The 57435-nt window shown below is 73.4% G+C and carries 48 protein-coding genes and 2 pseudogenes (2 of these 50 running past the window's edge); 29 read left to right on the forward strand and 21 right to left on the reverse strand.

The window, feature by feature from the left end; all coding sequences use genetic code 11:
• Positions 1-317, forward strand: partial view of an alpha/beta hydrolase family protein gene (locus HA039_RS19695; RefSeq protein ID WP_208298655.1) — the end only. Its footprint begins 553 nt before the window's first position; 317 of the gene's 870 nt are visible here — the last part of the coding sequence; its start codon lies off the left edge, out of view; its stop codon occupies positions 315-317.
• A 139-nt stretch (positions 318-456) separates the two neighbouring features.
• Here HA039_RS19695 and serC read toward each other — a convergent pair whose 3' ends face one another.
• Together serC and HA039_RS19705 are read right to left on the reverse strand one after the other, a co-directional pair.
• The gene (serC, locus tag HA039_RS19700) at positions 457-1575 is read right to left on the reverse strand and encodes a phosphoserine transaminase (protein ID WP_167031616.1); all 1119 of its coding nucleotides are present in this window, start codon (positions 1573-1575) and stop codon (positions 457-459) included.
• A 10-nt stretch (positions 1576-1585) separates the two neighbouring features.
• Positions 1586-2170, reverse strand: a complete 585-nt coding sequence (locus HA039_RS19705) for a GTP-binding protein (RefSeq protein WP_167031619.1) — start codon at positions 2168-2170, stop codon at positions 1586-1588.
• 238 nt (positions 2171-2408) lie between these two features.
• Between HA039_RS19705 and HA039_RS19710 the strand changes: the two genes are divergently transcribed.
• The gene (locus HA039_RS19710; RefSeq protein ID WP_167031622.1) at positions 2409-5429 is read left to right on the forward strand and encodes an FAD-binding and (Fe-S)-binding domain-containing protein; all 3021 of its coding nucleotides are present in this window, start codon (positions 2409-2411) and stop codon (positions 5427-5429) included.
• Between the two features lie 7 nt (positions 5430-5436).
• Here HA039_RS19710 and HA039_RS19715 read toward each other — a convergent pair whose 3' ends face one another.
• Complete coding sequence (locus tag HA039_RS19715) at positions 5437-6300, reverse strand: LysR family transcriptional regulator (RefSeq protein ID WP_167031625.1); 864 nt, start codon at positions 6298-6300, stop codon at positions 5437-5439.
• 141 nt (positions 6301-6441) lie between these two features.
• On the opposite strand from HA039_RS19715, the gene HA039_RS19720 reads away from it, so the two are divergent.
• Positions 6442-7395 (forward strand): EamA family transporter, encoded by a 954-nt coding sequence (locus tag HA039_RS19720; RefSeq protein ID WP_208298657.1) that lies wholly within the window; start codon positions 6442-6444, stop codon positions 7393-7395.
• A gap of 285 nt (positions 7396-7680) precedes the next feature.
• Here HA039_RS19720 and HA039_RS19725 read toward each other — a convergent pair whose 3' ends face one another.
• Positions 7681-8052, reverse strand: coding sequence for a MerR family transcriptional regulator (locus tag HA039_RS19725; RefSeq protein WP_167031628.1), 372 nt, complete (start codon positions 8050-8052; stop codon positions 7681-7683).
• A gap of 45 nt (positions 8053-8097) precedes the next feature.
• Complete coding sequence (locus HA039_RS19730; RefSeq protein WP_167031631.1) at positions 8098-8865, reverse strand: SDR family NAD(P)-dependent oxidoreductase; 768 nt, start codon at positions 8863-8865, stop codon at positions 8098-8100.
• 145 nt (positions 8866-9010) lie between these two features.
• On the opposite strand from HA039_RS19730, the gene HA039_RS19735 reads away from it, so the two are divergent.
• From HA039_RS19735 to HA039_RS19770, 8 genes are read left to right on the forward strand one after another with little or no spacing between them, the layout of a single operon-like run.
• Positions 9011-9808 carry a TIGR03084 family metal-binding protein gene (locus HA039_RS19735; RefSeq protein WP_167031635.1) on the forward strand — a complete coding sequence of 266 codons (798 nt, stop codon included), beginning with the start codon at positions 9011-9013 and terminating at the stop codon, positions 9806-9808.
• Positions 9805-11550, forward strand: a complete 1746-nt coding sequence (locus HA039_RS19740) for an acyclic terpene utilization AtuA family protein (protein WP_167031638.1) — start codon at positions 9805-9807, stop codon at positions 11548-11550. The genes HA039_RS19735 and HA039_RS19740 overlap by 4 nt, the downstream gene beginning before the upstream one ends.
• Complete coding sequence (locus HA039_RS19745) at positions 11547-13145, forward strand: acyl-CoA carboxylase subunit beta (protein WP_167031641.1); 1599 nt, start codon at positions 11547-11549, stop codon at positions 13143-13145. The genes HA039_RS19740 and HA039_RS19745 overlap by 4 nt, the downstream gene beginning before the upstream one ends.
• Positions 13146-13153: 8 nt before the next feature.
• A complete protein-coding gene (locus tag HA039_RS19750; protein WP_167031643.1) occupies positions 13154-15259 on the forward strand; it encodes an acetyl/propionyl/methylcrotonyl-CoA carboxylase subunit alpha in 2106 nt (701 codons plus the stop codon).
• Positions 15256-16476, forward strand: a complete 1221-nt coding sequence (locus HA039_RS19755; protein ID WP_167031646.1) for an acyl-CoA dehydrogenase family protein — start codon at positions 15256-15258, stop codon at positions 16474-16476. Before HA039_RS19750 ends, HA039_RS19755 begins: the two co-directional genes overlap by 4 nt.
• Before the next feature lie 55 nt (positions 16477-16531).
• Positions 16532-18115 carry a 4-coumarate--CoA ligase family protein gene (locus HA039_RS19760; RefSeq protein WP_167031650.1) on the forward strand — a complete coding sequence of 528 codons (1584 nt, stop codon included), beginning with the start codon at positions 16532-16534 and terminating at the stop codon, positions 18113-18115.
• A complete protein-coding gene (locus HA039_RS19765) occupies positions 18112-18855 on the forward strand; it encodes an enoyl-CoA hydratase family protein (RefSeq protein ID WP_243869591.1) in 744 nt (247 codons plus the stop codon). Before HA039_RS19760 ends, HA039_RS19765 begins: the two co-directional genes overlap by 4 nt.
• The gene (locus HA039_RS19770; RefSeq protein ID WP_167031653.1) at positions 18843-19451 is read left to right on the forward strand and encodes a TetR/AcrR family transcriptional regulator; all 609 of its coding nucleotides are present in this window, start codon (positions 18843-18845) and stop codon (positions 19449-19451) included. The genes HA039_RS19765 and HA039_RS19770 overlap by 13 nt, the downstream gene beginning before the upstream one ends.
• 28 nt (positions 19452-19479) lie before the next feature.
• On the opposite strand, the gene HA039_RS19775 is transcribed toward HA039_RS19770, so the two are convergent.
• A complete protein-coding gene (locus HA039_RS19775; RefSeq protein WP_167031656.1) occupies positions 19480-20574 on the reverse strand; it encodes a citrate synthase 2 in 1095 nt (364 codons plus the stop codon).
• A 255-nt stretch (positions 20575-20829) separates the two neighbouring features.
• Here HA039_RS19775 and pdxH point away from each other — a divergent pair, with 255 nt between their 5' ends.
• Both pdxH and HA039_RS19785 read left to right on the forward strand, forming a co-directional pair.
• Positions 20830-21564 (forward strand): pyridoxamine 5'-phosphate oxidase, encoded by a 735-nt coding sequence (gene pdxH / locus HA039_RS19780; RefSeq protein WP_425086368.1) that lies wholly within the window; start codon positions 20830-20832, stop codon positions 21562-21564.
• Between the two features lie 407 nt (positions 21565-21971).
• The gene (locus tag HA039_RS19785) at positions 21972-23429 is read left to right on the forward strand and encodes a PAS domain-containing protein (RefSeq protein ID WP_167031659.1); all 1458 of its coding nucleotides are present in this window, start codon (positions 21972-21974) and stop codon (positions 23427-23429) included.
• Between the two features lie 142 nt (positions 23430-23571).
• Here HA039_RS19785 and HA039_RS19790 read toward each other — a convergent pair whose 3' ends face one another.
• From HA039_RS19790 to HA039_RS19800, 3 genes are all read right to left on the reverse strand, one after another.
• A complete protein-coding gene (locus HA039_RS19790; protein WP_167031662.1) occupies positions 23572-25098 on the reverse strand; it encodes a SulP family inorganic anion transporter in 1527 nt (508 codons plus the stop codon).
• A gap of 73 nt (positions 25099-25171) precedes the next feature.
• On the reverse strand, positions 25172-25756 hold the full coding sequence (locus tag HA039_RS19795; protein WP_167031664.1) for a carbonic anhydrase: 585 nt from the start codon (positions 25754-25756) through the stop codon (positions 25172-25174).
• A 527-nt stretch (positions 25757-26283) separates the two neighbouring features.
• Positions 26284-27039 (reverse strand): SIS domain-containing protein, encoded by a 756-nt coding sequence (locus HA039_RS19800; protein WP_167031667.1) that lies wholly within the window; start codon positions 27037-27039, stop codon positions 26284-26286.
• A 238-nt stretch (positions 27040-27277) separates the two neighbouring features.
• On the opposite strand from HA039_RS19800, the gene HA039_RS19805 reads away from it, so the two are divergent.
• The 3 genes from HA039_RS19805 (at position 27278) to HA039_RS19815 (ending at position 31225) form a co-directional block, all read left to right on the forward strand.
• Complete coding sequence (locus HA039_RS19805; protein WP_167031670.1) at positions 27278-27970, forward strand: iron-dependent transcriptional repressor DtxR; 693 nt, start codon at positions 27278-27280, stop codon at positions 27968-27970.
• 602 nt (positions 27971-28572) lie between these two features.
• Complete coding sequence (locus HA039_RS19810; protein WP_167031673.1) at positions 28573-29436, forward strand: alpha/beta fold hydrolase; 864 nt, start codon at positions 28573-28575, stop codon at positions 29434-29436.
• A gap of 424 nt (positions 29437-29860) precedes the next feature.
• Positions 29861-31225: a tetratricopeptide repeat protein gene (locus HA039_RS19815; protein ID WP_167031676.1), complete on the forward strand. Its 1365-nt coding sequence runs from the start codon at positions 29861-29863 to the stop codon at positions 31223-31225.
• Positions 31226-31259: 34 nt separating this feature from the next.
• On the opposite strand, the gene HA039_RS19820 is transcribed toward HA039_RS19815, so the two are convergent.
• From HA039_RS19820 to HA039_RS19830, 3 genes are all read right to left on the reverse strand, one after another.
• Positions 31260-32873 (reverse strand): transporter, encoded by a 1614-nt coding sequence (locus HA039_RS19820; RefSeq protein WP_208298658.1) that lies wholly within the window; start codon positions 32871-32873, stop codon positions 31260-31262.
• A complete protein-coding gene (locus tag HA039_RS19825) occupies positions 32870-33745 on the reverse strand; it encodes an ABC transporter ATP-binding protein (protein WP_167031680.1) in 876 nt (291 codons plus the stop codon). Before HA039_RS19825 ends, HA039_RS19820 begins: the two co-directional genes overlap by 4 nt.
• Positions 33746-33819: 74 nt before the next feature.
• A complete protein-coding gene (locus HA039_RS19830; protein ID WP_167031683.1) occupies positions 33820-34506 on the reverse strand; it encodes a bifunctional DNA primase/polymerase in 687 nt (228 codons plus the stop codon).
• Between the two features lie 302 nt (positions 34507-34808).
• Between HA039_RS19830 and HA039_RS19835 the strand changes: the two genes are divergently transcribed.
• Both HA039_RS19835 and HA039_RS19840 read left to right on the forward strand, forming a co-directional pair.
• Positions 34809-36191, forward strand: a complete 1383-nt coding sequence (locus HA039_RS19835) for an NsdA family TPR-like regulatory protein (protein ID WP_167031686.1) — start codon at positions 34809-34811, stop codon at positions 36189-36191.
• 286 nt (positions 36192-36477) lie between these two features.
• Positions 36478-38130 (forward strand): hypothetical protein, encoded by a 1653-nt coding sequence (locus HA039_RS19840; protein WP_167031689.1) that lies wholly within the window; start codon positions 36478-36480, stop codon positions 38128-38130.
• Positions 38131-38164: 34 nt separating this feature from the next.
• Here the strand turns inward: HA039_RS19840 and HA039_RS19845 are convergent, their stop codons facing one another.
• Entirely contained in the window at positions 38165-39115 is a 951-nt protein-coding gene (locus HA039_RS19845; RefSeq protein WP_167031694.1) for an AraC family transcriptional regulator, read from the reverse strand.
• A 118-nt stretch (positions 39116-39233) separates the two neighbouring features.
• Between HA039_RS19845 and HA039_RS19850 the strand changes: the two genes are divergently transcribed.
• Positions 39234-40049 (forward strand): NAD(P)H-binding protein, encoded by an 816-nt coding sequence (locus HA039_RS19850; protein WP_167031698.1) that lies wholly within the window; start codon positions 39234-39236, stop codon positions 40047-40049.
• A gap of 99 nt (positions 40050-40148) precedes the next feature.
• On the opposite strand, the gene HA039_RS19855 is transcribed toward HA039_RS19850, so the two are convergent.
• A complete protein-coding gene (locus tag HA039_RS19855; RefSeq protein WP_167031708.1) occupies positions 40149-41423 on the reverse strand; it encodes an ABC transporter substrate-binding protein in 1275 nt (424 codons plus the stop codon).
• Between the two features lie 174 nt (positions 41424-41597).
• Between HA039_RS19855 and HA039_RS19860 the strand changes: the two genes are divergently transcribed.
• Together HA039_RS19860 and purU are read left to right on the forward strand one after the other, a co-directional pair.
• Positions 41598-42044, forward strand: coding sequence for an SCO4402 family protein (locus HA039_RS19860; protein WP_167037167.1), 447 nt, complete (start codon positions 41598-41600; stop codon positions 42042-42044).
• A 92-nt stretch (positions 42045-42136) separates the two neighbouring features.
• The gene (purU, locus tag HA039_RS19865) at positions 42137-43006 is read left to right on the forward strand and encodes a formyltetrahydrofolate deformylase (protein ID WP_167031713.1); all 870 of its coding nucleotides are present in this window, start codon (positions 42137-42139) and stop codon (positions 43004-43006) included.
• Positions 43007-43078: 72 nt separating this feature from the next.
• On the opposite strand, the gene HA039_RS19870 is transcribed toward purU, so the two are convergent.
• Together HA039_RS19870 and HA039_RS19875 are read right to left on the reverse strand one after the other, a co-directional pair.
• A complete protein-coding gene (locus tag HA039_RS19870) occupies positions 43079-44614 on the reverse strand; it encodes a zf-HC2 domain-containing protein (RefSeq protein ID WP_243869593.1) in 1536 nt (511 codons plus the stop codon).
• Positions 44611-45201: a sigma-70 family RNA polymerase sigma factor gene (locus HA039_RS19875; RefSeq protein WP_167031719.1), complete on the reverse strand. Its 591-nt coding sequence runs from the start codon at positions 45199-45201 to the stop codon at positions 44611-44613. Before HA039_RS19875 ends, HA039_RS19870 begins: the two co-directional genes overlap by 4 nt.
• Before the next feature lie 320 nt (positions 45202-45521).
• On the opposite strand from HA039_RS19875, the gene HA039_RS19880 reads away from it, so the two are divergent.
• The 3 genes and pseudogenes from HA039_RS19880 to HA039_RS19890 form a co-directional block, all read left to right on the forward strand.
• Entirely contained in the window at positions 45522-45896 is a 375-nt protein-coding gene (locus HA039_RS19880; protein WP_167031724.1) for an STAS domain-containing protein, read from the forward strand.
• Positions 45897-45936: 40 nt separating this feature from the next.
• Positions 45937-46449: an EF-hand domain-containing protein gene (locus HA039_RS19885; protein WP_167031730.1), complete on the forward strand. Its 513-nt coding sequence runs from the start codon at positions 45937-45939 to the stop codon at positions 46447-46449.
• A gap of 475 nt (positions 46450-46924) precedes the next feature.
• Positions 46925-47365: pseudogene (locus HA039_RS19890) on the forward strand (ATP-binding protein); the annotation flags it as partial.
• A 228-nt stretch (positions 47366-47593) separates the two neighbouring features.
• Here HA039_RS19890 and HA039_RS19895 read toward each other — a convergent pair.
• On the reverse strand, positions 47594-48586 hold the full coding sequence (locus HA039_RS19895) for a GlxA family transcriptional regulator (RefSeq protein WP_167031737.1): 993 nt from the start codon (positions 48584-48586) through the stop codon (positions 47594-47596).
• A gap of 91 nt (positions 48587-48677) precedes the next feature.
• Here HA039_RS19895 and HA039_RS19900 point away from each other — a divergent pair, with 91 nt between their 5' ends.
• Positions 48678-49991, forward strand: a complete 1314-nt coding sequence (locus HA039_RS19900; RefSeq protein ID WP_243869595.1) for an MFS transporter — start codon at positions 48678-48680, stop codon at positions 49989-49991.
• A gap of 124 nt (positions 49992-50115) precedes the next feature.
• Complete coding sequence (locus HA039_RS19905; RefSeq protein WP_243869597.1) at positions 50116-51489, forward strand: MFS transporter; 1374 nt, start codon at positions 50116-50118, stop codon at positions 51487-51489.
• 66 nt (positions 51490-51555) lie between these two features.
• Here HA039_RS19905 and HA039_RS19910 read toward each other — a convergent pair whose 3' ends face one another.
• On the reverse strand, positions 51556-52704 hold the full coding sequence (locus tag HA039_RS19910; protein WP_167031772.1) for a flavin-containing monooxygenase: 1149 nt from the start codon (positions 52702-52704) through the stop codon (positions 51556-51558).
• Positions 52705-52858: 154 nt separating this feature from the next.
• Here HA039_RS19910 and HA039_RS19915 point away from each other — a divergent pair, with 154 nt between their 5' ends.
• Positions 52859-53533, forward strand: a complete 675-nt coding sequence (locus tag HA039_RS19915; RefSeq protein ID WP_167031775.1) for a GNAT family N-acetyltransferase — start codon at positions 52859-52861, stop codon at positions 53531-53533.
• Between the two features lie 51 nt (positions 53534-53584).
• On the opposite strand, the gene HA039_RS19920 is transcribed toward HA039_RS19915, so the two are convergent.
• The 3 genes from HA039_RS19920 to HA039_RS19930 all read right to left on the reverse strand — a co-directional run bounded on the left by HA039_RS19920 (position 53585) and on the right by HA039_RS19930 (position 55868).
• Positions 53585-54166 (reverse strand): SMI1/KNR4 family protein, encoded by a 582-nt coding sequence (locus HA039_RS19920; RefSeq protein ID WP_208298659.1) that lies wholly within the window; start codon positions 54164-54166, stop codon positions 53585-53587.
• 103 nt (positions 54167-54269) lie between these two features.
• Positions 54270-54950 (reverse strand): pyridoxine/pyridoxamine 5'-phosphate oxidase, encoded by a 681-nt coding sequence (locus HA039_RS19925; protein WP_167031778.1) that lies wholly within the window; start codon positions 54948-54950, stop codon positions 54270-54272.
• Between the two features lie 270 nt (positions 54951-55220).
• Positions 55221-55868: a TetR/AcrR family transcriptional regulator gene (locus HA039_RS19930; protein WP_161311362.1), complete on the reverse strand. Its 648-nt coding sequence runs from the start codon at positions 55866-55868 to the stop codon at positions 55221-55223.
• A 330-nt stretch (positions 55869-56198) separates the two neighbouring features.
• On the opposite strand from HA039_RS19930, the pseudogene kbpA reads away from it, so the two are divergent.
• A pseudogene (gene kbpA, locus HA039_RS19935) lies at positions 56199-56963 on the forward strand (AfsK-binding protein KbpA); the annotation flags it as partial.
• Between the two features lie 315 nt (positions 56964-57278).
• Positions 57279-57435: the start of a protein serine/threonine kinase AfsK gene (afsK, locus tag HA039_RS19940; RefSeq protein ID WP_167031784.1), read on the forward strand. 2288 nt of this gene lie beyond the right edge of the window; only the first 157 of its 2445 coding nucleotides appear in the window; the start codon lies at positions 57279-57281; its stop codon lies beyond the right edge, outside the window.

Genomic DNA, 57435 nt, shown 5'->3' on the forward strand with positions numbered 1-57435 from the left:
GCGCGGGCGGGGACCGCTCGGATCCCCGAGTGCGGGCGGTCTTCCAAGTGGCCCCGGGAGTCGGCGGGTTCGTGACCCCGGAGAGTCTGGCGACCGTGCGCGTACCGGTGGAGATCAGGTGGGGCGGGGCGGACACGGTCTGCCCGTACGAAGCCGACACCAGGCCGTACCTGGAGCACATCCCCACCGCGAGTGGCCACTCGGCCGGCCCCGACGTGCGCCACGACGACTTCTTCGCACCGGAACCCGCCGACCCGGCCGTCCGCGTGCGCGTCGGACAGGAGGCAGCCGCCTTCTTCCTCCAGCACCTCGTCTGACCGGCGGGCACCCGCACGGGGATGTCCGTCCCGAGGGGCCTTCGGCCGGTCCACGTCCGCCCAGGACCGGGTGCGGCCATCGCGAAAGGGCCCCGGGCGCGCGGGAAGCGCGTGCCCGGGGCCCTTCGGCGCGCGAGTGTCAGAGGCGCTCGATCACGTAGTCGATGCAGGTCGTCAGCGCCGTGACGTCCGCCGGGTCGATCGCCGGGAACATCGCGACGCGGAGCTGGTTGCGGCCCAGCTTGCGGTACGGCTCGGTGTCCACGATGCCGTTGGCGCGCAGCGCCTTGGAGACCGCCGAGGCGTCGATCTCGTCCGCGAAGTCGATCGTGCCGATGACCTGCGAGCGCTTCGCCGGGTCGACCACGAAGGGGGTGGCGTACTTGGACGCGTCGGCCCATCCGTACAGCGCGCTCGACGACGCGGCCGTACGGCTCACCGCCCAGTCCAGGCCCCCCTGGGTGTTGATCCAGGTGAGCTGCTCGTTCAGCAGGAAGAGCGTCGCCAGGGCGGGGGTGTTGTACGTCTGGTTCTTCAGCGAGTTGTCGATCGCGGTCGGCAGCGAGAAGAACTCGGGGACGTGCCGGCCCGAGCCGTGGACCCGCGCGGCGCGCTCCAGCGCGGCGGGCGAGAAGACGCCGATCCACAGGCCGCCGTCGGCGGCGAAGGACTTCTGCGGGGCGAAGTAGTAGACGTCCGTCTCGGCGATGTCGACCGGCAGGCCGCCCGCGCCGGAGGTCGCGTCGACCAGCACCAGCGAGCCGGCGTCGGCGCCCTCGACGCGCCGGATCGGCGCGGAGACACCGGTGGAGGTCTCGTTGTGGGTGAGGGCGTAGACGTCGACGCCCTCCTCGGCCCGCGCGTCCGGGTGCGTGCCGGGGTCGGTGGAGATGACGGTCGGCTCGGCCAGCCACGGCGCGAGCTTCGACGCCTTGGCGAACTTGGACGAGAACTCCCCGAACGAGAGGTGCTGCGACTTGTTCTCGATCAGGCCGTGTGTCGCGACGTCCCAGAAGGCGGTGGAGCCGCCGTTGCCCAGGATCACCTCGTACCCGTCGGGCAGGTCGAAGAGGCTCCGTACGCCGTCGCGCACCGCGCCGACCAGGTTCTTCACCGGTGCCTGGCGGTGCGAGGTGCCGAGCAGGGACGTTCCGGTGGCTGCCAGCGCGTCCACCGCCTCCGTCCGTACCTTGGAGGGGCCTGCGCCGAAACGGCCGTCGGCGGGCTTGATGTCAGCAGGAATCTGGATATCGGCCACGGGCCGGAGCCTAGTGCCTCGCGCGCGGTGCCGGACAGCCGTGTCCGTCGGATGAGACGCGGGCGGCCAGGTATTCGATCAGGGTGATGAGGACGTACTTGCTGGACGAGCGGTCGCGCGCGTCGCACTCCACCAGCGGTACGTCGGGGGTGAGGCCGAGCGTCTCGCGCACCTGTTCCTCGGTACGGAAGGGGCCGCCGAAGTCGTTGCAGGCGACGATGAAGAGCGTGCCGTCGGCCTGCAATCGCTCGATGGTGTGACGGGCGTCGGCGACGCGCCGGGTGTCGACGAGGACCACCGCGCCGAGGGTCCCGGAGAAGAGGCGGTCCCAGAGGAACCCGAAACGCTCCTGGCCGGGGCCGCCGAACACGTACAGGACCGAGCTCTCGTCGAGCGAGATCCGGCCGAAGTCGAACGCGACCGTCGTCGCCGTCTTCCTGCCCAGCCCGTCGAGGTCGGCGAGCGCCTCGATCTCGACCGGGCGGGTCATCGTCTCCTCGGCGTTCAGCGGACGGATCTCGCTGATGGAACGGACCATGGTGGTCTTGCCCACGCCGAAGCCGCCGACGACGGCGATCTTCAAGGTGCCGGTCATCGGGATTGCCCTCCGGGTCGGTGACGTTGGCCCAGCGCGCCGCGTAAACGGACGTCACTATAGGAGAAGCGACGATCGGATAGGGAAAATTTTGTTCGATTCCCCATACGTTTCTGAACACTGAAGGTGCTCCGGGTGTCGGACGGAGGGGCTCCGGGGCGGGAGTGCGGGGGGCATATGCCGTACGTGTGCCGCTCACGTACCGGGTCCGGGGGAGCGGGCGGGGCATCCTGGGACCATGGTTGACCAGGCTGCGAAGGCTGCGAAGGCGGAGAGGTCCGGGGGGCCCGGCGGGCCCGGGACGGACACGACCGCGCTGGCGCGGGCGCTGAAGGACGCCGTGCGCGGGGAGGTGGACTTCGGTTCCGCGGCCCGCGCCCTGATGACCATGGACGCGTCCAACTACCGCCGGGTGCCGGTGGGCGTGGTCGCCCCGCGCGACGCGGCGGACGTGGCCGCCGCGCTGGCGGTGTGCCGCGAGCACGGCGTGCCCGTGCTGCCGCGCGGCGCCGGGACGTCCATCGCGGGACAGGCGACCGGGGTCGGGGTGGTGCTCGACCTGACCCGCCACCTGCGGTCGATCGTGTCGGTGGACGCGGAGGCGCGCACGGCGGTCGTCCAGCCGGGGGTGGTCCTGGACGACCTGCGGAACGCCGTGCGTCCGCACGGCCTGACCTTCGGCCCCGACCCGTCCACGCACAGCCGCTGCACCCTCGGCGGGATGATCGGCAACAACTCCTGCGGGTCGCACTCGGTGGCCTGGGGCACGACCGCCGACAACGTCCGCCGGCTGAGTGTTCTGACGTACGGCGGGGCGGAGTTGACCCTGGGGCGGGGGTGGCCGGGGGCGGGAGCGGGTCCGGGGGCGGGGGACACCCGGGCGTCGGGGCCGGGCGGGGACGCGGTGCTGCGGGGCGTCGAGGAGCTGGTGGCGCGGAACCTGGCGCTGCTGCGGACCGGTTACCCGGCCGGACTGCCCCGGCGCATCTCCGGGTACGCGCTCGACGCGCTGCTCCCCGAGGCCGGGGCCGACCTGGCCCGCGCCTTCTGCGGCAGCGAGGGCACGCTCGGGGTGGTCACGGAGGCGACCGTACGACTGGTCGCGTCACCGCCCGCCCGGGCGCTCGCCGTCCTCGGCTACCCGGACGAGAGCGCGGCCGCCGAGGCCGCGGCGGGGCTGCTGCCGTACGGTCCGCTGACCGTGGAGGGCATGGCGGAGGACCTGGTACGGGGCGGGCGGGGCGGGGGAAGCGGTAGCGGGGGTAGAAGCGAGCGCGGTGGCGGGTACGGGCTGCCGCGCGGCGGCGCGTGGTTGTTCGTGGAGACCGGCGGGGAGACGGCGGCCGAGGCGCGCGCGGCGGCCGGGGCGATCCTCCGCGCGGCGGACGCGCTCGACGGCGCGGTCGTGGACGATCCGGCCGGGATGCGGGCGCTGTGGCGGGTACGGGAGGACGCGGCCGGGACCGCGACGCGGATGCCCGACGGCAGCGAGGCCTGGCCCGGCTGGGAGGACTGCGCGGTGCCGCCGGCCCGGCTGGGCGCGTACCTCCGCGACTTCCGCGCGCTGCTCGCCGAGCACGGCCTGCGGGGCACGCCGTACGGGCACTTCGGGGACGGCTGCATCCATGTCCGCGTCGACTTCGACCTGTTGGGCGAGGACGGCGTACGGCGCTTCCGGCGGTTCTCGGAGGAGACGGCCGCGCTGGTCGTCGCGCACGGCGGTTCGCTGTCGGGGGAGCACGGCGACGGGCTGGCGCGGGCGGAGCTGCTGCCGGTGATGTACGGGCCCGAACTGGTCGCGCTGTTCGGCCGGTTCAAGGACGCCTGGGACCCGGCGGGCGGGATGAACCCGGGCGTGCTGGCGCGGCCGGCGCGGCTGGACGAGAACCTGCGGTTCGCGGTGCTGCCGCGCGAGCCCGTCGACGTGGTGTTCGCGTATCCGCACGACGGGCCCGGCGGGGGAGGGGACTTCTCGGCGGCGGTACGGCGCTGCGTGGGCGTCGCGAAGTGCCGGGTGGCGGGGCCGGGTGAGGGCGCGGGGGTGATGTGCCCGTCGTTCCGGGCGACGGGCGAGGAGCGGCACTCGACCCGGGGGCGGGCGCGGCTGCTGCACGAGATGCTCGCGGGCGAGGCGGGCGGGGTGGTGACGGACGGCTGGCGTTCGACGGAGGTACGGGACGCGCTGGACCTGTGCCTGTCGTGCAAGGGCTGCCGCAGCGACTGCCCGGTGGGCGTGGACATGGCCACGTACAAGGCGGAGTTCCTGCACCACCACTACCGGGGCCGGTTGCGTCCGGCCGCGCACTACGCGATGGGCCGGCTGCCGGGGTGGCTGCGGGCGGCGGCGCCGTTCGCGCGCGTGCTGAACGCGGCGGCGCGGGTACCGGCGCTGGCGGCGGTGGCGAAACGGGCGGGGGGAATCGCGCCGGAACGCGAGCTGCCGGCCCTGGCGGAGGAGACCTTCACGCGCTGGCTGCGCGGCCGCGCGGCGGACGAGGGCGGCACAGCCCCCGCCTCGCGGGTCACGCTCTGGCCGGACACCTTCACCGAGCACCTCTCACCGGAGGTGGGGCGCGCGGCGGTCCGGGTGATGGAGGCGGCGGGGATCGGCTGCGCGGTGCCCGAGGGACGGGTGTGCTGCGGCCTGACGTACGTCTCGACGGGCCAGCTGGACCGGGCGCGCACGGTCATGCGCCGCACGCTCGACCGCGTGGAACCCCTCCTCCGGGCGGGCGGCCCGGTGGTGGTCCTGGAGCCGAGCTGCGCGGCCACCCTCACCACCGACCTCCCGGAACTGCTGCCGGACGACCCCCGCGCGTCCCGGCTGGCGGCGGCGGTACGCACCTTCGCCCAGGCCCTGGAGGAAGAGGCCCCGGCCTGGCGCCCGCCCCGCCTGGACCGCCCGGTCGCCGGCCAGACCCACTGCCACCAACACGCGGTCCTGGGCGACGAGGCGGACCGCCGCCTGCGCGAACAGGCGGGCCTGACAGGTGAGTTGAGCGGCGGCTGCTGCGGCCTGGCAGGCAACTTCGGCTTCGAACGCGGCCACTACGAGGTGTCGAGGGCCTGCGCGGAGGACCAACTGCTGCCCGCGGTACGGACAGCGCCCCCGGACGCGGAACTCCTCGCGGACGGCTTCTCCTGCCGCACCCAACTGACCCAGTTGGCCGCCCTGACGGACCGCCGCCCCCGCCACCTGGCGGAGGTTCTGGCGGAGGGCCTGGACCGGCCGGGAAACGGGGACGGCCCGGTGTCGTAGGGGCGTGTCACGCGCCCGTGGCCAGGTGCCAGGCCAGGGTGGCCAGGTCGTGGGTGGCGGGGTGGGTGGCGGCTTCTCGCCAGGCCAGGAAGACCTGGAGGTGCGGGGCGTCGGGGAGGGGGCGGAAGGCGACGCCCGGGTGGGGGTGCATGTCCGCCGTCGAGGCGCTCGACACGCCCACGCCGCGGCCCGCGGCGATCGCCGCCAGCCAGTCGTCCGTGTTCGCCACCGTCACCGTCGACACCGGGCCCGCCTCCGGGGGCCACAGGGACGGGGTTGTCGTGCCCGAGACGGTGTTCACCAGGATCGGGCGCGTCGCCAGGTCCGCCAGGGTCAGCGTCGGCCGCGCGGCGAGCGGGCCGTCGGCGGGGACGGCCGCGACGCGCGGCTCCGTGAACAGCAGCTCCGTCACCAGCCCCGGCGTCCCCACCACCCCCGGCCCCCGCAGCAACGCCGCGTCGACGTCGCCCCGGATCAGCCCGGCCGTACGGTCGTCGATCCTGAGCAGCTCCAGCGGGGTCTCCGGGTGCTCCCGCTCCCAGCGCCGCAGCAGCGGTGTCGTGTACGGGCCGAAGGCCGACCACGCGTGCCCGAGCCGCAGCGGGCGGCGGCGCAGCGCGCCCGTGTCGAGGGCGGCGTCGAACGCGGCGACGGCGGCCGCCGCCTTCTCGCGGAAGGCCCGGCCCTCCGCCGTGAGGGCGAGGTGGTGGGTGGAGCGTTCCGCGAGCCGTACACCGAGGTGTTTCTCCAGCGCGACCAGGTTGCGGGAGACGGCGGGCTGGGTGAGGTGCAGCCGCGCCGCCGCCCTGGTCAGGCTGGATTCCTCGGCGATGGCCAGGAAGCAGCGGAGGTGGCGCAGCTCGATGCTCATGCGTGCGGAGCATAACGGCAGTCCAATAGGCATTTCACGGGCGAGGCGCGGAGCCGTAACGTGAGCGTGAGCCTGTCCGGCGACAACCGTCCGACGACGACCGTGCGACGAGACAGACCACGAGATACCGGAGGCCCTTCGGTGGACGAGCCGCGTACCGCCGCCACTGCTTCCGTCGTCGTGCCCGAGGTCTCGGCCGCCGCTCCGGAGGCCGGCGCGGCTCCGCGGGGCGCGGAGCCCAGGGGCTCCCGGGCCCTAGGTCCCGTCGCGCTGGTGATCGGGGGCGGGGTCTCGGTGCAGTTCGGCGCCGCCATCGCCGTCCTGCTGATGCCCCGTACCGGCGCCCTCGGTGTCGTGTCGCTGCGGCTCGCGCTCGCCGCCGTCGTCCTGCTCGCCTTCTGCCGGCCCAGGCTGCGGGGGCACTCCCGCGCCGACTGGGGCACGGTCCTCGTGTTCGGTACGGTCCTCGCCGCCATGAACGGGCTGTTCTACCAGTCCGTCGACCGCATCCCCCTCGGCGCGGCCGTCACCCTGGAGGTGCTCGGGCCGCTCACGCTCTCGGTGATCGTCTCCCGGCGGTGGGTGAACGTTTTGTGGGCGGGGCTCGCGCTGGGCGGGGTGCTGCTGCTGAGCGGCGGCGGGTTCGACCGGCTCGATCCGCTGGGCGCGGCGTTCGCGCTGTCGGCGGGTGCCATGTGGGCCGCGTACATCGTCTTCAGCGCCCGGACGGGCCGCCGCTTCCCGCAGGCCGACGGCCTGGCGCTGGCGATGGGGGTCGGGGCGCTGATCGCGCTGCCGTTCGGGATCGTGGAGTCCGGGTCCAAGCTGATCGTGCCGTCGACGCTCGGCCTCGCGCTGGCGGTCGCGGTGATGTCGTCCGTCCTGCCGTACACCCTGGAACTGCTCGCCCTGCGGCGCATGCCGTCCTCGACGTTCGCCATCCTGATGAGCCTGGAGCCGGCCATCGCGGCGAGCGCCGGGTTCCTCCTGCTGAACCAGGCGCTCTCCACGGCGGAGGCGCTGGCGATCGCGCTGGTGATCGTGGCGAGCATGGGCGCGGTACGGACCCAGGTGGGGCGGCGCGACCGGGCTTGAGGGGGGTGCTCCGCCTGGGTCGGTGGTTGGTGGTCGGTGGTCGGTGGCCGGTGGCCGGTGGCCGGTGGCCCGTGGTCGGTGGCGGTCAGGCCGCCGGGCCCGGGTCGGTGACGGTCGGCCTCCGGGTCCGTGGGTGGCCGGTGGCCCGTGGCCGGTGGTCGGTGACGGTCAGGTCTCCGGGCCTGGGCCGGTCACGGTCGGCCGCCGGGTCCGGGTCCGGGTCCGTACCGGTCACGCCGGCCCGGGTCCGTACCGGTCAGGCCGCCGGGCCTGGGCCCGTATCGGTCAGGCCTCCCGGCGGCCCCGGTCCGCCGTGCTCTCCCGGAGCGCCGCAGCCAGCCGGTCGCGGACCCTGGCCTGGGTGGCGAGGCGTTCGTCGAGGACCGCCAGCCGTTCCCGTGCGACCCGCAGGCCCTGGTCCGAGGGCGGCGCGGCGGTCACGTCGCCGTCCAGGCAGGGCAGGAACACGCGCACGTCGTCCAGGACGAGGCCGGCGGCCAGCAGGTGCCGGATGTTGCGCACGCGCGCCACGGCCCGCTCGTCGTAGACGCGGTAGCCGTTGGGGGCCCGCTCCGAGGAGAGCAGCCCGGCCCGCTCGTAGTGCCGCAGCGCGCGGGCGGACGTCCCGGTCACCTCGGCCAGTTCACCGATCCGCACGCTCCGCACCTCCTGCCGCCCGGCTCCCGGACCGGACCACTGCTATCACGCCACGACCGCCCCGCCGTCGACCGGGAGCACCACCCCGGTGACGAACGACGCGGCCGGCGCGGCGAGCCCGGTGATCGCCCACGCCACGTCCTCGGGCCGGCCGATCCGGCCCAGCGGGGTGTGCGCGAGCTGCCACTTCCGTACCGCGGCCCGCCGCTCCGGCGTCAGGCCCTGGTGCTCGCCGATGGGGGTGTCGATCGCGCCGGGGGCGACCGCCACCACCCGGATGCCGCGCGGGGCCAGCTCGACGGCCCAGCTGCGGGTCAGCAGTTCCAGGGCGGTCTTGGTCGCCGCGTAGACCGCGTTGCCGGGCCAGGCCCGCTGCCCCACCGAGGTGGTGACGTTCACGATCACACCGCCCGACGTCTCCAGGGCCGGCAGCGCCGCCTGGGCCAGCAGGGCGGGGGCCACGAGGTTGGTGGCGAGCTGAGCCGCGATCAGGTCCGGCGTCAGCGCGCCGAGGGAACCGCCGCGCACGATACCGGCGTTGTTGACCAGCACGTCCAGCCGGCCGTGTGCCCCGAGCACGGCACGGACGATCCGATCGGGCTCGCCCTCGGCGGTGATGTCGGCGGCCAGCGGCGTGATCCGGTCGTACCCGGCGGCGGTCTCCGCCAGCGGCCCGGGCCGCCGCCCGATCGCGACCACGTGGGCGCCCTCGTGGGCGAAGGCGCGGGCGGTGGCCCGGCCGATGCCCGTGCCCGCTCCGGTGACGGCGACGACCCTGCTGCTCTGCGACGCGGTGCTGTTCATGCCGGCCATCGTGCGACCCTGCCGCCGGTGTCAAGGTCAAGCGCCGAGGGCGGTATCCCCGCCAAGAAGTAAAGCAAGCACGCTTGATTGTTTCTCCGGCCCCTGAGATGCTCCGGGACACGCACACCGTCGCCGTGTCCGAGGGAGCGCCCCCGTGTCCGACTCTGCCGCAGTCCTCGACGACCTGCGCAGCGAGAGCGAGGAACTCGACTCCCTCGTAGGGGGATTGGGCGCGGCGGACTGGACCCGCGCCACCCCCGCCCCCGGCTGGACCGTGGCCCATCAGATCGCCCACCTCGCCTGGACCGATCGCGCCGCGCTGCTCTCCCTGACCGACAAGAAGGCCTTCGCCACGGAGACGCGCAAGGCCCTCGCCGCCCCCTCCTCCTTCGCCGACGACGGCGCGCGGGACGGGGCCGCGCTGCCGCCCGCCGAACTCCTCGCCCGGTGGCGGGCCGGCCGCGACCTCCTGGCGAACGCCCTGCGCGACGCCCCGCCCGGCGCGCGATTCCCCTGGTACGGGCCCGCCATGAGCGGCCCCTCGATGGCGACCGCCCGCCTGATGGAGACCTGGGCGCACGGCCAGGACATCGCCGACACCCTCGGGGTGCGCCGCGCGCCGACCGCGCGGCTGCGGCACATCGCGTGGATCGGCGTACGGACCCGGGACTACGCCTACTCCGTACGGGACGAGCCGCCGCCCTCCGAGCCGTTCCGTGTCGAACTGACCGGCCCGGGCAAGGAGTTGTGGGGGTACGGCCCCGACAACGCGACCCAGCGCGTCACCGGCCCCGCGCTCGACTTCGCGCTGCTGGTGACCCAGCGGGCGCACCGCGCCGACCTCGCCGTACGGGCGGAGGGTCGGGACGCGGACCGCTGGCTGGACATCGCCCAGGCCTTCGCGGGCCTCCCGGGCGCGGGCCGCGCGCCGAAGGGGGCCGAGCAGGGATGACCCACTCCCCGGCAATCGAAGCCGAACCCGTCCTGCGCGTCGGCAACGCCTCCGGCTTCTACGGCGACCGGTTCGACGCCCTGCGCGAGATGCTCACCGGCGGCCCGCTCGACGTCCTCACCGGCGACTACCTCGCCGAACTCACCCTGCTCATCCTCGGCAAGGACCGGCAGCGCGACCCCGCCGCCGGGTACGCCAAGACGTTCCTGCGGCAACTGGAGGAAGGGCTCGGGCTCGCCCACGAGCGCGGCGTGAAGATCGTCGCCAACGCGGGCGGCCTCAACCCGGCCGGTCTCGCGGCGGCCGTGCGCGCCCTCGCCGAGCGCGTCGGAGTGCCGGTCCGCGTCGCCCATGTGGAGGGCGACGACTTTCTGGGGAGGGGGAGTTGGGGCGACGGCGTCCTGACGGCCAACGCCTACCTCGGCGGCGCGGGCATCGCCGCGTGCCTGCGCGCCGGCGCCGACGTCGTGGTCACCGGACGGGTCACGGACGCCGCCCTGGTGACCGGACCGGCCGCCGCCCACTTCGGCTGGGGGCCCGACGACCTCGACGCGCTGGCCGGCGCGGTGGTCGCCGGGCACGTACTGGAGTGCGGGACCCAGGCGACCGGCGGGAACTACGCCCTTTTCACCGACCACGACCCCCGCCTCCTGCGCCGCCCCGGCTTCCCGCTCGCCGAGATCCGCGCCGACGGGTCCGCCGTCATCACCAAGCACCCCGGTACGGACGGGGTCGTGGACCTCGGCACCGTCACCGCCCAACTGCTGTACGAGACGGGCGGGGCGCGGTACGCGGGCCCCGACGTGACGGCCCGCCTCGACACCGTACGGCTGACGCCCGACGGGCCCGACCGGGTCAGGATCTCGGGGGTACGGGGCGAGCCGCCGCCCCCCACGCTCAAGGTCGGCCTCAACCGGATCGGCGGCTGGCGCAACGAGGTCGTCTTCGTCCTCACCGGGCTCGACATCGAGGCCAAGGCGGAGCTGGTGCGGGAGCAGGTCGCGGACGCGCTGGGCAACGGCGATGGGGCCAACACACCCCCGGCCGAGGTCCGTTGGGAGCTGGCCAGGACCGACCACCCGGACGCCCCCACCGAGGAGACGGCCAGCGCGCTGCTGCGACTCGTCGTGCGCGACCCCGATCCGGACGCGGTGGGGCGGGCCGTCAGTGGCGCCGTGGTCGAGCTGGCGCTCGGCAGCTACCCCGGCTTCCACGTCACGGCCCCGCCCGGAAAGGGCTCCCCCTACGGGGTGTTCGAGTCCGCGTACGTCGACGCGACGGAGGTCGAGCACCTCGCCGTACTCCCGGACGGCGAGCGGGTGAGCGTGCCGACCCCCGCTCATACCAGGCCGCTTGAGCCCGTGCCCGAGCCGGTCGACGACCTCCCCGCCCCCCTCCCCACCGGCCTTGCCACCCTCCCCGCGCCCCTCGGCCTCATCGCGGGCGCCCGCAGCGGCGACAAGGGCGGGGACGCGAACGTCGGCGTGTGGGCCAGGAGCGAGGGCGCCTGGCGGTGGCTGGCGCACGAGCTGACCGTCGACCTGTTCCGCCGACTGGTCCCCGAGAGCGCGGAGTTGACGGTCGTACGGCATGTCCTGCCGCACCTGCGCGCCCTCAACTTCACCGTCGGGGGCCTGCTCGGCGAGGGTGTCGCCGCCCAGGCCCGCTTCGACCCCCAGGCCAAGGCGCTCGGCGAGTGGCTGCGCGGCCGGTACGCCGACCTTCCGGAGGTGCTGTTGTGACCGTGCTCCCCACCGCGCTCGACCCGGCGTCCGCCGACTACGCCGCCCACCGCGCGGCGATGCTCGACAAGCTCGCCGGACTGGACGCCGAACACGCCAAGGCCCTCGCCGGAGGCGGTGAGAAGTACGTGGCCCGGCACCGCGCGCGGGGCAAGCTGCTCGCGCGTGAGCGGGTCGAGCTGCTCCTCGACCCGGACACCCCGTTCCTCGAACTGTCCCCGCTCGCCGCCTGGGGCAGCGACTACCCGGTCGGCGCGTCCATGGTCACCGGCATCGGGGTGGTCGAGGGCGTCGAGTGCGTGATCACCGCCAACGACCCGACCGTGCGCGGCGGTTCGAGCAACCCGTGGACGCTGAGGAAGGCGCTGCGCGCGAACGAGATCGCGTTCGCCAACCGCCTGCCGCTGATCAGCCTGGTCGAGTCGGGCGGCGCGGATCTCCCCTCGCAGAAGGAGATCTTCATCCCCGGGGGCGCGCTCTTCCGCGACCTCACCCGCCTGTCCGCCGCCGGGATCCCCACGGTCGCCGTGGTGTTCGGCAACTCCACGGCCGGCGGGGCGTACGTCCCCGGGATGTCCGACCACACCGTCATGATCAAGGAGCGGTCGAAGGTCTTCCTCGGCGGTCCGCCGCTGGTGAAGATGGCGACGGGTGAGGAGAGCGACGACGAGTCCCTCGGCGGCGCGGAGATGCACGCCCGCACCTCCGGCCTCGCCGACCACTTCGCCGTGGACGAGCAGGACGCCCTGCGCCAGGCCCGGCGCGTCGTCGCCCGCCTCAACTGGCGCAAGGCGCGGGCCGATCCGGGACCGGCCGCGCCGCCGAAGTACGACGAGGACGAGCTGCTGGGCATCGTGCCGGGCGACCTCAAGGTCCCCTTCGACCCGCGCGAGGTGATCGCCCGGGTGGTCGACGGCTCGGACTTCGACGAGTTCAAGCCGCTGTACGGGCCGAGCCTGGTGACCGGGTGGGCGGAGCTGCACGGCTACCCGGTGGGCGTCCTGGCCAACGCGCAGGGGGTGCTGTTCTCGGCGGAGTCGCAGAAGGCCGCGCAGTTCATCCAGCTCGCCAACCAGCGCGACATCCCGCTGGTGTTCCTGCACAACACCACCGGCTACATGGTCGGCAAGGAGTACGAGCAGGGCGGCATCATCAAGCACGGCGCGATGATGATCAACGCGGTGGCGAACTCCACGGTCCCGCACCTGTCGGTCCTCATGGGCGCCTCGTACGGCGCCGGGCACTACGGCATGTGCGGCCGCGCCTACGACCCGCGCTTCCTCTTCGCCTGGCCGAGCGCCAAGTCGGCGGTGATGGGACCGCAGCAACTGGCCGGCGTGCTCTCGATCGTCGCGCGCGCCTCGGCGGCGGCGAAGGGGCAGCCGTACGACGACGCGGGGGACGCGGCGCTGCGCGCGATGGTCGAGCGGCAGATCGAGTCGGAGTCCCTGCCCCTGTTCCTGTCCGGACGGCTGTACGACGACGGGGTCATCGACCCGCGCGACACCCGCACGGTCCTCGGCCTGTGCCTGTCCGCCCTCCACACCGCGCCGGTGGCCGGGGTGCGGGGCGGCTTCGGCGTCTTCCGGATGTGAGGCGAGCCATGACCAGCAGCGAGCGGACGCGGACGACGAACGCGTCCACGGACCAAGTGACGACCACGAGCGCGTCCACCGACCACGTGACGACCACCGACGCACCCGTCCGGCACGTGACCCTCTCCCGTGTCCTGGTCGCGAACCGGGGCGAGATCGCGTGCCGGGTCTTCCGCACCTGCCGTGAGCGCGGCATCGACACGGTCGCGGTCTTCTCCGACGCGGACGCGGACGCCTTGCACGTACGGGAGGCCGACGCGGCGATACGGCTGCCGGGGTCGGCCCCCGCCGACACCTACCTGCGCGGCGACCTGATCGTGAAGGCGGCGCTCGCGGCGGGCGCGGACGCCGTGCACCCCGGCTACGGATTCCTGTCCGAGAACGCGGAGTTCGCGCGGGAGGTGCTCGACGCGGGCCTGGTGTGGATCGGTCCGCCGCCGGCCGCGATCGAGGCGATGGCGTCGAAGACGCGCGCGAAGGAACTGATGGGCGCGGCGGGCGTGCCGCTGCTGGCGCCGGTGGACCCGGGCGCGGCCACCGAGGCGGACCTGCCGCTGCTCCTCAAGGCGGCGGCGGGGGGTGGCGGCCGGGGCATGCGGGTGGTCCGTGAACTGGCCGACCTGAAGCAGGAGTTGGCGGCGGCTTCGGCGGAGGCCGTCTCGGCGTTCGGTGACGGCGAGGTCTTCGCGGAGCCGTACGTGGAGGGCGGCCGGCACGTGGAGGTGCAGGTCCTCGCCGACGCGTACGGGACGGTGTGGGCGCTGGGCACGCGGGACTGCTCGCTGCAACGCAGGCACCAGAAGGTGATCGAGGAGAGCCCCGCGCCGGGGCTCCCGGACGAGCTGCTGGCCGGGCTGGCGGAGGCGGCGGTGGCGGCGGCCCGGACGGTGGAGTACCGGGGGGCGGGGACGGTCGAGTTCCTGGTCTCGCCCCGGGGCCGCCCGTACTTCCTGGAGATGAACACCCGCCTCCAGGTCGAACACCCCGTCACCGAGGAGGTGTTCGGGATCGACCTGGTGGCGCTGCAACTGTCCGTGGCGGAGGGCGCCGCGCTCCCGCCCGCGCCGCCGGAGCCGCACGGCCACGCGGTGGAGGCCCGCCTGTACGCGGAGGACCCGTCCCGGGACTGGGCGCCGCAGACGGGGGTCCTGCACGAGTTGTCGGTGGAGGCGGAGGGGGTACGGCCCCGACACGACACGGGCCGGGACGCCGTACGGCTCCGCGTCGACAGCGGTTACGGCCCCGGCGACCTCATCGGCCCGCACTACGACGCGATGCTCGCCAAGGTCGTCGCCTGGGCGCCGACCCGCGCCGAGGCCCTGCGCCGCCTCGGCCACGCGCTGCGGCGCTCCCGGATCCACGGCCCCGGGACCAACCGGGACCTGCTCGTACGGTCGTTGGCCCACCCCGACGTCCTCGGCGGCCGTCCCGACACCGGGTTCTACGAGCGTCACCTCGACGCGCTCACGGCGCCCGCCGCCGGCGAACGGCACGCGGCCGTCGCCGCCGCGCTCGCCGACTCCGCCGCCCGGCGCGCCACCGGCACCGTGCCCGCGCGCCTCGGCGGGTGGCGCAACCTCGCCTCGCAGCCGCACCGCAAGACCTACGGCGACCACGAGATCAGCTACCGGGTCAGCCGTGGGACGGTCCTGGTCGAGGACGACACCGTCCGGGTCGTCAGCGTCTCGGAGCGTCTCGTACGCCTCGAAGTCGACGGCGTCGTCCAGGACTTCCACGTCTCGACGTACGGCCAGGAGGGGCACGGCCACGAGGGGCACGGCCGCGAGGTCCACGTCGACACCGCCCACGGCTCGTACCGCCTCCTCACCCGCCCCCGCTTCACCGATCCCACCGCCACCACCGCGCCCGGCTCGCTGCTCGCCCCCATGCCCGGCACCGTCGTGCGGATCGCCGACGGGCTCGCGGTGGGCGACCGCGTCACCGCCGGGCAGCCGATCGTCTGGCTGGAGGCCATGAAGATGGAGCACCGCGTCACGGCCCCCGCCGCCGGCACCCTCACCGCGCTCCACGCCGCCCCCGGCCGCCAGGTCGAACTGGGCGCCCTGCTCGCCGTCGTCGACACCGACCCCGCCCCGGAGGACCAGCCGTCATGAGCAGCAGCAGCCCCGACCGTACGGGCACGAACGCCACCACCCCCGGCGGCACCCTCGTCGAGTCCGACGCCCCCACCCCCGGCGGCACCTTCATCGAGTCCGAGGAGCACACCGCCCTGCGCGCCGCCGTCTCCGCCCTCGGCCGCCGCCACGGCAGGGACTTCGACCGCGAGACCCTCTGGCGCGAGGCCGGCAAGCTCGGCTACCTCGGCGTGAACCTCCCCGAGGAGTACGGCGGCGGAGGCGGCGGCATCGTCGAACTGTCCCTCGTGCTCGAAGAGTTGGGGACGGCGGGCTGTCCGCTCCTCATGCTCATCGTCTCGCCCGCCATCTGCGGCACGGTGATCGCCCGCTTCGGCACCGACGCGCAGAAGCGGCAGTGGCTCCCCGGCCTCGCCGACGGCTCCCTCACCATGGCCTTCGGCATCACCGAACCCGACGCCGGATCCAACTCCCACCGCATCACCACCGCCGCCCGCAAAGCCCCCGACGGCGGCTGGATCCTCAACGGCCGCAAGGTCTTCGTCTCCGGTGTCGACATCGCCGACGCCACCCTGGTCGTCGGCCGCACCGAGGACGCGCGGACCGGCCGCCTCAAGCCCTGCCTGTTCATCGTCCCCCGCGACGCCCCGGGATTCACCCGTTCGCCCATCGACATGGAACTGCGCGCCGCCGAGAAGCAGTTCGAACTGGTCCTGGACGACGTGCGGTTGCCGGCCGACGCCCTCGTCGGCGACGAGGACGCCGGCCTGCTCCAGCTCTTCGCCGGCCTCAACCCCGAGCGCGTCATGACTGCCGCCTTCGCGCTCGGCATGGGCCGCTACGCCCTCGCCCGCGCCGTCGAGTACGCCGGCACCCGCCAGGTGTGGAAGGAACCCATCGGCGCCCACCAGGCCATCGCCCACCCGCTCGCCCAGGCGCACATCGAGCTGGAACTCGCCCGCCTGATGATGCGCAAGGCCGCGCACCTCTACGACACGGGCGCCGACGCGGCGGCGGGCGAGGCCGCCAACATGGCCAAGTACGCCGCCGCCGAGGCCTGTGTGAAGGCCGTCGACCAGGCCGTGCACACCCTCGGCGGGAACGGCCTGACCCGGGAGTACGGCCTCGCCTCCCTGGTCACCGCCGCGCGGGTGGCCCGGATCGCGCCCGTCAGCCGCGAAATGATCCTGAACTACATATCCCACCAGTCCCTGGGTCTCCCCAAGTCCTACTGAGACACGCGATTCTGGGCGTTCATGTCGCGCGCGCCGAAGCGTCGAAGGGGTCGTCATGATCTTCCACAGCGAGTACGCGGATGTCCCGGCCGTCGAACTGCCCATCCACGAGGCCGTCCTCGGCCGCGCCGCCGCGTTCGGCGACACCGTGGCCCTGGTCGACGGCACGAACGGTACGAGCATGACGTACGGCCAGCTCGACACGTACCACCGCGCCCTCGCCGCGGCCTTCACCGAAGCGGGTGTCCGCAAGGGGGACGTCCTCGCCCTGCACAGCCCCAACACCGTCGTGTACCCGGCGGTGTTCTACGCCGCCACCCGGGCCGGGGCGTCCGTCACCACCGCCCACCCCCTGGCCACCGCCGAGGAGTTGGCCACCCAGCTCCGCGACTCCGCCGCCCGCTGGATCGTCACGGTCGGGGCGCTCCTCGAAGTGGCCCGCCGGGCGGCGGAGTTGGTCGGCGGCATCCAGGAGATCTTCGTCTGCGACCGGGCCGTCGGACACCGCTCGGTCCGCGACCTGGCGCTGTCCACCGCCCCCCGGGTGACCGTGCCCGTCGACCCCGGCGAGGACGTCGCCGTCCTCCCGTACTCCTCGGGCACCACCGGCGTCCCCAAGGGCGTCATGCTCACCCACCGCTCGATCGCCACGAACCTCGCGCAGATGGAACCCGTCGTCCCCATGGGCCCCGGCGACCGCATCCTCGCGATTCTGCCGTTCTTCCACATCTACGGCCTCACCGCCCTGATGAACGCGCCCCTGCGGCACGGCGCGACCGTCGTCGTCCTGCCCCGCTTCGACCTGGACCAGTTCCTCGCCGCGATCGAGACGTACCGCATCACCGGCCTGTACGTCGCCCCGCCCATCGTCCTCGCCCTCGCCAAGCACCCGGCCGTCTCGCGGTACGACCTCAGCTCGCTCCGGTACGTCCTGTGCGCGGCGGCCCCGCTCGACGCCCGCCTGGCGGCGGCCTGTTCGGCCCGGCTGAACCTCCCGCCCGTACGGCAGGCCTACGGCATGACGGAGCTGTCGCCCGGCACGCACATCGTCCCGCTCGACGCCACCGATCCGCCGCCCGGCGCCGTCGGCAAGCTCCTGCCCGGCACCGAGATGCGCCTCGTCCGCCTCGACGACCCGGACGAGGACGCCGAGCCCGGCGGCGAGGGCGAGATCCTCATCCGGGGCCCGCAGGTCATGAAGGGCTACCTCGGCCGCCCCGGCGAGACCGCCGCCATGATCGACGCGGACGGCTGGGTGCACACCGGGGACGTGGGCAGGACCGACGGCGACGGCTGGCTGTTCGTCGTGGACCGCGTCAAGGAACTGATCAAGTACAAAGGCTTCCAGGTCGCCCCCGCCGAACTCGAGGCGCTGCTCCTCACCCACGACGCGATCGCCGACGCGGCGGTGATCGGCGTGCACGACGCGGACGGCAACGAGGTCCCGAAGGCCTACATTGTCCGTCGGCCCGGTGGGGAGTCGCTCGGCGCGGACGACGTCATGTCGTTCGTCGCCGATCGTGTCGCCCCGTACAAGAAGATCCGCCGGGTCGAGTTCATCGGAGGCGTCCCCCGCGCCGCCTCCGGCAAGATCCTCAGACGCCAACTGAGGGACCGCGAAACGGAGATCACCACGTGACGGACGACCTGGTCACCACCGCCCACGACCGGGGCATCACCACCCTGACCCTGGACTCGCCCGCCAACCGCAACGCCCTGTCCGCCCGGCTCGTCGACGCGCTGCGCGCCGCGCTCGACACCTGCGCCCGGGACCCCGCCGTACGGGCCGTGCTGCTCACCCACACCGGGACGACCTTCAGCGCGGGCGCCGACCTCAAGGAACCGGCCAGCCCGTACACGTTCGTGTCCCTGATGCGGCGGATCGTGGAGCTGCCCAAACCCGTCGTCGCGCGCGTCACCGGCCATGTCAGGGCCGGCGGGCTGGGGCTGCTCGGCGCCTGCGACCTCGCCTTCGCCGACCGTACGGCCGCGGACTTCGCGTTCACGGAGGTACGGATCGGCGTCGCGCCCGCCGTGATCTCCCTGCCGCTCCTGCCCCGGCTCGCGCCCCGGGCGGCGGCCCGCTACTACCTGACCGGCGAGCGCTTCGACGCGGCGGCGGCGGTCGGGGCCGGGATCCTCACGGAGGCCGCCGACGACGTGGACGCGGCCCTCGCACCCGTACTGGACGGGCTGCGCAAGGCGTCCCCGCAGGGCCTCGCCGAGTCGAAGAGGCTCCTGACGGCGGACGTGCTGCGGGCGTTCGACGACCACGCCGAGGACCTGGTCCAGCGCTCCGCGTCGCTCTTCGTGTCGGCGGAGGCCCGCGAGGGCATCGCCGCGTTCCTGGAACGGCGGGACGCGGCATGGGTGCGGTAGCCGCCCCGAAGCAGGACCGCAGCCGGGCGACCCGGATGCGGCTCCTGGAGGCGGCCGTGTCCTGCCTGGCCGAACACGGCTGGGCGGGCTCCACGGTCTCCGTCGTCGCCGAACGGGCCGGCGTCTCGCGGGGCGCCGCGCAGCACCACTTCCCCACGCGCGAGGACCTGTTCACCGCCGCCGTCGAGTACGTGGCGGAGGAACGCTCCACCGCCCTGCGCGCCCTCGTCCCGGCCGGCCCCGCGCACCGGCGCCAAGCGGTCGAGGGGATCGTGGCGCTCTACACGGGACCGCTCTTCCGCGCCGCCCTCCACCTCTGGGTCGCCGCCTCCGACGAGGAACAACTCCGGCCCCGCGTCACCGAGTTGGAAGCGCGCGTCGGCCGCGAGGCCCACCGCAGCGCGGTCGCCCTCCTGGGCGCGGACGAGTCCGTACCGGGCGTACGGGAAACGGTCCAGGGCCTCCTGGACATGGCCCGCGGCCTCGGCCTGGCGACGCTCCTGACGGACGACGGCAGGCGCCGCGCACGGGTGGTGGCGCAGTGGTCGCACATCCTGGACGGGGTCCTGGGCGGACCGGGGGGCGGGACGGCGTGAGCGCCGCCCCACCGCCCGGCCACGCGGCTCAGAGGCCGGCGAAGCCCTCGATCTCGTCCACGTTCCGCGTGCCGGGACCCACATAGCGGGCGGAGGGACGGACCAGGCGGCCCGTGCGCTTCTGCTCCAGGATGTGCGCCGACCAGCCAGCCGTACGCGCACACGTGAACATCGACGTGAACATGTGCGCCGGGACCTCCGCGAAGTCCAGCACGATCGCCGCCCAGAACTCCACGTTGGTCGCCAGCACCCGGTCGGGCCTGCGCGCGTGCAACTCCTCCAGCGCCGCCTTCTCCAGCGCCTCGGCCACCTCGTAGCGCGGCGCGTCCAGCTCCCGGGCCGTACGGCGCAGCACGCGGGCCCGCGGGTCCTCCGCGCGGTAGACGCGGTGGCCGAAGCCCATCAGCCGCTCGCCCTTGTCGAGCGCCTGCTTCACGTACGCCGACGCGTCGCCCGTACGCTCGATCTCCTCGATCATCCCGAGGACCCGCGACGGGGCGCCGCCGTGCAGCGGCCCCGACATCGCTCCCACCGCGCCCGACAGGGCGGCGGCGACGTCGGCGCCGGTCGAGGCGATCACCCGGGCGGTGAACGTCGAGGCGTTCATGCCGTGCTCCGCCGCCGACGTCCAGTACGCGTCGACCGCCTTCACGTGCTTCGGGTCGGGCTCCCCGCGCCAGCGGATCATGAAGCGCTCCACGACGCTCCCCGCCTTGTCGATCTCCCGCTGCGGCACCATCGGCACGCCCTGACCGCGCGCCGACTGCGCCACGTACGAGAGCGCCATCACGGCGGCCCGCGCCAGGTCGTCGCGGGCCGTGGTCTCGTCGATGTCGAGGAGCGGCTTGAGGCCCCAGACCGGCGCGAGCATGGCCAGCGCGGACTGCACGTCCACCCGGATGTCACCGGAGTGGACCGGGATCGGGAAGGGTTCGGCGGCCGGCAGGCCCGGGTCGAAGGCGCCGTCGACCAGCAGCCCCCAGACGTTGCCGAAGGACACCTGCCCCACCAGGTTCTCGATGTCGACGCCCCGGTAGCGGAGCGATCCGCCCTCCTTGTCCGGTTCGGCGATCTCCGTCTCGAAAGCGACGACTCCTTCGAGTCCGGGTACGAAGTCGGACATCAGGCGGCTCCTCATGATGTGTGCGACGGGTGGTACCGGTCCGGTCACCCCGGTGATGCCCCGATCGGCGAATGGTCACCCACCGGCGGGGAAGCGGGAACGACGGCTTCCGATGTGGGAAGGCCACAGAGCCCCGCCCATGGATTTTGGCGGGTTCCTCCGAGGCGGGGAAGCGTGATATCCGGCACAGTGCCCGATTTCATCCGGGGAGGATTGGTGGCACTCCGTGCCGGGAAGACTGGCCCCTGCGGCAAGATGAGGCACGTGTCTGACTCCGTGCCTTCCGAGTTGCCCGACTCCCCGCCCGCCGAGGCATCCACCGGACTGCCGTCCGGGCCTCCGTCCGACGCGCCCGACCCCGCCGTCATGCGCGAGCGCTACCGCAGCATGCCGCTGCTGGGGACGGACCTGGCCCCCGCGCCCATGGACCAGTTCTCCCGCTGGTTCACGGACGCCGTGGCCGGCGGCCTGCAGGAGCCCAACGCCATGGTCGTGTCGACGGCCACCCCGGACGGCCGCCCGTCCTCCCGCACCGTGCTGCTCAAGGCGTACGACCACCGCGGCTTTGTCTTCTACACGAACTACACCTCCCGCAAGGGCCGCGAGATCGGGGAGAACCCGTACGTCTCGTTGCTCTTCCCGTGGCACCCGCTGGCCCGCCAGGTCCTCGTGACCGGCCGGGCGGAGCGGGTCGGCCGCGACGAGACGGCCGCGTACTTCCGCACCCGCCCCCACGGCTCGCAGCTCGGGGCGTGGGCGAGCGACCAGTCCAGCCCGATCGGGACCCGGGAGGAGCTGCTCGCCCGGTACGAGGACCTGGCGGCTCGCTACCCGGAGGGCGAACAGGTGCCGGTGCCGCCCGGATGGGGCGGCTTCCGGGTGGTGCCCGGGACGGTCGAGTTCTGGCAGGGGCACGAGAACCGGCTGCACGACCGGCTGCGGTACGTGGCCGAGGGGAAGGACTGGCGGGTGGAGCGGCTCTGCCCGTGAGGCGGGGAAAGGCTTTCCCGTACGGGCTTTCCCTTACACGCGGACGACCCGCAAGCCGTGGTCCCTCCGGGGAGGGAGCCGGCCGGACATACCGGCGGCTTGCGGGTCGGGTGACTGCTTGGGATTTCGGCCGACGACCGGCCGAGCACTGCAAGAGTGCGACTGGCAGGCCGTTAGCCCGCAGCCACCTCACTTGTCCGGACTGAAATCATGTTCCGGATCACCTCCTTTCGGTGTGCGTGCAACGTTAGGCGCCTCTCCCGGCAGGCTCAAGTGAATTTCGAAGAGCTTCGAGATTTGTTGGACGAGTCGATTTCGGGGAACGATGTGTGTGCTGAGTCACGTTCAAGTTGAATGATCGGACGTGCGCCAGCACAGGCGGAGACGTCCTGCCAGGGGGTGCCAGGATGAGTGCTTCTCGCAGGGGGACCACCAGCGTGCCCGGGCCGGAAGAGCCGGGTTCCGCGCCCGGCTCCGGGCCCGGCTCCGGACCGGAGGCGGCCCGGGAGCCGGAGCGCGACGGGCCGGGTTCCGACCTGCTCGCGGCCCTGCTCGACGGCATGGACGCCGCGCTCTGCGCCTTCGACGCGGACGGTGTGATCACGCACTGGAACCGCGAGGCGGAGCGGATCCTCGGCTGGTCGGCCGCCGAGGCCGTCGGCCGGCGCGGCTTCGCGGGCTGGGCGGTGCGCACCGCCGACGCCGACGAGGTGCGGGGCAGGCTGATGGCCGCGATGGACGCGCCGGGCCGCCAGGTCCACGAGTTCGCGCTGCTGCGCAAGGACGGCAGCCGGGTGCTCGTACGGACCCAGTCGGCCGGGGTGCGCGCCGCGGACGGGAAGCCCGCGGGGGTGTACTGCGCGTTCAGCGAGGTCCACGCGCAGATCGACCTGGAGCGGTCCATAGCGCTCAGCGAGGCCCTCTTCGACGAGGCGTCCTGGGGCGTGGTCCTCCTGGACGTCGACCTCCGCCCGACCGTCGTCAACGGGCACGCGGCGCGGGCGCTCGGCTCCGGGCGTACGTCGGTGCTCGGCCGGCCCCTCGCCGAGCTGGTCACGCAGGGGGTCGAGGAGGTCGAGGCGGCGCTCCACCACGTGCTGGCCGAGGGCGCGCCCCGGGAGCTGGTCGAGCTGTGGGTGACGGTCCCCACGGCCGAGGGCGGGCGGCGGCGGCGCTGCTGGCGCAGCGGGTTCCTGCGGCTGGCGTCCCCGCTGGCGGAGGAGCCGGTGCCGCTGGGCGTGGGCTGGATGTTCCAGGACGTCACGGAGACGAAGCTGGCGGCGCAGGACGCGGACCGGCTGCGGTTCCGCTCCGGTCAGCTGCACCGCGCGGGGCGGGCGGCGTCGGAGTGCGAGGACGCGGCCGAGGCGGCGGTGGTCCATCTGGACTTCGCCCTGGCGGGCTTCGCGGACCACGCGCTGCTCGACCTGGTGGTGGAGGGGGAGCGCCCGGCGGCCTTCGTCGCGTCGTCGTCGGACGGGCCGGTGCGGCTGGTCCGGGCGGCGGCGACGCCTTCCGGCGGGGGCGCGGGGCCGGGCATGCCGCTGGTCACGAGCGGGATCCCGGTGCGGTACGGGAGCGGGCACCCGGCGCTCCAGGCGATGGACCGGATCGGTTCGGTCCGGGCGAGTGCGCCGGGCGGCGCCGCCGCGCCGCCGACGTGGGCGGTGTCGCGGCAATGGCCGCCGGACACGGTGCACGTGCTGTGCACGGTGCTGCGGAGCCGGGGGAGGTCGCTGGGGGTGGTGACATTCCTGCGGAGCGCGAGCCGCCCACCCTTCGAGCGACCCGACGCGGTGTACGCGGAGGACGTGACGCTCCGGGTGGCAGCCCTGCTGGACCTGGCACGGGAACTACGCGGGTAGCTCGCGGTGCGGGGGCTCGCGGGGCGGGGCGCGGCGGGCGTGCGCGGCCGGTGACCGGCCGCCGCCCGCCCGAGTCCCGACCGCCGGGCGGGCCGGGGCGTCCGTGAGGGACGATCCGGGGCCCGCTCGGCGGCCGGGGCGGTCAGCCTGCTCCGCTGCCCGTGGTTCGCTCGTCCACGCCCCGGGCCCGGGGTACCGCCGCCGCCGGGGGCAGCAGCCGTACCGGCTCCGTCTCGGCGTCGTTGTGCCGCAGCGCCCAGTTCTCCAGGGAGATGCGGCACGCGTGGTCGAGGTGGCGCAGCCCCGACAGGTCCAGTTCGATGGGACGGTCCTTCGGGAGGCCCTCCAACTGTTCCATTATCCGCGGCAGTCGCAGGAACGTGGCGTTGCCGGTGACCGACACCACCAGCCGGCCGCCGGTCAGCTCCCGTACGTCGACGTGCAGGTGCGAGATCTCCCACGCGGTCTTCACCACGGCGAGGAGCAGTCCGAGGACCACGCCCTCGAAGAGGTTGGTGACCAGGATCGCCACCGCCGTGACCGCGAGGACCACGGCCTCACCCCGGTGGTCGCGCCACAGCGGCGCCAGCTCCTTCACCGGGACGAGCTTGAACCCGGCGTACACCAGCACCCCCGCCAGGGAGGCCAGCGGAATCACACCGATCGCGGCCGGCAGCAGCGCCGCGAACAGCAGCAGCCACAGGCCGTGCAGGATGCGGGAGAGCGAAGTGCGCGCCCCCGCCTGGACGTTGGCGGCGCTGCGGACGATGACGGCTGTCATCGGGAGCGCGCCGAGCGCCCCGCAGACCGTGTTCCCCACGCCCTGCGCCATGAGTTCCTTGTTGTAGTCCGTACGCGGACCGTCGTGCATCCGGTCGATCGCGGCGGCGCTGAACAGGCTCTCGGCGGAGGCGATCAGGGTGAAGGCGAGCAGCGTACCGATCCCCGCGACCCCGGCGAGCACGCCGAAGTCGTCGAGGCCGGGCGGCCGGACGGAGGCGAGCAGCCCCTTGACCTCCACCTTGGCGAGCGGCAGGTCGAGCACGAGTGTCGCGCCGGTGGCCAGTGCCACCGCCGCCAGGGGCCCCGGGACCGCCCGCACGCGGTCCGGGAAGCGGGGCCAGAGCACCAGGACGGCGACCGTCCCCGCGCCGACGAGGAACGCGGTGAGCGTCGTCCCGTCGGTGATGATGTCCCAGGCCAGCCCCGGGAGCCCGGCGAGCTTGCCGAGGCCGCCGGAGGGCTGGGCGGTGTCCGCCATGGCGTACACCTGTCCGAGGACGAGCACGAGCCCGATGCCCGCGAGCATGCCCTGCACGACGGCGACGGAGATGGCCCGGAACCAGCGGCCGAACCCGAAGGCGCCCAGGGCCAGTTGGAGCAGACCGGAGGCGAGCACGATGGCGCCGAGGGCGCCGATGCCGAACTCCTTCACGGCTTCGTACACGAGCACGGTGAGGCCGGCGGCGGGGCCGCTGACCTGGAGTGAGCTCCCCGGCAGGAAGCCGACGACGAGCCCGCCGACGATACCGGTGACCAGGCCCAGTTCGGCCGGGACCCCGGAGGCGACGGCGACGCCGACACAGAGGGGGAGAGCGACGAGGAAGACGACGAGGGACGCGAGGATGTCGCGCCTCAGGACCCGTGGGTCCTTCAACAGCGTGAGCATGAGGGGGGTTCCTAGCTGTGCGGTCCGAGAGCGGACGAGTGGTGGGGAAGGCGCCGTGCGGGCGGTGTCGCCGTCACAGCGGTTTGAACTCCCCGCCCAGGTCGGGCCGGTGGGCGCTGATCGCGCCGGTGTCCACTTCGTAGTACCAGGCGTGCAGCGCGAGCGTGCCGTCGGCGATCCGTTCCCGCACGGAGGGATAGCCGCGGAGCGTGTCGAGCTGGGCCGCCGCGTGGTGGCGGACGGCGTGGGCCAGGCCTTGTCCGGCCGGCAGTGAGGACACTCCGTGGTCGAGCCAGCCGCGGACGGCGGGCAGGGCGGAGAGGTCGTCGCCGCGCACGAGGGCGCCGACCGCCCCGCAGTGGGAGTGCCCGCAGACGACGATGTCGCGGATGCCGAGCACGCGCAGCGCGTACTCGATGGTCGCGGTCTCGCCGCTGGGGCGCTGTTCGTCGTAGCGGGGGACGATGTTGCCCGCCGTACGGAGCTCGAAGAGCTCGCCGGGGCGGGCGCCGGTGATCAGGGACGGGATCACCCGTGAGTCCGAGCAGGTGATGAAGAGTGCCTGCGGGGTCTGCCCCGCGGCGAGTTCTCGGAACTCCTCGGGACGCTCCGCCACCTGGACGGAGAAGGTACGGGCGTGATCGACGAGTGACTTCATGATGGCCTGCCTCCTGCAACCCTCGGTCTGGCCGGGGCGCGGTGTGGTCGGGTCAGTGGGGGGTGTGGCGCGGGCGGACGACCTGGGCGGCCCGTGGCCGCGGTGCCCGCCGGGTCGCGGCGGGGAGGTGGCCGGTGGAGCGGCCGCCGTGGGGTCGTCCGGGAAGCCGGGTCAGGCCGAGTGGGCCCGACATCTGACGGCGGGCACACGGTGGGTTCGTAATCTCACAGCTCGCCCTTTCCGTGGTGCCGCCGTCCGCGGGAGATTTCCTCCGCGCGGATCGGACTTCCTTCGGTTCGATACGGCAGAACGGCGCGATGGTGTGCGCCGTCGGGCCGGCAGCTCCGATGATGCAAGACCGGAGCTTCCTCTACTTTGCCCGAACATTACCTTCGCGTGAAAGATCAAAATTTCGCCAAGCGGCGCGCGGGTGACGCAAAGTAGCGTTTCTGCGGAGAATCGAACGGCCGGGGTCCCCGGGAACGATTCCCAGGGACCCCGGCCGGCTCTCCCGTACCGCCGTCGTGTCAGTGGCGGTAGAAGATACGGTCGCGGTACTCGGTCATCACCCGTACGTTCCACTCGGGCCCGCCGTCCACATTGCCCGATCGCAGCAGCGGGGGCTCGGTGCCGCGCTCGACGAGTTCGCCGGCCGCCGCCGCCATCATGGCCTGCATCAGGGCGCTGGTGACGACGGTCGACGCGGGCGCGAAGGGCGCCTCGATGCCGTCGGCGGTCAGTTCCGCGTCCCCGACGGCGATGCCGTTGTCGAGGACGATGTCGCAGTGGTCCTTGAGGAAGCCGCCGAGGGGGTTGCGGGCCTCGGTGCTGCTCGCGTACGCCACCGACGTCACCCCGATGACGGTCAGGCCGAGCGCCCGCGCGTGCGACGCCATCTCGACGGGGAGGACGTTGCGCCCGGAGAGCGAGATGACCACCAGGACGTCGCCGGCGGTGGCCGGGCTCGCGTCGAGCACGGTGGTCGCGAGGCCCTCCACCCGCTCCAGCGCCGAGCCGAGCGTGGCCGGCATGACGTCGACCCCGACCACTCCGGGCACGGCCAGCAGGTTCATCAGGGCGAAGCCGCCCGCGCGGTAGACGACGTCCTGCGCGGCGAGCGAGGAGTGCCCGGCGCCGAAGGCGAACAGCCGGCCCCCGGCCGCGACGGTGTCGGCGATGGCCCGCCCGGCCGCCGCGATGTTCGCCGCCTCCGTGTCCCGTACGCGCTGGAGCAGGCCGATCGCGGCATCGAAGAACTGGTCGGCCAGCTTGCTCTCGCTCATGGGGGACCCTTCCAGGGGTGGGGCGGGAGGTGGGGAATGCCGGTGCCGCCGATCACGTTGAGGTCTGGACCATTGCTCTGTCAATACGCTTCACGTCCGCCTCCTGTCCGTCTCCCGTCCGCTTTCGCGCCACACCCGGACGGTCCGCCGCGGCTTCGGTGCCTCCGGCGCGGCACGGTTGTCAGCGGTATGCGTCAGAATTGGGTCAGGGCCAGCGCACGATTATCGAGGGGCACGTATGTCCGGACTGATCGACACCACGGAGATGTATCTCCGCACCATCCTCGAACTCGAAGAGGAAGGTGTGGTCCCGATGCGCGCCCGGATCGCCGAGCGGCTCGACCAGAGCGGGCCCACGGTGAGCCAGACCGTGGCCCGCATGGAGCGCGACGGCCTGGTCCAGGTGGCCGGCGACCGGCATCTGGAGCTGACGGAGGAAGGGCGCAGGCTGGCGATCCGCGTCATGCGCAAGCACCGGCTCGCCGAGTGCCTCCTGGTCGACGTGATCGGCCTGGAGTGGGAGCAGGTGCACGCGGAGGCGTGTCGCTGGGAGCACGTGATGAGCGAGGCGGTGGAGCGGCGCGTCCTGGAGCTGCTGCGCCACCCGACGGAGTCGCCGTACGGCAATCCGATCCCGGGCCTGGAGGAGCTGGGCGAGAAGTCCGAGGCCGACCCGTTCCTGGACGCGGGCATGGTGAGCCTGGCGGAGCTGGATCCGGGCGCCGAGGGCAAGACGGTGGTGGTACGGCGGATCGGCGAGCCGATCCAGACCGACGCCCAGCTGATGTACACGCTGCGGCGGGCCGGGGTGCAGCCCGGGTCCGTGGTGAGCGTGACGGAGTCGCCCGGCGGGGTGCTGGTGGGCAGCAGCGGCGAGGCGGCGGAGCTGGACGCGGAGGTGGCGTCGCACGTGTTCGTGGCCAAGCGCTGAGCGCTCGGCTGTTCGACTCGGCTGTTCGACCGCGCGGCCGCCGGGTCGTTCGGCGCCGTGCGCGGGCGTGAACCGGCGCGGGGCTCGGTGGGGGGAGTGCCGAGGGGGAGCGCGCCACTGTCCCGGGCGCCTCGGGCGCGTGCAGGGCTGTTCGCCGGGGCATATGTCAGGCAGACATCGGCCGGGCGGGCGCCGGCTCAGGCGGGCGGGAGGGAGCGCGGATGCGACGGCACGGGTGTGGACACGGCGCGTGGGTCTGCGGTGACGCCCTGTGCGAAGCGCGCTCCGGGCCCCTCTCCTTCTCCCTTTCTCCTCGCTCTCGCTCTCGCTACGGAGAGGGCTCCGGTGCCTCGCGGCACCGGAGCCCTTCCTCCCCCGCGCCGACCCGGAGCCCCGAGCTCCCGGGGTCGGCGCTTTCGGACCGTCATCCCCGAGCGGTCCGCCTCCCGCTGAACATCTCCCCTCGGGTGCGACCGGCAATCCCTGAGCGGGGTCACTCGAACGAGCGGTGTTGTGGGCCAGAACGACGCATTCGAATGGGAGTTCGATAGTCTGGCGGGGTCGGACTCGACCACTCAGGACCGAAGGGGGTGCCAGGACGCATGGTTCAGCGCATCGATGTGACCGGAGCCGAGGGGGTACGCCTCGCCGCCTGGGAGTTCGCCGAGCCGCCCAAGCGGGGTGGGGACGGCGAGCGGGGTTCCGGCGTGTTACTGCTCCACGGACTGATGGGCCGCGCCTCGCACTGGGCCTCGACGGCCCGGTGGCTGTCCGAGCGGCACCGCGCGGTCGCGCTCGACCAGCGGGGCCACGGGCGCAGCGAGAAGCCGGCGGAGGGCCCCTTCACCCGCGAGGCGTACGTGGCCGACGCGGAGGCCGTGGTCGAACAGCTCGGGCTGGCGCCGGTCACCCTGATCGGGCACTCGATGGGCGCGCTGACGGCGTGGCAGCTCGCGGCGAAGCGGCCGGACCTGGTGCGGGCGCTGATCATCTGCGACATGCGGGCGTCCGCGCTGGGCGCGGCGTCGCAGCGGGAGTGGGAGGACTGGTTCAAGGCGTGGCCGGTTCCGTTCGCGACGCTCGCCGACGTCAGGAAGTGGTTCGGCGAGGACGACCCGTGGGTGGAGCGGCCCACGCCGGCGCGCGGGGAGTTCTACGCGGAGGTGATGGCGGAGCGGGCGGACGGCTGGGGCCCGGTCTTCTCGCGCCGCCAGATGCTGACGTCGCGGGAGACGTGGGTGCATGACGCGCACTGGGAGGAGCTGGCGCAGGTCCGGTGCCCGACGCTGGTGGTCCGCGGCCTGGACGGGGAGTTGGGGCGGGCGGAGGCGCAGGAGATGGTGCGGGTGCTGCCCCGGGGGGCGTACGCGGAGGTCGCTGACGCGGGCCACCTGGTCCACTACGACCGCCCCGACGCCTGGCACGAGGCGATCGCGCCTTTCCTGAACGAGGTCCTGACCCCGTAGCGGCGCGGGTCACTGCTTGTCCTCAATCGCCGGACGGGCTTGATGGTGCCGCTGCGGCCCGGTGCCTATCTGCGGGTTGTCGCCGGGGGTCGGGCAGGGGTCATGTCCTGCACTGCATGTTTTACGTCGCGCGCGACCAGTTGTTGAGGGCAACCCCCATCACGCGACACAAAACACGCTCTACGTTCCGGACACGACCCCTGCCCGCCCCCCTTCCAGGCGCGCGTACAGGCAAATCCAGCCCGTCCGGCGTTTGAGGACATCTTTGACCGCAACGGTCACGCCCGACCGCAACCCCTCTCAAGCCCGTCCGGCGTTTGAGGACGTCTTTGACCCGCGCGGCCCACCGGCCCCGAAGCCCGTCCGGCGCTTGAGGACAAGGTGGGCGGGGGAACGGCGTGTCGGGGGTCGCTAGGGTCCTGGCGTGGACGCTGAAGATCTTGACTACCGGACCCGGACGTCGACGGGCTGCATACCTGCACACCTCGTGGCGAAACTCCTCGAACTCGGCCACGAGCAAGAGGTCGCGCTCCAAGCCACCCGCGGAGAATGGTTCTGCGCGGTCGAGTGGTCCCGGCTGCTCGGGGAACGCGGCCAGCGCGAGAAGGCCTTGGCGGTGCTCGCCCCCTACGTCGCCACGAACTGGTGGCCCGCGGCCCGCGCCCGGGCTGAGCTGCTGGAGGGCTACGGCCGGGCGGAGGAGGCGATCGTGCTGTCCCGCCCGTACGCGGAGGCCGGAGACCTCCAGGCGCGGGTCTTCTTCGCGCGCCTGTTGGCACGCCACGGCCGCGCCGACGAGGCGTTCGGGCTGCTGCGTTCCGGGATGCAGGACTGGTTCCTCGCCCAATGCCTCGTCGACGTCGCCGAAGCGGCGGGCCGGGACGAGGAGGCGGCGGAGTTGTTGACCGCCCGGATAGCCGCGGCCGTCCCCGCGTGCGACGACCCCGACTGCGGCAACATCCGGATCGAGCCGTTCAACGCGATCGGCCTGCTGGCCACCGTCCGGGAACGCCAGGGCCGGGTCGAGGAGGCGATCGCCCTGCTGCACACCCGCACCTCCACCTCCGTCAACGGGCGCGACCAGCTGGCGGATCTGCTGGCGAGGCACGATCGGGTCGCGGAACTGCGTGCGTACGCGTCTTCCGAGTTCCACGGGCACGCCGTGCAACGCCTCGCCGAGTTGCTGGAGGAAGGTGGCGACGCGGAAGGCGCGATCGCCGCCTACCGGGCCTTCGGTGCCTCACCGGGAGACATGTGGCACGTGGTCGTCCCGCTGTCCCGGCTCCTGGTCCGGCTCGGACGGGTGGACGAGGCGATCGAGGTCGTACGGGCACTGGCCGACCGGCGCGGCGGCGCGGAGGACTGGGTCGTTCACACGTTGTGCACGCTGTACGCCGACCACGGCCGGGCCCAGGAGGGGCTGGCCTACCTCGACGCCCTCAAGGCTCGGCACGGCGGCCGGGAGGAGCCGGAATTCTTCTCGATGCGGCTTCCGCTCATGGCTGGTTGCGGCCTGCTCGACGAAGCGATCGAGCAGGCGCGGGCGCACCTCGACGGCGACACCTGGTACGCGGCCTGCGACCTCTCCGACCTGCTCGCCAAGGCCGGCCGTACCGAGGAAGCCCTCGCCGTCCTCGAACAGGACCCGTCGGCCAACGACTCCCTCCGCGCCGAGCGGCTCATCGACCTCGGCCGCATCGAGGAGGCGGTACACATCCTCCAACAGCCGAGGCCCGTCGTGATCATGCCGCCCTGGGACGGCACCTATTCCACGGAACCACCGTTCTGACGCCCCCTCAAGCCCGCGCCCCGAAGCGGAGCGGCTACCCCTTGCTCACCGCCCCCAGGATCTCCGGCAGGCGCTCCGACGTCTGGGGGGCCGCCACCCTCAGGCCCGCCTCCGCCATGAGGTACCCGTAGGCCACCCCCACCGGCAGGACCACCCACGCCGACGCGGACCCCGAGAGCCAGATCGTCAGGATCACCACCGGCGCCGACAGCACCGCCCCGACCAGCACACCTCCCAGCATCGACATCCACGCCAGCCCCGCCTGCCCCGGCGCCACGTTCTTGTAGCCGCTGTCCTGCGGGACGGAGTACGCCAGCCGCGCCGACGTCACCGCGCCCGTCGCCAGCAGCGAGCCCAGCAGGGCGAAGGACAGGCCGAGTGCCTCGGGCACCTTGCTCCAGTCGCGGAGCACGGCGGCGGTCAACGCCGTGACCAGCAGCGAGTACGGCAGCACGACCAGGACCAACGCCACCGCCCGCGCCCGCAGTTCGAGGTACGCGTCACGCGCCGAGGAGATCGTCAGCGCCACCATCCAGAACGCCGAGGTGTCCTGCCCGAACTGGTTCGTCATCTGCGCGCCGATCAACCCCACCGCGAACAGCGACAGATAGATCGACCCGCTCCCCTGGAAGGCGTTGAGCAGCGGCACGATCAGACCCACCGCCAGCGACGTCACCCACCCCGCCTTCGTCTTCGGATCACGCCACGCGTACCGCAGGCTGCGCACGATCACCGCGCCGGTACGCCCCTCGGGCACCCGGAGGAAGGACGGCCGGAGCGAGGAAGGACGCGACCCCGGCCGAGAGGACGCCCCCTTCCGCGACGGCTCCGCCGCCGACAGCGTGGAGCCGTCCGGCGTGGTCATCAGCTTCACCAGGGACCGTTCCCACGCGAAGAGGAGCGCGCCCAGCGCCGCCACGGTGAGCAGCAGTTGCAGTGCCGCGCTCCCGTACGCGCCCTCGCTCGCCGAGTCCACCGCGCCGAGCGCCGAGGCGGGTGGCAGCCACCGTACGACGTCCGCCGTCGGCGCCAGCTGGGACAGGCCGCCCGCGTCACCGAGCCGCTGGGCCCCGTAGCTGACGAACTGCGCGCCGACCGCGATCACCAGCCCGCTCAGGACCGCGAGGTCACGGCCCTTGCGGGACGTCAGCAGCCGGGTGTTGGCCGCCGCGACGGCCCGCGCCAGCGCCACGCACACCAGCAGCGCGAGCGGTACGGCGACCACCGCCACGACCACCCCCGCCGCCCCGCGCGCCGACGCCACCGCGGAGCCGGCCAGCAGGCACAGCGAGAACAGCGGCCCGATCCCCACCAGCGACGCCACGAGCAGCGCCCCGACCAGCGGCCGCGGCCGCAGCGGCAGCATCACCAGCCGCGTCGGGTCGAGGGTCTCGTCGCCGCCGGGGAAGAACAACGGCAACGCGGCCCAGCCCACCGCCAGTACGGCGGCCAGCAGGACGGTCACCGTGCTCGCGTGGGCGTTGCCCCGCAGCAGGACGAGGCCGAGGAACTGGCCCGCCGCGATGAGCAGGGCGAAGACGAGCGAGATGATGTGCACGGCCTTGCGGCCGGACGACTGCCGCAGCCCGTTGCGCAGGAGCGAGAGTTTCAGCCGTACGAAGAGCGGGGTCAGCGCGGTCGCGTTCACCGGGCCCCGCCCAGCCAGTCCAGGGTCTCCCCGGTCCCGCGCCCGCGCGCGCCGACCAGTTCGAGGAAGGCGCTCTGGAGGGACGGCGCGTCACCCCGTACCTCCGCGAGCGTCCCCTGGGCGCGGATGCGGCCGCCCGCCATGACGGCGACCCAGTCGCACAGCGACTCGACGAGTTCCATCACGTGGCTGGAGAAGACGACGGTCGCGCCGGACTCGGTGTAGCGCTCCAGCACGGTCCGCACGGTCTGCGCGGAGACGGGGTCGACCCCCTCGAACGGCTCGTCCAGGAACAGGACTTCGGGGTTGTGGAGGAGGGCCGCGGCGAGCCCGATCTTCTTCCGCATGCCGGTCGAGTAGTCCACGACGAGCTTGTGCTGCGCACCCGCCAGGTCCAGTACGTCGAGCAGTTGGGTGGCCCGCTGGTCGACCTCGGCGCCGGGCAGCCCCCGCAACCGCCCGGTGTAGCTGAGGAGTTCACGCCCGGACAGCCGCTCGAAGAGCCGCAGGCCCTCGGGCAGCACCCCGATGCGGGCCTTGACCGCGACCGGGTCGCCCCACACGTCGTGCCCGGCGACCCGTACCCGTCCCTGGTCGGGCCGCAGCAGGCCGGTGACCATGGAGAGGGTCGTGGTCTTGCCCGCGCCGTTCGGCCCCACCAGGCCGACGAACCGCCCCGCGGGCAGGGAGAGATCGATGCCCGCGACGGCGATCTGCTCGCCGAAGCGCTTCCACAACCCCTCGACCTCGACGGCGGGCGCGGCCGGCGCGGCCGGCGCGGCCGATCCGCCCGCCGGTGGCGCTGTTCCTATGTCCGTGGGCGGACCCGCCGTCGCGGGCGTCCCGCCAGGACCGTGCTGTTCTTCCGGCATGGAGCACTACCTCTCGGTCTCCCCGCGCCGGTTCCCGTACCGACCGGGACGACCACCCTACGTACGCCCGTCGGCTATGTCTGCCTGGCCCGTTCCTCCGCCGCGTCCCGCCCGCACGCGTACGCCAGCGGGCTGATCAACTCCTCGATGTCCGGCAGCCACCGGTTGGCGGGGGTGGGGCGGCGCGCCCACTGCACCGCGCCGTGCCCGCCGACGCGCGTCGGCGGCGCCGCGACGTACGCGCCCTCGCCGTGCGTCACCAGGTCGATCGCGGCGGGCACCCAGCCCAGCCGCGTCACCAGACCGTCCACCTTGAGCGCGGCGCCCGGCAGGACGAAGAACATCATCCGCCGGTCCGGGGTACAGGTCACCGGACCGAGCGTGAGACGCATCCGCTCCATGCGGGCGAGCGCCAGGAATCCCGCCGACTCCGGTACGTCCAGGGCGTCGAAGGCGCGTCCCGTCGGCAACAGGACCGAGGCCCGCGGCTCGTCGGACCACAGCCGCCGCGCCGCGGGCGCACTGCCCGTGACCTGCTGCGCCCACTCGGCGCTCGTCGCGTGCGCCCCCGGAGAGGCACAGTCCGGTTCGCCGCACGAGCAACGCTCCGTGCCCGCCACCGCCTCCAGCCAGGTGCCCGGGAACACGTCCCAGTGCCGTTCTTCCGTGTACCGCACCGCGCAGTCCAGCGGCAGTTCGCCACGCTGATGAGGGATCTGTGCCGCGCCCGTGACGCCGAGGGTCTCTTCCACGCCCAGCACAACTCCCGCCGTCACCTCCGGTTACGGGCGTACCGCGCGCCGACCCGCATGTGGGGCGCATGGATGCATGGACGGGGGCGCGCGGGCCCGCGGAGGCCGGTTGGCGGGTACGCACGGTCCCCGTTCGGGCACGATGGGACAGGTGCGGCCCACATCCGCTCAAGTACACCCGCATGGCCAAAACACGCCATGTTTGCTGAGGTTCCTCAAAATATCTCCGATTCAGCCCAAGCCACGCATTCTCTGCATTTCTGCCGGGCAGTGATCCATGAGCTGATCACTGCGGCCACAGGGGGTATCCATTGGCAGCCAGGCCTCTCGTCGCGCGCCAGCCGAACGAACGGCTCCAAGCACTCATCCAGGAAGCCGGGTGCTCCAACGCGGGGCTCGCCCGGCGCGTCAACATGGTCGGGGCCGAGCGCGGGCTCGACCTGCGCTACGACAAGACATCGGTGGCGCGGTGGCTGCGCGGGCAGCAGCCGCGCGGCCGGGCGCCCGGCATCATCGCGGAGGCGCTGGGCCGGAAGCTGAACCGTACGGTCACCATCGACGAGACGGGGATGGCCAACGGCAAGAACCTCGCGTCCGGCGTCGGCCTCCAGTTCGCCCCGACCGTCGTCGGAGCGGTCGAGCAGGTCTGCGAGTTGTGGCGCAGTGACGTCGGGCGCCGCGACTTCCTGTCCGGCTCGGCGGTCGCGTCGTCCGCGCTGGTCGAGCCCAGCAGGGACTGGCTGATCACGGGCGCGGATCCGGCGGTCGCGCGGAACACCGGCGCGCGGGTGGGGGATTCGGACGTCGAGGCGGTCCGGGCCATGACCGTGGCGCTGATCGACCTCGACCACCGCTACGGCAGCGGGCACGTCCGCCCCGTCGTGGTGCACTACCTGAACAGCGTGGTGTCGGGCCTGCTCTCGGGCTCGTACCGCGAATCGGTCGGCCGGCGGCTCTTCGCCGCTGTCTCCCGGCTGACGGAGCTGGCCGGTTACATGGCCATCGACACCGGTCAGCCGGGCCTCGCCCAGCGGTACTACATCCAGGCGCTGCGGCTCGCGCAGGCGTCGGGGGACCGGGGGTACGGCGGGTACGTGCTGGCAGCGTCCATGAGCCACCTGGCCGCGCAGCTCGGGAACCCGCGCGAGATCGCCCAGTTGGCGAGAGCCGCGCAGGAGGGGGCGCGCGGGCACGTGCCGCCGCGCGCGCAGGCCATGTTCTACGCGGCGGAGGCCCGGGGGCACGCCCTCATGGGCGATCTGCGGCTCTGCCAGGAGGTCGGGGGCCGGGCACTCGCCGCGCTGGAGCAGGCGGAGGACGGTTCGGGCGACGACCCCGAGTGGATCGCGCACTTCGACCACGCCTACCTCTCGGACGAGTTGGCGCACTGCTACCGCGACCTGGGCCGGCCCGACGCCGCCGCCCGGCATGCCGGGGACTCGATCGACGGCCATCCGGAGTCCCGGGCGCGCCGGCGGGCGATCGGCCTGGTCCTGCTGGCCACGGCGCAGGTCCAGCAGCGGGAGGTCGAGGAGGCGTGCCGGACGGGCACGCGCGCGCTGGAGCTGCTGGGGACGCTGCGCTCCAGCCGGGGCGCGGAGTATCTCGACGACCTCCAGCAGCGCCTGGAGCCGTACGGGAGCGAGGCGTCCGTGCGTGAGTTCACGGCCCGGCTGGAGATCCAGGCGGCCTGAGCGCGGGGGTGCGGGGGGGAGCGTGCGACGCGCGGGAGACGGGGGAGGCGTGGGGGAGCGCGGCGGGGGTAGGCGGTGCGGAGGCACGTGGGTGCCGGGGGCCGACGGTGTGAGGGTGTGGTGCATATCAAGTCCCCGGCAGAACGGGCGAATTCGGTTGCTATAGCCGTCTCCCGGCAGGACGGAACGGGAGCGGATCCACGTGCGTGGCAGAGCCCGGGATTCACCCGGTAGCGTGAACCGACGATTTCCGTAGGTCCACCCGTTCCACGACGTAGGAGTCCCGGTGACGCACAGCGGACAAGGGGACGAGCGGGAGTACCAGGCCGCTCGCCCCGCGCACGAAGGCGTTGTGCTGCCCGGCGACGGCAGCGAACCCTGGATCCCGCCCAGCGTCGCGGGGGAGCAGGCAGTCCCGGCGGGCGGGCAGGCGTGGGGCGGGCCGTGGGGGCCGCAGGACGGCGGCGGACAGCCCGGTCCGGAAGCGGGTTACGGCGAGGGCGCGTACGGCGCGCAGCCGCAGCAGCAGGGCGCCCAGCAGCCGTACCAGCAGTACGGGCAGGACCAGGGCCAAGGCCAGAGTCACGGCCAGGGTCAGCACTACGGACAGGGCCAGGGCCAGGGGTACGGGCAGGGCGGGCAGCCGTCGTACGGGCAGGGCCAGCAGCCGTCGTACGGCCACGACCCACAGCAGTCGTACGACCAGGGATACGGGCAGACCCACGACCAGGGGTACGGCCAGGGCCAGGGCTACGGACAGGGCCAGGACCACGGCCTGAGTCACGGGCAGGGTTACGACCAGGGCCAGGGCCAGAGCCAGGGTTACGTGCAGCCGCTCCCCGCCGAGGCCCCCGCGCCCGGCAGTGCCGACGCCACCCAGTTCCTGCCGCCCGTCCCGGCCGCGGGCAGCGCCGACGCCACCCAGTTCATCGCCCCGGTCCCGCAGGGCCCCGGCCCCGGCATGCTGCCGCCGGAGCGCTCCGCGGACGCCACCCAGGTCATTCCCCCGGTCCCGGCACACGGCTCGGACGCGGAGGCCACGGCGTTCATCGCGCCCGTGCCCGCGCAGGACGCCGGGTACGGGGTCCGGCCCGGCGAGCCCGGCGACCGGCCGCCGCCCGCCGAGTTCGACAACCTCTTCCGCGCGGACGACGGTTCGGCCGGCTCCACCCAGCAGCTCCCGAAGATCGATCCGGGCCAGGGCCGCCCGCCGCAGGGCCTCCCGCCGCAGGGGCGCGGGCCCCGGCCGCCGTACGGCCAGCAGCCCCCCGGGCCGTCCTACGAGCCCCAGCCGGGGCGTGACACGGGCGGCCGCAGGTCCCGGATCCCGCTGATCGCGGCCGTCGTGGTCGGCTGCGCCGTGCTGGGCCTGGGCGCGGGCGCGCTGATGAGCGGCGGGGGCGACAGCCCGCAGGACACCGGGAAGAACGTGGCGGCCGAGAGCACCGCCGCCTCCGAGCCGCCCGCGCAGGACGCGGCCGACCCGGCCAAGGCGCAGGCCGAGGGGCTCGACAAGCTGCTGGGCGACAGCAACAACAGCCGCGAGACGGTGATCCGCGCGGTCAACGACATCAAGACGTGCGACAACCTGGACCAGGCGGCGACCGACCTGCACGACGCCGCGGAGCAGCGCAGGGGCCTGGTGACCCGGCTCAAGTCCCTGCCGATCGACAAGCTGCCCGACCACGAGTCGCTCGCGTCGTCCCTGACGACGGCCTGGCAGGCGTCGGCCTCGGCGGACGACCACTACGCGCAGTGGGCGCGGGAGGCGCAGACGGGCAAGGGCTGCAAGCACGGCCGGGCCCGTACCACCAAGGAAGCGTCCCGGGGCAACCAGGCGAGCGGCGAGGCCACCGCCGCGAAGAAGAAGGCCTCGGGCCTCTGGAACGGCATCGCGTCCAAGTACGACCTCTCCCAGCGGGACTCGACGCAGCTGTAGGCATGCCGACCGCCGCGCGGCGCCGCCAGGGGAATCAGGGGAAGGCGCCGCGGTGGGCCGACGGGCTGACGCCCCGGGTGCGTTTGAAGGCCGAGCTGAAGGTGAACGCGTCGTGGTACCCCACCTCCCTGGCCACCGCCGCGATCGTCGCGCCGGGCCGGCGCAGCCGGTCCGCGGCCAGGGTCATCCGCCAGTGGGTGAGGTACGCCAGGGGCGGGCGGCCCACCATGGACGTGAAGCGGCGGGCGAACGTGGTGCGTGACAGGCCCGCCTCCGCGGCGAGCGACGCGACGGTCCAGGGGCGGGACGGCTCCTCGTGCAGCCTGCGCAGGACGTGGCCCAGCAGCGGGTCGGACAGCGCCCGGTAGCCCAGCGGCGGTACGGAACCGGCCTGGTCGAACCAGGCGCGCAGGGAGCGCACCAGGAGCAGGTCGAGCATGCGGTCCAGGATCACCTGCTGTCCGGGCCGGTCGTGGGTCGTCTCGTCGGCGAGGAGGTCGAGGAGCGGGGCGAGGCTGGGGTCGCGGGGGACGACGGCGACCGGCGGCAGGGTGTCGAGCAGGGGCAGGGAGAGGTCGCCGCCGATGCGGTACCCGGCGGTGACCAGCAGGTCGGAGCCCTCGCCCACCCGGTCGTCCGCCGGGCCCGAGGTGCGTCCGGCGATCCGCCAGTTGCGGCGCGGGGACGCGGGGTCGCCGAGGGTCGTGCAGTGGTCGTCGCCGTCCACGAGGATCCGCGGGGCGCTGGCGGGGTGGTCGGCGACGGTGTACGGCTCCGCACCGCGGATCAGGACGATCTCCCCCCGCCGCAGCGCGACCGGGTCCTCCTCGGCCGGGATGATCCACCCGTCACCGTGCAGCATGACGGCCAGGGCGAGAGGGGCGGGCTCGGTGAAGCGCAGGCCCCACGGCGGCGTGCTGACCGTGCGGCAGAAGACGGCTCCGTGGGCCCGTACGCCGGCGAGGTAGTCATCGAGAACGTCCACCCGGCCACGATCGCACAGCGCCGATCGCCCGTCGCCGGCCGCGCACCGGCACGATCACACATGTATCCGGGTGTTTCGGCCATGGTTCGTACCACCTCGGGCCGGTTCACTGGTGGTCATGACAGAGATCCTCGTGCTCGGAGCCACCGGCAAGACCGGTGCTCCCCTCGTCCGCCGCCTCCGTGCTCTCGGCCACACCGTCCGCGCCGCCTCCCGCACGGGCGGGACCCGCTTCGACTGGTCCGACCCGTCCACCTGGGACCCCGCCCTGAGCGGCGCCGAGGCCGTGTACGTCGTACCGACCGAGACCCAGGGGCTGCCCGAGCGCGCCGCGTTCGTGGACCGCGCGAAGGCGGCCGGGGTCCGGCGCCTGGTGCAGCTGTCGGTGCGCGGCATCGACGAGGACGGCACGCACCCCACCGAGAGCGCCGTACGGGGCTCGGGCCTGGAGTGGACGATCCTGCGGCCGTGCTGGTTCTCCCAGGACTTCGCCGCGCCGGACTTCTTCCTCGCCGGCGTCCTCGCGGGCGAGGTGCGGACCCCGGCCGGGGAGGGGCGCGAACCGTTCATCGACGCCGAGGACATCGCCGAGGTCGCCCTCGTGGCCCTCACCGGCGACGGCCACCAGGGGCGTACGTACGACCTGTCGGGGCCGCGGGCGCTGTCCTTCACCCGGGCCGTCGAGCTGATCGGCACGGCGACGGGACGCACCGTCACGCACCACCACCGGACGGAGGCGGAGCACGCCGCCGACCTGATCGCGGCCGGGCACACGCGGGACGACGCCGTCGCCGTCGCGGGCTTCCTCGCGCAGATCGGCGAGGGCGCCGACGACTACGTCAGCGACGGCGTCGAACGCGTCCTGGGCCGTGCGCCGCGCTCGTTCGAGGAGTACGTCACCAGGGCGGCCGAGAACGGCACCTGGGCGCTCTGAGGGGCCACCCGACCCCCGCCCCGCCGACCGGGTCGCCCCACTCGTCGGCGGGGCGGGCCGGCCCGCCCCGCCCTGCGACGGCGCGGGACGGGGCGGGCGTCAGGCGCCCAGCGTCTTGCCCACGTCCACGAAGCCCTTGCGCTCCGGGACCAGCCGGCCGTTCCGTACCACCTGGAACGTGACGTCCCGGTTCACGATCCTCGGGAAGCCCGGGGCGCCCAGCATGTCCTCGTACCGCCACCGCAGCGGCGGGGTGAGGCCGCCCGTGTCCACCTTGAGGCCCCGGTCCAGCGCGTTGGTGATCTTGCCGGGCGTGATGACGTCCTCGTGGATCGCCTCGACGACCTTCTTGAGCGCCGTGTACGCGATCCACGTCGTCTGCACCCCGGGGTCCGCCGGGTCGATCGCGTCGTCCTGGAACGCGTGCTTCTCGATCACGTCCCGCATCGGCTTCCACGCCGGATCCGACGCGACCGGGTACCAGCCGGTCAGGAGCGCCCCCTCGAAGGGGCCGTTCTTGCCGCCCGTGCTGTCGATCAGCGGCTGTCCGACACTGCCGAGCACCGACGAGACCCGTATGGTCCTGCCGTCCTCGGGGACCCGGCGGTACGAGTCGAAGAACGTCTCCGTCTTCTCGCCCAGCACCGCCGTGACGCACCCGCCGTCCCCCGCGCGCTCGCGCGCCAGCTCGGCCGCCTTCGTGTAGTCCGTCGCGTCCTCGGCGGCCCGTACGTCCGCCGCCTCGCCCCGGCGCCCGTGCGCCAGCCCGGCGTCGATGAGGTCCGGCAGGTCGTCGCCGGTGATCGTGTCCGGCCGGACGAGCGCGGTCCGGTCGCAGTCGGGGGCCAGCTGCTGCCCGTTGCCCGCGAGGAGGGTTGCCTGCCCGCCGTTCACCGGGTAGGAGAGGAAGCTCGTGAACTCCTCCTCCGACATGCCGTACCCGCCGATGAACGGGATCGACGCCGCCTCCAGCGGCGCCATGATCTCCTTGCCGAACTGGCTGTACGAGCCGACGACCGCGACCGCGTCCTCCTTCACCGCCCGGCGCGCGCAGTCCGCCGCCGCCGACGAGTCGTTGCGCTCGTTGCAGGTGAGGACGCGCAGCTCGTGGCCGTCGATGCCGCCCGAGGAGTTGACCCAGCGGGCGTACGCCTTCGCCATGGCCGGCATCCCCGGCATGTTGGTGGCGTTCGTGCCCACGGGCGCGAAGGTCATCACGGTGACGGGGGCCGGGGAACCTCCCGAGGTGCCGGGGATCACACCGCAGCCGGTGATCAGCGAGGCTCCCGCCACGGCCGTGCCCAGCGCGCGGATTCGCGCGCTCCAGGTGTGCGTGTGCGTGCGGACAGTGCTGGGGCGTCGCCGACCTGTCATGGGTCCAGACCCTTCCGCCTCCCGGGTAACGACGGAGTGAGTGAGGCGCAACATCCGGTGACGTCCGGGTGAATTGCGGGGGACCGGAGTCCCGGCTCCGGACGGAACGTACGATCAACGACCGTGCAGCAAGGTTCCGAGAACTCTTCCCGTCCTGCCCGTCGCTCCCCCACCATGGGCGGCATGCCGCTCAATGACATGCCGTGGTGGCGTTGGCGCACCAATGTGCGCTCGGCGCTGCACATGCTTTCCGATCCCGTGTTCCACCAGGACTACTGGCTGCCAGGCCGGGAGGGGTACGGGGACGTCACCGACGCCGTCTACCGCCTGGTCGAGGACACCTGGCTGGACAACTGGTCCGCCGAGAAATACGTCGGCACCATATTCCGCGACTCCGGGGAGGCCGCGCTCGTCGATCTCGCCGTGCTCCGGGTGCTGCGCATCATGCACCAGGTGGGCGCGGACGCGCCCGTGTCGGCCTACCTGGAGCACCACGGGTGGCCGGAGGCGGTACGGGCGGCCCGCGAGGCGCACGTACGGCTGGCGGCGAGCGACGGCGACGACCCGGACGAGCTGCCGCGCTCGCTCGACGTGCTGCGGATCATGACGCGCAGCGCGTAGGGCGGGGTCCGGTGGGGCGTGGTTTCGCCCGCGGTGTCCACGTGCTGGCCGGAAGCGGCCGGCTGTCCGGAGATGTGGGATTCTCTGACGTCATGACGACCGCCCCGCGAACGCAGCAGTACGTCCTCACGCTGTCCTGCCCGGACAAGCAGGGGATCGTGCACGCCGTGTCGAGCTACCTGTTCATCACCGGCTGCAACATCGAGGACAGCCAGCAGTTCGGGGACCACGACACGGGTCTCTTCTTCATGCGGGTGCACTTCTCGGCGGAGACGCCGGTGACCACCCTGGAGAAGCTGCGGGCGAGCTTCGCCGCCGTGGGCGACGCGTTCCGGATGGACTGGGAGATCCACAACGCCGACCAGCGGATGCGGATCGTCCTGCTCGTCAGCAAGTTCGGGCACTGCCTGAACGACCTGCTCTTCCGGTCCAGGACCGGCGCGCTCCCGGTGGAGATCGCCGCCGTGGTGTCCAACCACACCGACTTCGCCGAGCTGGTCGCCTCGTACGACATCCCCTTCCACCACATCCCGGTGACCGCGGACACCAAGGCGCGGGCCGAGGCGGAGCTGCTGGAGCTGGTCCGGGCCGAGGACGTCGAGCTGGTGGTGCTGGCGCGCTACATGCAGGTCATCTCGGACGACCTCTGCAAGCAGCTCAACGGCCGGATCATCAACATCCACCACTCCTTCCTGCCGAGCTTCAAGGGCGCCAAGCCCTACCACCAGGCGCACGCGCGCGGCGTGAAGCTGATCGGCGCGACCGCGCACTACGTGACGGCGGAGCTGGACGAGGGCCCGATCATCGAGCAGGAGGTCGAGCGCGTCGGCCACGGGGTGACACCGGAGCAACTGGTCGCGATCGGCCGCGACGTGGAGTGCCAGGCGCTGGCGCGCGCGGTGAAGTGGCACGCGGAGCACCGCATCCTCCTGAACGGCCACCGCACGGTCGTCTTCGCCTGACCGCCCCCGTTCCGCCCCGGAGGAATCCCCTCCAGGGCGGCGGGTGCGGGCAGGTTCCGCTTCGGGGGCGGCTCAGATTCGGCTCATTGCCGCCGCGGCCAGCAGGACGTCCCTGATCGCCTCGCGGTCGCCGTCCTGGCCGGCCGCCGCTTCCTCCGGTGACACGTGCCCGGCCACCAGTTGGCAGAACTCCACCCCGTCCAGGGCGATCTGGGCCACGGACCGCTCCGGGCAGCCGACCGCCGCGGGGGAGTCGAGCGGGATGTACCAGTCCCCGCCGCCCGGCCCCTCGACCTCCAGGTGCAGCGACCTGCCGGGCGCGCCCGGCATCACGAGGCCCCGCGCCGGGGAGGCGAGACCGCCCCGGCGGCGCGCGGCGAGGGCCGCGGGCAGCAGCCGGGCCGCCAGGTCGACCATCCGGTGCAGATGGGGTCCCGAGGGCGGGTCGTACGGATAGTCCACGGCCTCCGCGATGTCCGCGCCGTGCACCCAGCACTCGAAGGCGCGGTCCAGCAGCGCGTCGCACAGGGGCAGCGCGAAGTCCCCGTACGACACGGACAGTTCGGCGGCCCCGCGGCCGGCGAACGACACCGTGCGGATGAGGGTGTGGCTCTGTTCCCGCCACGGCCCCCGGACGGTACGGGTCGGCGGGAACACGGAGTCGCGCCAGAAACGCGCCGTACGGTCCGCCGGCCCCGCGGGCACGGGTTCGCCGAGCGATTCGCCGAGCGGCGCCGCGAGCGGGTCGTCCAGGCCGAGGGCCGCGGCCACCAGGCCGTCCACGGCCATCAGATGGCCGATGACCCCGGCGACGGTCGTCCCGCGCGAGGCGGTCCGATCGTCCTGGAACCACTTGAGCGTCACCGGCGCACGCCACTCCTCGTCGCCGAAGTCCCGCAGCAGCGCGTCGAGCCGGGCGGTCTCGGCGTCGTACGAGGCGGCCCAGCCGGGTACGGGGATACGGGCGGGGCGGCGGCCGAGGCAGGTCTCCAGCACCCGGTTGCGCAGCATCGGGTCGAGGTCCAGGCTGCGGTCGTCCTGGAGCAGCCCGACCGCGTCCCGCAGCCGCAGGGCCTCCTCGGCGCAGGGGGCGCACTCGGTGAGGTGCTCCTCGACGAGGTCGGTCTCCTCGGCCGAGCACGCGGACAGGGCCCACGCGCCGAGGAGCGACTTGAGCACCTTGTGCGACAGCCCCTTGCGCCGCTTGCCGCCCCGGCCGGACGCGGGGGTGGCTGCGGAGGAGGGGGCGGGCGGGCCGGGGGACGCGGACGTCACCGCGGGCTCCGGCAGCCCGAGACCCGAGAGCAGGCCGGACCCGCCGGACAACCCCGATGCGTCGGGCCCGTCCGGCAGGTCATACGGGTCATGCCGGTCGGGCAGGTCATGCGGGTCGGGCAGGTCCGGCGGCACCGGCGCGGCCGGCGGCACCGGCGCGGGTCGGGCAGGTGGGGGCGTCGGCCCCGGTTCCGGCTCCAGGTCGTCGGGCGCCGCGCGCGGCCCCGGCAGCCACGGCAGGCGCCGGCGGCGGCCGTCCCGCCTGCCCGGCCCCTCGGGCCCGTCCGGTTCGTCCTGGCCGTCGTCGGGGCCGCCGTCCAGCGGGCCGGTCACAGCGCTCGTCCGTTCCCCGGAGGCGAGAAGCCCTCCAGCGCTTGGGTGTTGGCCGTCGAGAGCAGTTGCAGGCCCAGCCTCAGCCGCCGGCGGGCCTCGTCCTCCGTGACGCCGAGGCGCGCCGCGGTCTGGCGGTAGTCCCTGCGCTGGAAATAAGCCAGATCGAGCGCGGCCCTCAAAGACGTGGGCATCGAGCTGACTATGTAGTCCGCGCGGGCCGCCGCGGCCGCCCGGCGCACCTTGAGCTCCAGCTCCGCCAGCGCCTCCGCGGTGTCCTCGCCGGCCGCCTCGTACGCCGCCGACTCCGTCTGCCGCAGCCGCTGCACCGCCTTCTGCCGGGCCAGCCGCGCCACCCACGACCGCATGGAGCCCTGCCGGGGGTCGTACGCGTCCGGGTTCTCCCAGATGTGCCCGAACACCTCGCGGGTCACGCGGTCCGCGTCCGCCTCGTCGTCGAGCACCCGGTGCGCCAGGCTGTGGACCAGCGACGCGAACCTGTCGTACAGCTCACCGAGCGCGGCGGCCTCACCCCGTGAGAGCCGCTGCTGCATCCTGCGGTCCCAGCGGGGCGGTGTCTCCTTCGCCATGCGACCCCCACCCCTGTTCTCGGCCTGACGGCCGTGCCGCTGCCCCTGCCCCGCTTCCGCTTCCGGTCCGTGTCACCGTCTTCCGTGTCACCGTCCACCAGGACGCGCCCGCCTCCTGCCTCTTCGAATGTAGTGGGCGGGACCGACAAAGCACGCCCCTTTGCGTCAAGTGCGCCCCTCTTCGGCCGGGTCAGGTCGGGAACACGCCACTCTTCGCGGATCGGGTTTGGCCGACCTGGTAGGGGGAAACGGCCCAGTCCATGGGGGAGCTGGAGGAGAGCCCCGGAATCCCCCACAAATGAAGAGAGGGGTTCGGGCACGTGACGCTCAAGGTGGACGAAACCGAGCGGGGACCGTGGACCGTGTTGTGCATCACAGGTGAACTGGACCTCATCACCTCCCCCGAGATCCGCCGGCGGGTCCATGACGCCGTGGCGGCGGGGCGCCACGCCCTGGTGCTCGACCTCTCCCAGGTCTTCTTCTGCGATTCCAGCGGGGTGGGGGTGCTCATCGCGGCCCGCCGCCTGGTCCGGTCCTGCGGGGGCGGCCTGCGCATCGTCCTGCCCGCCCGGGGCGCCGACGACGGATCCCATGTCAACCGGGTCCTCGCGGCCCTCGGCGTCCGGCGTCTGTTCGAGATCTACCCCGATGTGGCGAGCGCGGTGGAGGACCGTACCAGGACGCTCTCCGCCTGACCCCCCGCACGACGGCCGTCCGTCGTCGTACGCTCCCGCCATGGACAGCACAGAGTACGAGGGCAAGATCGCCCGCCGGTTCGCCGCGTTCGACCAGGACGGCAACGGTTTCATCGACCGCGAGGACTTCAGCGGCGCCGCCGCGCATCTGCTCGCCGAGTTCGGCGTGACGGCACGCTCCGACAAGGGGCAGGCGCTCTACAGCGGCGCCGAGGCGTTCTGGCAGGGCATGGCGGGCATCGCGGACGTCGACGGCGACCAGCGGGTCAGCAAGCAGGAGTTCCTCACCGGAGCGGTGAAGCGGCTGCGCGACAGCCCGCAGCGGTTCGCCGAGATCGCCCGGCCGTTCCTGCACGCGGTGATCGCCGTCGCCGACGAGGACGGTGGCGGCGTCACCCCCGCGGCGGCCGGGCGCGCGCTGCGGGTCCTCGGCGTCGACCCGGACACCGCCGCGCTGGCGGCGGCGGCCCTGGACGCGGACGGCGACGGGCGTATCCAGGAGGAGGACATCCTCAGCGGCTTCGCCGCGTACTACGTCACGCCCGAGCCCTGACAGTGCCGGGGCCGGCCCACCCGGCCCCCACTGCGCCCCCGAGCCATGGCCTGAGCACGCTTCAGCGTCACCGTGTGTGGTGCGTGGCCGCGCTCCGAGGTCGATACCGGGTTGTGTCCTTGCGGCGGGCCGTCACGGCCCGGAGTCGCGCGAGTGCTCCGGTACGCTCGCTCGGGTGCGAGAGGTCCTGAGGCGCGAGGGTCACGGTGTTGCCGGTACGGCGGCGCCGGAAGCCCGGATGTGCGCCGCTCGCACGCCGTCAGGGCGCCGTGCGCGCCCGTGTTCGACTCCCCGTGGCGTGCGTCGCACAGTATGCACCACGCGTACTCCTTCGCGCTGGAATATGCCCGAAGCGCTTGTTGCGGTGACTGTACGTCAACCATGCTGTGTCGCAAGGGAATCACGTTCTGTGACCTTGTTGAGGACCTTGTCGACGCGCGAGGCGATGTGTCCGCCGGTTCGGATGGTGTGAGCGGTGCAGGTGCTTCAGGTTCAGTTGGAGGTTGGGCCCGATCCCGCGGAGGTGGGGCGGGCCCGTCGGTGGGCCCGGTCGAGGCTCGTGGGTTCCGGGTTGGGGGATGACGAGCCGGTCGCGGAGACGCTGATCCTGCTCATCTCCGAGCTCGTGACCAACGCCGTGGTGCACACGGGCTGTCCGGCCGTGCTGCGGATGCTCTTCGGCTCCGGCGCGGCCGAGGCGGGGACGGTACGGGTGGAGGTCGCGGACTCCAGCGCCTGCCCGCCGCGCCCCCGGCACGCGACGAGCGAGGCCACCAACGGCCGCGGGCTCGAACTGGTCGACGGACTCGCCGACCGGTGGGGCTGGCAGCCGGAAGGCGCGGGCAAGCGCATCTGGTGCGAGGTGGACCGATGTACGCCCGCGTCGGCGACGCGGTCGGAGACACCCGAACCGCCCCGCGCGGCCCGCCCGCCCGAGGCCGCCCCCGCGCCGTCGGCGCCCCCGGCTGCGACCCCCCGGCCCCCCAAGGCGCCGCTCCCCGTCTCCCCGCCCTCCCTCGCGAAGGGCCCGGCGTCCCAGGCGCCCGCTCCGGCCTACCGGTCGGCGCGCGCCGTGACCCGTACGGCGTGAGGCGTTCGACCCGGGCGCGGGCCGGCCACGGCGTGAGGCGCCGCCTCGGCCGGGTCACCCGGCCGTTGGCGCGCCCGCCCGGAACGTACGGCGGTAGACCGTCGGCGCGACACCCAGCGCCGACTGGAGGTGCTGGCGCATCGACTGCGCGGTGCCGAAGCCGGCGTCCCGCGCCACCTGGTCGACGGACAGGTCCGTCGACTCCAGCAGGTGGCGGGCCAGTTCGACCCGCTGTCGAACGAGCCACTGCCCGGGGCTGATCCCCGTCTCCTCACGGAAGCGGCGCGTGAACGTCCGCACGGACATGGACTGTTGCTCGGCCATGTCCCGGAGCTGGAGCGGTTCGTGGAGGCGGGCCAGCGCCCAGTTCCTCGCCCCGGTGGTGCTCGTCAACTGCGGCTCGGGCAGCGGGCGTTCGATGTACTGGGCCTGCCCGCCGTCCCGGTGCGGCGGGACGACCGTCCGGCGTGCCACGTCGTTGGCGACCGCCGTGCCGTGGTCGCGCCGCACGATGTGCAGGCAGAGATCGATCCCGGCGGCGACCCCGGCCGAGGTCAGCACCTCGCCGTCGTCGACGAACAGGACGTCCGCGTCGACCCTGACCCGGGGGAAGAGCCGCTGGAAGTGGGCGGCGTTGGACCAGTGGGTGGTCGCGGGGCGGCCGTCGAGGTATCCGGCCGCCGCCAGCACGAAGCCGCCCGTGCAGATGGAGACCAGCCGGGTGCCGGGCCGTACGTGGGCGAGGGCGGCGGCCAGCTCGTCGGTGAGCCGGCCCTCCTCGTACACCGGACCCAGCTCGTACGACGCCGGGACGATCACGGTGTCGGCGGTGGCGAGTGCCTCGGGTCCGTTCTCGACGAGGATCGAGAAGTCCGCGTCGGTCCGTACGGGGCCCGGGGGCCGGACCGAGCAGGTGACGACGTCGTACAGCCGCCCGCCCCCGGCGCCGACCGGCCGGCCGAAGATCCGGTGGGGGATGCCGAGTTCGAAGGGGAGGAGCCCTTCGAGGGCGAGTACGACCACGCGGTGGGGCGGTCGGTCCTGCATGGTGCTCCACTCTCCTGTCGACGCTGTTCCGGGTCCGGGTGCTGGATACCCCCTGGTGGTCCAGACCACTTCCTTGATATCTGTCCCTTCTGTGACCCATAAGCACGCAGCGGCGGCCCAGGCTTCCCCCGAACCCCCGCCGACGGTCCCGTCGGTCCCATCGGCCCCGGCGGAGGGCGGCGCGACGGCCCCGACGGCCCCGGCGGAGGGCGGCGCGGGGGCCAAGCTCTGGAACCGTAACTTCCGGCTCTTCTTCCTCGCCCGTACCGTGGCCCGCTTCGGCGACGGCATGGTGCCCGTCGCCCTCGCGGCCGGGCTGCTCGACACCGGGCACGGCGCCTCGGCCGTCAGCTTCGCGCTCGGCTCGTGGATGGTGTGCTTCGCCGGGTTCGTGATCGTCGGCGGGGTGCTCGCCGACCGGTTCACCCCGCGCCGGATGATGGTCCTCGCCGACGCGGTACGGCTGGTCAGCACCGTCGTCCTGGCCGGCGCCTTCGCCACCGGGGCGCCACCGCTCTGGCTGGTGTACGCGCTGAGCGCCCTCAACGGCCTGGGCGCCGCCGTGTTCCAGCCCGGCGTCGCCAGCATGCTGCCGCAGATGGCGCCCGACGTGCAGCGCGGCAACGCGGTGCTGCGCGTCGCGGAGTCCGTGACCATGATGGCGGGGCCGGGGATCGCGGGCGCGCTGGCCGGGTTCGGCGGGCCCGGCATGATCTTCGGCGTCAACGCGGCGACCTTCGGCGTCAGCGGGATCTGCTTCCTCCTCATCCGCATGGAGTCCGTGGCGCCGGTGAAGGGGGAGTCGATGCTCTCCGAACTGGTGGGCGGCTGGCGGGAGTTCCGGGCGCGGTCCTGGCTCTGGGGGGTCATCGCGGTGTGGTCGGTGTACGGGATCACCGTGCTCGGCCCGATCACCCCGCTGGAGGCGGTCGTGGTCACCGACCGGCACAGCTCCGCGATGTACGGGCTGATGATGACCTTCAACGGCGCGGGCGAGGTGGTGGGCGCGCTGATCGCGATGCGGCTGCGGCCCAACAGGCCGTTGTTCGCGGGGACGTTCGCGCTGTTCGGGGTGATCGCGAACGTGCTGGTGCTCGCGTACGACGTCCCCGTACCCGTCCTGGCCGGGGGCTTCCTCGTGGGCGGGGTCTCGCTGGCGTTCTGGCTGGTGATGTGGTCGACGACCGTACAGACGCAGATCCCGAACGAGGCCCTCAACCGGCTGCACGCGTACGACGTGGCGGGCTCGCTCATCATGCTGGCGGTGGGGCGGGCCCTGGCCGGGCCGGTGGCCGAGTCGATCGGGGTGCGGGAGGTGCTGGTCGCGGGGGCGGTGATCAACGTGGGGGTGTGCGGGGTGCTGCTGGCGGCGCGGCCGGTGCGGCGGCTGAGGCGCGTGAAGTGACGTTTCTCCGCCGGGGGAGCGCAGGACGCGCGGAGCGCTCTGCCTTCCGTCGTAGCCATGGCCCGATCCTAGCGAACGCTGTCCCTCGGGCCACTCGCCCGCGTTCCCGGCCTTCGGGATCCTGATGGACGTGACGCAGACAACCGAACGTTCCGCGGGAGACGTACCGGCGGGAGACGCACGCGCGGGAGACACCCTCGCGCCCGCCGCCACGGCCACCGGCGCCCCCCGTACCCCCGGCCGGATCCACCGGGCGTGGTTCGTCGCCGTCGTCACCTTCGTGACGATCATCGGCGCCGCGGCCTTCGCCTCGCTGCCCGGGCTGCTGATCGACCCGCTGCACCAGGAGTTCGACTGGTCGCGCGGCACGATCGGGTTCGCCGTCTCGGTCAACCTGGCGCTGTACGGGCTGACCGCGCCGTTCGCCGCCGCGCTGATGGACCGCTTCGGGATCCGCCGGGTGGTGGCCGTCGCCCTGACGATCATCTCGGTCGGCTCGCTGCTCACGGTGTGGATGACGGCGGCCTGGCAACTCGTCCTGTTCTGGGGCGTCCTGGTCGGCCTCGGCAGCGGCTCGATGGCCCTGGCCTTCGCGGCGACCGTCACCAACCGCTGGTTCGTCGCCAAGCGCGGCCTCGTCACCGGCATCCTCACGGCGGCGGGCGCGTCGGGGCAGTTGGTGTTCTTGCCCTTCCTGTCCTGGCTGGTGGAGCACCACGGCTGGCGTCCCGCCTCCATCACGGTGGCGCTCGCCGCGATCGCGGTGGTCCCCTTCGTCTGGCTGCTGCTGCGCGACCACCCGGCGGACGTCGGGCTCGCGGCGTACGGCGCCGAGACCTACACCCCGAAGCCCGGCCCGGTGCCGGGGGCGGCGCGGCGGGCCGTCGGGGTGCTGGTGTCGGCCGCCCGCACCGGACCGTTCTGGCTGCTGGCCGGGACCTTCGCGATCTGCGGCGCCTCGACGAACGGCCTGGTCAAGACCCACTTCGTACCGGCCGCGCACGACCACGGCATGCCGATCACGGCGGCGGCCTCGCTGCTCGCGGTCATCGGGGTCTTCGACGTCGTCGGCACGATCGCCTCCGGCTGGTTCACCGACCGCTTCGAGGCGCGGCGCCTGCTGGCCGTCTACTACGCCCTGCGCGGCGTCTCGTTGCTCTTCCTGCCGATGCTGCTGGCGCCGAGCGTGCATCCGCCGATGCTGTTCTTCATCGTCTTCTACGGCCTGGACTGGGTCGCCACGGTCCCCCCGACGATCGCCCTGTGCCGCGAGCACTACGGCGACGACAGCGCGATCGTCTTCGGCTGGGTCCTCGCCTCCCACCAGGTGGGCGCGGCGGTCGTCGCCTTCGCGGGCGGCGTCGCGAGGGACGTCTTCGGCTCGTACGACGTGGTCTGGTACGCGTCGGGCGCGCTGTGCGCGGCGGCGGCCCTGATGGCCCTGGTGATCCGCCGCCCGCCGACGGTCAGGCCGGTGGTGGTGGCGGGGGTGGCGTGAGGCCGCGTCCGTAGCGTGTACGCGCTTCCGCGTACACGCCCAGGGCGTACGACTCCGCCCCCGCGCCTACCGCGACAGCGCCTTCGCGATGCGGCGGGCGTCCAGGGACAGTTCGCGGAGCATCCCGCTGATCGGGTTCGTGAAGCCCGTGAAGTGGAGGCCGGGGGCGCCGGGGGCGGTGCGGGCGCCGTGGACGCGGGGGCGGCCCCGGGCGTCCAGGAGGTCCAGGTCGCCCACCAGGCCCTCCAGGGCGCGGCGGTAGCCCGTCGCGGCGATCACCACGTCCGGCGCGATCCGGGTGCCGTCCGCGAGGACGACCTTGTCCTCCTCGAAGGACTCCACCGCCGCCACCGGCTCCACCCGGCCCTTGCGGACCGCCGCGACCAGACCGACGTCCTGCACCGGTATCGCGCCCTCGCGCGCCCGCGACAACAGGCCGGTGTCCGGGCGCGGCAGCCCCTTCGACGTCAGGTCGGGGAGGGCGACGCGGGCCTGGAGGGCGGCGAGCCGGTCCACGAGCGGGGCCGGCAGGCGCCGGATCAGGATGCCGGACGACTGCGCGGGCCACCCCAGCGTCGAGCGGCGCACGATGTGCGGGACGGTGCGCACCGCGAGCCGTACCCGCGCCGCACCCCCCTCGACCAGGTCGACCGCGATCTCCGCGCCCGTGTTGCCGACGCCGACGACGAGCACGTCCTTGCCGGCGTACGGCTGCGCGTCGCGGTACTCGCCCGCGTGCACCAACTCCCCTTCGTACGCCTCGCGTCCGGGCCAGTCGGGCAGCCTGGGCGTGTGGTTGTAGCCGGTCGCCACGACCACCCCGCGCCCGGTCAGCTGGCGGCCGCCGGTCGCGTGCAGCAACCAGCCGACCCCGCCGGGGGCGCGCTCGACGCGCATGACCTCGACGCCGGTGACGACTTCGAGACCGTGGTGTTCCGCGTACGTCTCCAGGTACCGCACCACGTCCGCGCGGGCCACCCAACGCCCGTACGAGCGCGGGATCCTGAGCCCGGGAAGGCCCGACTTCCGCCGGGTGGTGTGCAGACGCAGCCGGTGGTAGTGGCGGCGCCAGGAGGCCCCGAGGGCCTCGGACTTCTCCAGTACGACGGTACGTACGCCCCGCTCGCGCAACGCGGCGGCGACGGCGAGCCCGCCCGGGCCACCGCCGATGACGTACACGGGCAGGTCGTTGCTGGGGTCGGTGTCGGCGGCCATGAACCGAGCGTAATCGCGGGCCCAATTGTTTGGTCTCGGTCAAGCCCGGAATCGGTTGCGAATCGATCACGCGCGGGGGTGCGGGGGTGCGTACGAGCCGGTACGACCGCTCCCGGCCACCGCCGCCGGGCGGTGGACGCGGTTGAATGGCGGGGTGAGCGACAACAGGACCGGCGCCGCGAACGGCCACGCGAACCACGCCAACACCGCCCCCGCACCCCAGGACCGCACCGCCCCCGTCCACCTCCCCCCACCCGCCGACGTCCTCGGACACGGCCTGCGGCTGCGCGCGTGGCGCACGGGGGACGAGGCCACGTTGGTGCGCGGCCACACCGACCCCGAGTTCCTGCGCTGGAACACCCCGCTCGTCCCCGTCACCACCGAGGCCGGCGCCACCGAACACATCCGCCAGCGCGCCGAGGGCCGCGCGAACGACGAGATGGCCCACTTCTGCGTGACCGACGAGGCGACCGGCCGCATCCTCGGCCACGTCGGCCTGGCCATGATCGACCTGCGGATGCGCAGCGCGCGCGTGGGCTACTGGGTCCTCCCGGAGGCCCGGGGCCGGGGCGTCGCCCGCCGCGCCCTGGCCGTGTGCGGCCGCTGGGGCTTCGAGGAGGCGGGCCTGCACCGCATCGACCTGGGCCACGCCCTGGGCCACGAGGCCTCGTGCCGGATCGCGGAACGCTGCGGCTACGCGTACGAAGGCACCCTAAGAGACGCCATGTTCGCCCCCCACCGCACGGACGCCTACCAGCACGTCCACCACCACGCCCGCCTCGCCACCGACCCGGACCTGGACCCGTACCCGTATCCGGCAGAGGGCTGAGCCCCGCGGACCCGGCCTCGGCCACGGGACGCGCTCGTTCGGACGGGCGCGTCAGACGCGGGCGAACCAGGAAAGGCCCTGGGCCCACTTGGCCGCCCAGCCGGCGAAGCCAGGGATGCCCGGCATCTGCCCGTCGGGCGACCCGGTACCACCGAACGGCATCGCGCCCTCACCGGAGATCTGCCAGACGTGGCCGCGCTGCGGGCCGGTGACGATCAAGTGCCAGTACATGCCGCAGCCGTCGGTGCCCAGCAGCAGTGAGCCGTGGTCGAACACGGGGTCCGTCCGGGCCTCGAACTCCTCGGCCGACAGGACCTCTTCGTGGCCCGTCGCCTCCCACAGCCACGCCGCCGCGAGCGGAAAGGGCTCGGCGAGCAGGCGTTCAGGGCGGTCCGAGCCCCAGTCCCGGGGCGTTCGCGCGAGGGGGAGCAGACCGTAGGACGGCGGCCCCGCACGCAGTCCGTCGCAGATCTCCGCCACGAAGGTGCGGTACGGCTCCGGCAGCACGATGCCGTGCTCCGCCTCGAAGGACCGCACCGCCTCCCAGCCGGCCGCCGGCACCGCCTCGGGGCGGGACGCGAAGATCTCGCGGAGAGCGGCCGACTCGGCGGGGTCGCAGGCTTCCGTGTTCATGGCGGCCATGATGCGACACCGTGACGCGGCGGACCGGATGGCGGCTGCGCTCCCGCTCGTCCTCCCCGGGGGCCCCGCTCTGCCGCGGCGGCCCCCGCCCCCGTCAAGGCCAGAGCAACTCCCGTACCCAGCCGTCCCCTTCGCGCCGGTACCGCAGCCGCACGTGCCGCCTTCGGGCGTCGCCCTGGAAGAACTCGACCTCGGCCGGCGCCAGCACGTACCCCGTCCACGACCGCGCCTCGGCCGCCGGGTCGCGTTCCGCCCGCTCCCACGCCTCCCCGCTCGCCCGCGCCAACTCCGCCGCCGAGTCGAGGACTTCGCTCTGCCGCCCCACCAGCGCCGCCGCCAGCGCACCCGTCGAGCGGGCGTGCAGGTCCGCCCGGGTCTCGGCCGCGTCGGCCGTCGTCACCGGGCCCCGGAGCCGTACCGCACGCCCCTGCGCCGCCCAGTAGAAGCCGAGCGCGGCCTCGGGGCGGGCGGCCAGGTGGCGGCCCTTGCGGCTGGTGGCGTGCGTGGCGAAGTGCCAGCCCCGTACGTCCGCGTCGTGCAGCATCAGGGTCCGTACGTCGGGCCGGCCCCGCTCGTCGGCGGTCGCGAGGGTCATCGTGTGGGGCTCGGGCTGTCCCGCCGCCACCGCCTCGCCGAACCACCGGTGGAAGAGCGGCAACGGCTCGTCGGGCGCGGTGTCGGGGTCGAAGGCGGGCAGGTCCGTGTCCCAGACGCGCTGGGCGCGCAACAACGCCCGAAAGGCCTCCTGGCCCTCGTCGTACCGCTGCTCGTCCATGCGGGCCATTCAACCCCCGGAGGCATGCTGTGGGGCACCACCACCCGTGCGCGTGTGGTGGAGCGGGTGTGTGTGGGAGAGAGGTGAACCGGTCGGACGACCTCATGAACGGGTCCGACGGCGCCGTGAACAAGTCGGAGTGAACCGCGTCCCGGTACGGGAGCGCCGGCGGGGATCAGTCTGTGATCCGCCGCCGGCGTGACAGGACGGGGGAGTTGGGGCACGCCCGTGCCGTGCCCGCCGGCCGCTGCGCCGGCTCGCGCGGCCCGGCTACTTCGTGGGCTTCCGGCCCGTGATGCCGAGGTGGACCAACAGCGCCAGGTTCGGCTTCAGTTCGGCCTGCTTCACACCCCAGCCCTGGAAGCTTTTCTGGTGCGAGGCCACCGAGGCCAGCAGGACGACCAGGGAGCCGGCCAGTGCCGCGGGGCTGACGTCCTTGTCGACCCGGCCCTTGGACTGGAGCTCCTTCACGGAGTCCGTAAGGGAGTTGGTGACGGAGTTGAGGACCTTCATGCGGATCTTGTTGAACCGCTTGTCCCCCTCCGCGGCGCCCAGATCGACGACCCTCAGGATCGCGTCGTGCTTGCGCCAGAAGTCGAGGAAACCTTCCACCAGATCTTCCGACGTCTGCCAGCCGGCCTTCCCGGCCCAGGAGCGGCCGGAGACCAGTCCGGTCAACCCGGTGCCCTCCTTGGCCATTTCCTCGGCGATTTCGAGGACGGCGCCCTCGACATCCGGGAAGTATTGGTAGAAGGTCGCAGGTGAAGTCCCCGCCTTCCGGGCGACGTCGATGACTTTGACGTCCCGGTACGGCGAGGAGCTGAGCATCTCGCTGAGGCAGTCGAGCAGCTTCTGCCGCGTCGCCTGGCCGCGTCGACCAGCCACGCGGCCGTCGACGGTGCGTACTTGTCCTGTCATGCCGTCAGCTTACCGACGGGTGATCTGAGCGCGATTTGGCCGACTGCAAATGGGGAACCACCCCTTCCGCGCATGGGTCCAGGCACGGGTCCGCGGGGCTCTCGGCACGGCTCCACCGAGACCTCGCCCCGCAATAGTGTTATCAACAGCCTGTGGACAACTTCGGTGGACAACTTCGCCGCGCGAGGCAAGCGCCACCCGGGGTCGCGTCACAGTAATGGCGCATATCTAGGACATACGTTCTATTTGTCGCCCTGCGCTCCGCCCCGCGCCCCCTTAACTTGGTGTGACGGGCACCACACGCGGAAGCGCACGGAAGGATCCTGGCTCATGGCCGCATTCGCGGAAGGCACGCCGTGCTGGGTGGATGTGTCGCTCCCCGACCTGGAGGCGGGCAAGCGCTTCTACGGGGACCTCTTCGGCTGGACCTTCGGCGACGACAGCGGCCCCGCCCACGGGCACTACACCGAGGCCTTCAGCGACGGGAAGCGCGTGGCCGGGCTCGCCGCCAAGCGGGACGGCCGGATGCCGACCGCCTGGGGCGTCTACTTCGCGACCCCCGACGCCACCGCCCTCAGCCGGACGATCCGGGCCGCGGGCGGCCAGATGGTGCGTGAGCCGATGTCCCTGGGGGACTTCGGCGTCGTGGCGCTGGCGGCGGACCCGGCCGGGGCGGTGTTCGGCCTCTGGCAGGCCGGGGACGACACGGGCTTCGAGAAGAAGGGCCTGCCGGGATCCTTCTGCTGGACCGAGGTCTACACCCGCGACAAGGCGAGCGTGGACCCGTTCTACGAGACCGTCTTCGGCTTCCTCGGTACGGACGTGTCCGACGACGCGGTGGACTTCCGCATGTGGTCCCCGGCCGGTACGGAACCGGGCCCCGACACCGCGATCGGCGGCCGCAGCGTGATCACCGACGCCTTCCCGGTGGAGATGCCGGGCCACTTCCTCAGCTACTTCGCGGTCGCCGACTGCGACGCGACGGCCGCGGACGTCGTCCGGCTCGGCGGCCGGGTGACGGCGCCTCCGTTCGACATCGAGTCCGGGCGGATGGCGGTGGTCAGCGACAACCAGGGCGCGTCCTTCGCCGTACTGGCCGAACCGAAGCCGAAGCCGCAACCGGAACCGCGACCGGAATCAGAATCGGAATCGGAGTCAGAAGCGGACAAACCCGCCGCGGCGAGCGAGCAGCCCGCGGCGAACGGGAAGCGCGGCGCAAGCGACGAAGGCGCCACCGAGGACAACGGCGGGGAAGCCGGCCGATCGGCGTAAGCACACGCTCCGCATGTTGTCCGGATCGCGGTAGGACACTCCGATCCGCCCCCGGGTTCGCAACCGATGCCTCCGACAGGAAGAATCAGGGGGCACGGGGCCGTACCTTTGTGGCCCGTACGGGGAGGTGGCAGGCAAGTGGAGCAGCTGACGCAGCACGACCCGAGGCGTATCGGCCCTTTCGAGGTGCTGGGACGGCTCGGAGCCGGCGGCATGGGGCTGGTCTATCTCGCGCGTTCGGCATCGGGACGCCGGGTCGCGATCAAGACGGTCCGTACCGAGCTTGCCGAGGACC

The sequence above is a fragment of the Streptomyces liangshanensis genome (genome assembly GCF_011694815.1).
Lineage (GTDB): Bacteria > Actinomycetota > Actinomycetes > Streptomycetales > Streptomycetaceae > Streptomyces > Streptomyces liangshanensis.

What these genes read in the sequence shown, in the direction of transcription:
- HA039_RS19705 (WP_167031619.1), bottom strand. Translation starts at nt 2,170, where the DNA reads ATGACCGGCACCTTGAAGATCGCCGTCGTCGGCGGCTTCGGCGTGGGC.
- HA039_RS19710 (WP_167031622.1), top strand. Translation starts at nt 2,409, where the DNA reads ATGGTTGACCAGGCTGCGAAGGCTGCGAAGGCGGAGAGGTCCGGGGGG.
- HA039_RS19715 (WP_167031625.1), bottom strand. Translation starts at nt 6,300, where the DNA reads ATGAGCATCGAGCTGCGCCACCTCCGCTGCTTCCTGGCCATCGCCGAG.
- HA039_RS19730 (WP_167031631.1), bottom strand. Translation starts at nt 8,865, where the DNA reads ATGGCCGGCATGAACAGCACCGCGTCGCAGAGCAGCAGGGTCGTCGCC.
- HA039_RS19740 (WP_167031638.1), top strand. Translation starts at nt 9,805, where the DNA reads ATGACCCACTCCCCGGCAATCGAAGCCGAACCCGTCCTGCGCGTCGGC.
- HA039_RS19750 (WP_167031643.1), top strand. Translation starts at nt 13,154, where the DNA reads ATGACCAGCAGCGAGCGGACGCGGACGACGAACGCGTCCACGGACCAA.
- HA039_RS19755 (WP_167031646.1), top strand. Translation starts at nt 15,256, where the DNA reads ATGAGCAGCAGCAGCCCCGACCGTACGGGCACGAACGCCACCACCCCC.
- HA039_RS19760 (WP_167031650.1), top strand. Translation starts at nt 16,532, where the DNA reads ATGATCTTCCACAGCGAGTACGCGGATGTCCCGGCCGTCGAACTGCCC.
- HA039_RS19770 (WP_167031653.1), top strand. Translation starts at nt 18,843, where the DNA reads ATGGGTGCGGTAGCCGCCCCGAAGCAGGACCGCAGCCGGGCGACCCGG.
- HA039_RS19775 (WP_167031656.1), bottom strand. Translation starts at nt 20,574, where the DNA reads ATGTCCGACTTCGTACCCGGACTCGAAGGAGTCGTCGCTTTCGAGACG.
- pdxH (WP_425086368.1), top strand. Translation starts at nt 20,830, where the DNA reads ATGAGGCACGTGTCTGACTCCGTGCCTTCCGAGTTGCCCGACTCCCCG.
- HA039_RS19785 (WP_167031659.1), top strand. Translation starts at nt 21,972, where the DNA reads ATGAGTGCTTCTCGCAGGGGGACCACCAGCGTGCCCGGGCCGGAAGAG.
- HA039_RS19790 (WP_167031662.1), bottom strand. Translation starts at nt 25,098, where the DNA reads ATGCTCACGCTGTTGAAGGACCCACGGGTCCTGAGGCGCGACATCCTC.
- HA039_RS19795 (WP_167031664.1), bottom strand. Translation starts at nt 25,756, where the DNA reads ATGAAGTCACTCGTCGATCACGCCCGTACCTTCTCCGTCCAGGTGGCG.
- HA039_RS19800 (WP_167031667.1), bottom strand. Translation starts at nt 27,039, where the DNA reads ATGAGCGAGAGCAAGCTGGCCGACCAGTTCTTCGATGCCGCGATCGGC.
- HA039_RS19805 (WP_167031670.1), top strand. Translation starts at nt 27,278, where the DNA reads ATGTCCGGACTGATCGACACCACGGAGATGTATCTCCGCACCATCCTC.
- HA039_RS19810 (WP_167031673.1), top strand. Translation starts at nt 28,573, where the DNA reads ATGGTTCAGCGCATCGATGTGACCGGAGCCGAGGGGGTACGCCTCGCC.
- HA039_RS19825 (WP_167031680.1), bottom strand. Translation starts at nt 33,745, where the DNA reads ATGCCGGAAGAACAGCACGGTCCTGGCGGGACGCCCGCGACGGCGGGT.
- HA039_RS19850 (WP_167031698.1), top strand. Translation starts at nt 39,234, where the DNA reads ATGACAGAGATCCTCGTGCTCGGAGCCACCGGCAAGACCGGTGCTCCC.
- HA039_RS19855 (WP_167031708.1), bottom strand. Translation starts at nt 41,423, where the DNA reads ATGACAGGTCGGCGACGCCCCAGCACTGTCCGCACGCACACGCACACC.
- HA039_RS19860 (WP_167037167.1), top strand. Translation starts at nt 41,598, where the DNA reads ATGGGCGGCATGCCGCTCAATGACATGCCGTGGTGGCGTTGGCGCACC.
- purU (WP_167031713.1), top strand. Translation starts at nt 42,137, where the DNA reads ATGACGACCGCCCCGCGAACGCAGCAGTACGTCCTCACGCTGTCCTGC.
- HA039_RS19875 (WP_167031719.1), bottom strand. Translation starts at nt 45,201, where the DNA reads ATGGCGAAGGAGACACCGCCCCGCTGGGACCGCAGGATGCAGCAGCGG.
- HA039_RS19885 (WP_167031730.1), top strand. Translation starts at nt 45,937, where the DNA reads ATGGACAGCACAGAGTACGAGGGCAAGATCGCCCGCCGGTTCGCCGCG.
- HA039_RS19895 (WP_167031737.1), bottom strand. Translation starts at nt 48,586, where the DNA reads ATGCAGGACCGACCGCCCCACCGCGTGGTCGTACTCGCCCTCGAAGGG.
- HA039_RS19905 (WP_243869597.1), top strand. Translation starts at nt 50,116, where the DNA reads ATGGACGTGACGCAGACAACCGAACGTTCCGCGGGAGACGTACCGGCG.
- HA039_RS19910 (WP_167031772.1), bottom strand. Translation starts at nt 52,704, where the DNA reads ATGGCCGCCGACACCGACCCCAGCAACGACCTGCCCGTGTACGTCATC.
- HA039_RS19920 (WP_208298659.1), bottom strand. Translation starts at nt 54,166, where the DNA reads ATGAACACGGAAGCCTGCGACCCCGCCGAGTCGGCCGCTCTCCGCGAG.
- HA039_RS19925 (WP_167031778.1), bottom strand. Translation starts at nt 54,950, where the DNA reads ATGGACGAGCAGCGGTACGACGAGGGCCAGGAGGCCTTTCGGGCGTTG.
- HA039_RS19930 (WP_161311362.1), bottom strand. Translation starts at nt 55,868, where the DNA reads ATGACAGGACAAGTACGCACCGTCGACGGCCGCGTGGCTGGTCGACGC.